The organism is Streptomyces sp. SID5643, from assembly GCF_009872555.1.
GTDB lineage: Bacteria > Actinomycetota > Actinomycetes > Streptomycetales > Streptomycetaceae > Streptomyces > Streptomyces iakyrus.
In genome coordinates, this window is record NZ_WWIC01000193.1 from 1 (window position 1) to 56805 (window position 56805).

General features: G+C 70.8%; 49 protein-coding genes and 6 pseudogenes (1 of these 55 only partly in view). 31 read left to right on the forward strand and 24 right to left on the reverse strand.

Annotated features, from left to right (window positions below; genetic code table 11):
* Window positions 1-976, reverse strand: a 976-nt coding sequence (locus GTY56_RS22050; RefSeq protein ID WP_202510572.1) for a cytochrome c oxidase subunit I, incomplete at its 3' end; no start/stop codon positions are given.
* A 361-nt stretch (window positions 977-1337) separates the two neighbouring features.
* Between GTY56_RS22050 and GTY56_RS22055 the strand changes: the two genes are divergently transcribed.
* Window positions 1338-2432 carry a carboxylate-amine ligase gene (locus GTY56_RS22055; protein WP_161367067.1) on the forward strand — a complete coding sequence of 365 codons (1095 nt, stop codon included), beginning with the start codon at window positions 1338-1340 and terminating at the stop codon, window positions 2430-2432.
* A 58-nt stretch (window positions 2433-2490) separates the two neighbouring features.
* Complete coding sequence (locus GTY56_RS22060) at window positions 2491-3765, forward strand: PP2C family protein-serine/threonine phosphatase (RefSeq protein ID WP_161367068.1); 1275 nt, start codon at window positions 2491-2493, stop codon at window positions 3763-3765.
* A gap of 6 nt (window positions 3766-3771) precedes the next feature.
* Here GTY56_RS22060 and GTY56_RS22065 read toward each other — a convergent pair.
* Window positions 3772-5002, reverse strand: a pseudogene (locus GTY56_RS22065) (acyl-CoA dehydrogenase family protein).
* A gap of 260 nt (window positions 5003-5262) precedes the next feature.
* Between GTY56_RS22065 and GTY56_RS22070 the strand changes: the two are divergent.
* Window positions 5263-6363 carry a winged helix DNA-binding domain-containing protein gene (locus tag GTY56_RS22070; RefSeq protein ID WP_161367069.1) on the forward strand — a complete coding sequence of 367 codons (1101 nt, stop codon included), beginning with the start codon at window positions 5263-5265 and terminating at the stop codon, window positions 6361-6363.
* Between the two features lie 113 nt (window positions 6364-6476).
* The gene (locus GTY56_RS22075) at window positions 6477-7058 is read left to right on the forward strand and encodes an Rv1733c family protein (RefSeq protein WP_202510573.1); all 582 of its coding nucleotides are present in this window, start codon (window positions 6477-6479) and stop codon (window positions 7056-7058) included.
* Window positions 7059-7116: 58 nt separating this feature from the next.
* Here GTY56_RS22075 and GTY56_RS22080 read toward each other — a convergent pair whose 3' ends face one another.
* The 9 genes from GTY56_RS22080 to GTY56_RS22120 form a co-directional block, all read right to left on the reverse strand.
* On the reverse strand, window positions 7117-8349 hold the full coding sequence (locus tag GTY56_RS22080; RefSeq protein WP_161367071.1) for a cation:proton antiporter: 1233 nt from the start codon (window positions 8347-8349) through the stop codon (window positions 7117-7119).
* A 6-nt stretch (window positions 8350-8355) separates the two neighbouring features.
* On the reverse strand, window positions 8356-8844 hold the full coding sequence (locus tag GTY56_RS22085) for a cation:proton antiporter regulatory subunit (RefSeq protein WP_161367072.1): 489 nt from the start codon (window positions 8842-8844) through the stop codon (window positions 8356-8358).
* Between the two features lie 128 nt (window positions 8845-8972).
* The gene (locus tag GTY56_RS22090; RefSeq protein ID WP_161367073.1) at window positions 8973-9428 is read right to left on the reverse strand and encodes a hypothetical protein; all 456 of its coding nucleotides are present in this window, start codon (window positions 9426-9428) and stop codon (window positions 8973-8975) included.
* Between the two features lie 168 nt (window positions 9429-9596).
* A complete protein-coding gene (locus tag GTY56_RS22095; protein WP_161367074.1) occupies window positions 9597-11261 on the reverse strand; it encodes a purine-cytosine permease family protein in 1665 nt (554 codons plus the stop codon).
* Between the two features lie 136 nt (window positions 11262-11397).
* The gene (locus GTY56_RS22100) at window positions 11398-12660 is read right to left on the reverse strand and encodes a putative hexosyltransferase (protein ID WP_161367075.1); all 1263 of its coding nucleotides are present in this window, start codon (window positions 12658-12660) and stop codon (window positions 11398-11400) included.
* Window positions 12657-13931, reverse strand: coding sequence for a bifunctional glycosyltransferase family 2/GtrA family protein (locus tag GTY56_RS22105; RefSeq protein ID WP_161367076.1), 1275 nt, complete (start codon window positions 13929-13931; stop codon window positions 12657-12659). Before GTY56_RS22105 ends, GTY56_RS22100 begins: the two co-directional genes overlap by 4 nt.
* A gap of 137 nt (window positions 13932-14068) precedes the next feature.
* Window positions 14069-14596, reverse strand: a complete 528-nt coding sequence (locus GTY56_RS22110) for a cellulase (protein WP_161367077.1) — start codon at window positions 14594-14596, stop codon at window positions 14069-14071.
* Between the two features lie 11 nt (window positions 14597-14607).
* Window positions 14608-15114 carry a SigE family RNA polymerase sigma factor gene (locus tag GTY56_RS22115; RefSeq protein ID WP_161367078.1) on the reverse strand — a complete coding sequence of 169 codons (507 nt, stop codon included), beginning with the start codon at window positions 15112-15114 and terminating at the stop codon, window positions 14608-14610.
* 171 nt (window positions 15115-15285) lie between these two features.
* Entirely contained in the window at window positions 15286-15645 is a 360-nt protein-coding gene (locus GTY56_RS22120) for a DUF6479 family protein (RefSeq protein ID WP_107460169.1), read from the reverse strand.
* Window positions 15646-15774: 129 nt separating this feature from the next.
* Between GTY56_RS22120 and GTY56_RS22125 the strand changes: the two genes are divergently transcribed.
* Together GTY56_RS22125 and GTY56_RS22130 are read left to right on the forward strand one after the other, a co-directional pair.
* Window positions 15775-16149 (forward strand): four-helix bundle copper-binding protein, encoded by a 375-nt coding sequence (locus GTY56_RS22125; RefSeq protein WP_161367079.1) that lies wholly within the window; start codon window positions 15775-15777, stop codon window positions 16147-16149.
* Window positions 16150-16245: 96 nt separating this feature from the next.
* Window positions 16246-17424, forward strand: coding sequence for an acyl-CoA dehydrogenase family protein (locus GTY56_RS22130; protein ID WP_161367080.1), 1179 nt, complete (start codon window positions 16246-16248; stop codon window positions 17422-17424).
* Window positions 17425-17761: 337 nt separating this feature from the next.
* On the opposite strand, the gene GTY56_RS22135 is transcribed toward GTY56_RS22130, so the two are convergent.
* On the reverse strand, window positions 17762-19540 hold the full coding sequence (locus GTY56_RS22135; protein ID WP_161367081.1) for a PucR family transcriptional regulator: 1779 nt from the start codon (window positions 19538-19540) through the stop codon (window positions 17762-17764).
* 218 nt (window positions 19541-19758) lie between these two features.
* Here GTY56_RS22135 and GTY56_RS22140 point away from each other — a divergent pair, with 218 nt between their 5' ends.
* The 13 genes from GTY56_RS22140 (at window position 19759) to GTY56_RS22200 (ending at window position 31437) form a co-directional block, all read left to right on the forward strand.
* Window positions 19759-20247 carry a general stress protein gene (locus tag GTY56_RS22140; RefSeq protein ID WP_161367082.1) on the forward strand — a complete coding sequence of 163 codons (489 nt, stop codon included), beginning with the start codon at window positions 19759-19761 and terminating at the stop codon, window positions 20245-20247.
* A 51-nt stretch (window positions 20248-20298) separates the two neighbouring features.
* Window positions 20299-22209 carry a molecular chaperone DnaK gene (gene dnaK, locus GTY56_RS22145; protein WP_161367083.1) on the forward strand — a complete coding sequence of 637 codons (1911 nt, stop codon included), beginning with the start codon at window positions 20299-20301 and terminating at the stop codon, window positions 22207-22209.
* A gap of 9 nt (window positions 22210-22218) precedes the next feature.
* Window positions 22219-22836: a nucleotide exchange factor GrpE gene (locus GTY56_RS22150; RefSeq protein ID WP_161367084.1), complete on the forward strand. Its 618-nt coding sequence runs from the start codon at window positions 22219-22221 to the stop codon at window positions 22834-22836.
* A 6-nt stretch (window positions 22837-22842) separates the two neighbouring features.
* Window positions 22843-23799 (forward strand): DnaJ C-terminal domain-containing protein, encoded by a 957-nt coding sequence (locus GTY56_RS22155; protein ID WP_161367085.1) that lies wholly within the window; start codon window positions 22843-22845, stop codon window positions 23797-23799.
* Window positions 23799-24206 carry a chaperone modulator CbpM gene (locus GTY56_RS22160; protein ID WP_161367086.1) on the forward strand — a complete coding sequence of 136 codons (408 nt, stop codon included), beginning with the start codon at window positions 23799-23801 and terminating at the stop codon, window positions 24204-24206. The genes GTY56_RS22155 and GTY56_RS22160 overlap by 1 nt, the downstream gene beginning before the upstream one ends.
* Complete coding sequence (gene clpB / locus GTY56_RS22165; protein WP_161367087.1) at window positions 24197-26836, forward strand: ATP-dependent chaperone ClpB; 2640 nt, start codon at window positions 24197-24199, stop codon at window positions 26834-26836. The genes GTY56_RS22160 and clpB overlap by 10 nt, the downstream gene beginning before the upstream one ends.
* Window positions 26833-27291, forward strand: coding sequence for a thioredoxin (trxA, locus tag GTY56_RS22170; protein WP_161367088.1), 459 nt, complete (start codon window positions 26833-26835; stop codon window positions 27289-27291). Before clpB ends, trxA begins: the two co-directional genes overlap by 4 nt.
* A gap of 6 nt (window positions 27292-27297) precedes the next feature.
* On the forward strand, window positions 27298-27561 hold the full coding sequence (locus GTY56_RS22175) for a UBP-type zinc finger domain-containing protein (RefSeq protein ID WP_102639448.1): 264 nt from the start codon (window positions 27298-27300) through the stop codon (window positions 27559-27561).
* On the forward strand, window positions 27561-29342 hold the full coding sequence (locus GTY56_RS22180; protein ID WP_161367089.1) for an FAD-dependent oxidoreductase: 1782 nt from the start codon (window positions 27561-27563) through the stop codon (window positions 29340-29342). The genes GTY56_RS22175 and GTY56_RS22180 overlap by 1 nt, the downstream gene beginning before the upstream one ends.
* Window positions 29343-29399: 57 nt before the next feature.
* Window positions 29400-29897, forward strand: coding sequence for an Hsp20/alpha crystallin family protein (locus GTY56_RS22185; protein ID WP_381028159.1), 498 nt, complete (start codon window positions 29400-29402; stop codon window positions 29895-29897).
* A 373-nt stretch (window positions 29898-30270) separates the two neighbouring features.
* Window positions 30271-30561, forward strand: a complete 291-nt coding sequence (locus GTY56_RS40715) for a hypothetical protein (RefSeq protein ID WP_237524970.1) — start codon at window positions 30271-30273, stop codon at window positions 30559-30561.
* A 21-nt stretch (window positions 30562-30582) separates the two neighbouring features.
* Entirely contained in the window at window positions 30583-30975 is a 393-nt protein-coding gene (locus tag GTY56_RS22195; RefSeq protein ID WP_161367090.1) for a DUF2267 domain-containing protein, read from the forward strand.
* Between the two features lie 33 nt (window positions 30976-31008).
* On the forward strand, window positions 31009-31437 hold the full coding sequence (locus GTY56_RS22200) for a DUF2267 domain-containing protein (RefSeq protein WP_161367091.1): 429 nt from the start codon (window positions 31009-31011) through the stop codon (window positions 31435-31437).
* 97 nt (window positions 31438-31534) lie between these two features.
* Here the strand turns inward: GTY56_RS22200 and GTY56_RS22205 are convergent, their stop codons facing one another.
* Together GTY56_RS22205 and GTY56_RS22210 are read right to left on the reverse strand one after the other, a co-directional pair.
* Window positions 31535-32728 (reverse strand): PP2C family protein-serine/threonine phosphatase, encoded by a 1194-nt coding sequence (locus GTY56_RS22205; RefSeq protein WP_161367092.1) that lies wholly within the window; start codon window positions 32726-32728, stop codon window positions 31535-31537.
* 143 nt (window positions 32729-32871) lie between these two features.
* The gene (locus tag GTY56_RS22210; protein ID WP_161367093.1) at window positions 32872-33321 is read right to left on the reverse strand and encodes a DUF1931 family protein; all 450 of its coding nucleotides are present in this window, start codon (window positions 33319-33321) and stop codon (window positions 32872-32874) included.
* Window positions 33322-33710: 389 nt separating this feature from the next.
* Here GTY56_RS22210 and GTY56_RS22215 point away from each other — a divergent pair, with 389 nt between their 5' ends.
* The 7 genes and pseudogenes from GTY56_RS22215 to GTY56_RS40720 all read left to right on the forward strand — a co-directional run bounded on the left by GTY56_RS22215 (window position 33711) and on the right by GTY56_RS40720 (window position 42504).
* Complete coding sequence (locus GTY56_RS22215) at window positions 33711-34832, forward strand: hypothetical protein (protein ID WP_161367094.1); 1122 nt, start codon at window positions 33711-33713, stop codon at window positions 34830-34832.
* 284 nt (window positions 34833-35116) lie between these two features.
* Window positions 35117-35408 (forward strand): annotated as a pseudogene (locus GTY56_RS22220) (hemerythrin domain-containing protein); the annotation flags it as partial.
* Window positions 35409-35776: 368 nt separating this feature from the next.
* Window positions 35777-36877 carry an NAD(P)/FAD-dependent oxidoreductase gene (locus GTY56_RS22225; RefSeq protein ID WP_161367095.1) on the forward strand — a complete coding sequence of 367 codons (1101 nt, stop codon included), beginning with the start codon at window positions 35777-35779 and terminating at the stop codon, window positions 36875-36877.
* Window positions 36878-37244: 367 nt separating this feature from the next.
* A complete protein-coding gene (locus GTY56_RS22230; RefSeq protein ID WP_161367096.1) occupies window positions 37245-38420 on the forward strand; it encodes a glutathione-independent formaldehyde dehydrogenase in 1176 nt (391 codons plus the stop codon).
* 334 nt (window positions 38421-38754) lie between these two features.
* Window positions 38755-40930, forward strand: a pseudogene (locus tag GTY56_RS22235) (FUSC family protein).
* Between the two features lie 574 nt (window positions 40931-41504).
* A pseudogene (locus GTY56_RS22240) lies at window positions 41505-42050 on the forward strand (acetate kinase); the annotation flags it as partial.
* A 76-nt stretch (window positions 42051-42126) separates the two neighbouring features.
* Window positions 42127-42504 carry a DUF6308 family protein gene (locus GTY56_RS40720; RefSeq protein WP_237524971.1) on the forward strand — a complete coding sequence of 126 codons (378 nt, stop codon included), beginning with the start codon at window positions 42127-42129 and terminating at the stop codon, window positions 42502-42504.
* Between the two features lie 270 nt (window positions 42505-42774).
* On the opposite strand, the gene GTY56_RS22245 is transcribed toward GTY56_RS40720, so the two are convergent.
* Window positions 42775-43152, reverse strand: coding sequence for a hypothetical protein (locus GTY56_RS22245; protein ID WP_161367097.1), 378 nt, complete (start codon window positions 43150-43152; stop codon window positions 42775-42777).
* A gap of 625 nt (window positions 43153-43777) precedes the next feature.
* Between GTY56_RS22245 and GTY56_RS22250 the strand changes: the two genes are divergently transcribed.
* Complete coding sequence (locus tag GTY56_RS22250; RefSeq protein ID WP_202510576.1) at window positions 43778-44494, forward strand: CBS domain-containing protein; 717 nt, start codon at window positions 43778-43780, stop codon at window positions 44492-44494.
* 107 nt (window positions 44495-44601) lie between these two features.
* A complete protein-coding gene (locus GTY56_RS22255) occupies window positions 44602-45015 on the forward strand; it encodes an Hsp20/alpha crystallin family protein (RefSeq protein ID WP_161367098.1) in 414 nt (137 codons plus the stop codon).
* 88 nt (window positions 45016-45103) lie between these two features.
* On the opposite strand, the pseudogene GTY56_RS22260 reads toward GTY56_RS22255, so the two are convergent.
* From GTY56_RS22260 to GTY56_RS22270, 3 genes and pseudogenes are all read right to left on the reverse strand, one after another.
* A pseudogene (locus GTY56_RS22260) lies at window positions 45104-45760 on the reverse strand (AIR synthase related protein).
* A complete protein-coding gene (locus GTY56_RS22265; protein WP_524540126.1) occupies window positions 45757-46215 on the reverse strand; it encodes a HypD family hydrogenase formation protein in 459 nt (152 codons plus the stop codon). Before GTY56_RS22265 ends, GTY56_RS22260 begins: the two are co-directional and overlap by 4 nt.
* A gap of 84 nt (window positions 46216-46299) precedes the next feature.
* Window positions 46300-46965, reverse strand: a complete 666-nt coding sequence (locus GTY56_RS22270) for a CBS domain-containing protein (RefSeq protein ID WP_161367108.1) — start codon at window positions 46963-46965, stop codon at window positions 46300-46302.
* Window positions 46966-47779: 814 nt separating this feature from the next.
* Between GTY56_RS22270 and GTY56_RS22275 the strand changes: the two genes are divergently transcribed.
* Both GTY56_RS22275 and GTY56_RS22280 read left to right on the forward strand, forming a co-directional pair.
* A complete protein-coding gene (locus GTY56_RS22275; RefSeq protein WP_161367099.1) occupies window positions 47780-48652 on the forward strand; it encodes a universal stress protein in 873 nt (290 codons plus the stop codon).
* A 245-nt stretch (window positions 48653-48897) separates the two neighbouring features.
* Window positions 48898-49455 (forward strand): annotated as a pseudogene (locus GTY56_RS22280) (glycoside hydrolase family 65 protein); the annotation flags it as partial.
* On the opposite strand, the gene GTY56_RS22285 reads toward GTY56_RS22280, so the two are convergent.
* On the reverse strand, window positions 49389-49646 hold the full coding sequence (locus GTY56_RS22285) for a dsRBD fold-containing protein (protein ID WP_524540127.1): 258 nt from the start codon (window positions 49644-49646) through the stop codon (window positions 49389-49391). The pseudogene GTY56_RS22280 and the gene GTY56_RS22285 sit on opposite strands and share 67 nt — an antisense overlap.
* 339 nt (window positions 49647-49985) lie before the next feature.
* Between GTY56_RS22285 and GTY56_RS22290 the strand changes: the two genes are divergently transcribed.
* On the forward strand, window positions 49986-50891 hold the full coding sequence (locus GTY56_RS22290; RefSeq protein WP_161367100.1) for a universal stress protein: 906 nt from the start codon (window positions 49986-49988) through the stop codon (window positions 50889-50891).
* Between the two features lie 378 nt (window positions 50892-51269).
* Here GTY56_RS22290 and GTY56_RS22295 read toward each other — a convergent pair whose 3' ends face one another.
* The 5 genes from GTY56_RS22295 to GTY56_RS22315 form a co-directional block, all read right to left on the reverse strand.
* The gene (locus tag GTY56_RS22295) at window positions 51270-52151 is read right to left on the reverse strand and encodes a universal stress protein (RefSeq protein ID WP_346345538.1); all 882 of its coding nucleotides are present in this window, start codon (window positions 52149-52151) and stop codon (window positions 51270-51272) included.
* Between the two features lie 309 nt (window positions 52152-52460).
* Window positions 52461-53453 carry an Acg family FMN-binding oxidoreductase gene (locus tag GTY56_RS22300; protein WP_161367101.1) on the reverse strand — a complete coding sequence of 331 codons (993 nt, stop codon included), beginning with the start codon at window positions 53451-53453 and terminating at the stop codon, window positions 52461-52463.
* Between the two features lie 85 nt (window positions 53454-53538).
* Window positions 53539-54303 (reverse strand): pyruvate formate-lyase-activating protein, encoded by a 765-nt coding sequence (pflA, locus tag GTY56_RS22305; RefSeq protein WP_161367102.1) that lies wholly within the window; start codon window positions 54301-54303, stop codon window positions 53539-53541.
* Window positions 54300-56558: a formate C-acetyltransferase gene (pflB, locus tag GTY56_RS22310; RefSeq protein ID WP_161367103.1), complete on the reverse strand. Its 2259-nt coding sequence runs from the start codon at window positions 56556-56558 to the stop codon at window positions 54300-54302. The genes pflA and pflB overlap by 4 nt, the downstream gene beginning before the upstream one ends.
* A gap of 229 nt (window positions 56559-56787) precedes the next feature.
* A protein-coding gene (locus GTY56_RS22315; protein WP_161367104.1) for a universal stress protein crosses the window boundary here: on the reverse strand, window positions 56788-56805 show its 3' end. It continues 915 nt past the right edge of the window; the window shows 18 of its 933 coding nt (coding positions 916-933); its start codon lies beyond the right edge, outside the window; the stop codon is at window positions 56788-56790.

The following is a 56805-nucleotide window of genomic DNA, read 5'->3' on the forward strand; positions in this document are numbered from 1 at the left end:
ACGTCATGAAGGAGAAGAACGGCAGCAGCACCGCGCCGGTGGCGAACATGTGGTGCGCCCACACCGTCACCGACAGCCCGGCGATGGAGACGGTGGCGCCGACCAGGCCGGTGTAGCCGAAGATCGGCTTGCGGGCGAAGACGGGGATGATCTCCGTGATCACTCCGAAGAACGGCAGCGCCAGGATGTACACCTCGGGGTGGCCGAAGAACCAGAACAGGTGCTGCCACAGGACCGCGCCCCCGTTCTCGGCGTTGAACACCTGGGCACCGAAGCGCCGGTCCGCCTCCAGCACGAGCAGCGCTGCGGCCAGCACCGGGAAGGCCAGCAGCACCAGCACCGAGGTGAGCAGCACGTTCCAGGTGAAGATCGGCATCCGGAACATGGTCATGCCCGGGGCGCGCATACAGATGATGGTGGTGATGAAGTTGACCGAGCCGAGGATGGTGCCGAAGCCGGACAGCGCCAGCCCCATGATCCACAGGTCGCCGCCGACCTGAGGGGTGCGCTCCCCGCCGCTGAGCGGGGTGTAGGCGGTCCAGCCGAAGTCGGCGGAGCCCTGCGGGGTGAGGAAGCTGCCGAGCACGATCAGTCCGCCGAAGAGGAACAGCCAGTAGGAGAGCATGTTCAGCCGCGGGAAGGCCACGTCGGGTGAGCCGATCTGCAACGGCATGACCGCGTTGGCGAAGCCGGCGAAGGTGGGCGTCGCGAACAGCAGCAGCATGATCGTGCCGTGCATGGTGAACGCCTGGTTGTACTGCTCGCTGGAGACGATTTGCAGCCCCGGCCGGGCCAGCTCGGCCCGGATGAGCATCGCCAGTGCCCCGGCGATCAGGAAGAACCCGAACGACGTGATCAGATACAGGTGCCCGATCTTCTTGTGATCGGTGGTCGTCAGCCAGGAGACGACCACCTTCCCTCGGCCGCGGCGCTCCACCGCGGGTACGGGCGCAACCGGTTCAGTGTGTGTCGCCATCAGTTCCTCGATCGGCAGCAACGGTGCACGGACGGTCTTCCGCCCGGAGGAACCTATTCCGTCCGGTTCATGACTTCTGTCCAGCCCTGAGATCCTCTGGGCCGATTGGCGGAGTGATCCATTCGACCGGGCGGCGGTGGCCTCGATGCCGCTTGCGCACGGTCGCGGCGACCGCGACGAGGCGAGGAGTCCACGTTCCACGGGTTAAGCGGTTTCTCTTCCTGTGTCACGTTTTGTTCCAGCGGGAGTGCGGCACTCGGTAGTCCACGGGCGGGCCGCCGGAAGGGGGTCACCGCTGCGTGCGGTGCGCCTTCCGCGCGCCGGGATCCGGCCCGGCCGCCGGGCGGAACAGAGGGTGTCGATGACGACGATCGGCGTGGAAGAGGAGTACCTGCTGCTCGACCCGGTCACGGGCCTGCCGGTACCTCAGGCGGACAAGGTGCGCGCCGCGGCGGGCGTGGGGCATCTCGTGTCCGACCAGGAGGTGCAGTACGAGCTGCTCCAGGCGCAGGTCGAGGTGGCCACGCCGGTCTGCGACACCCTGGAGGAGGTCGGCGGCCACCTCCTGCGGCTGCGGCACGCCGTCGGCGTGGCCGCGGAGGAGCACGGCTGCCGGATCGGGGTCTGCGGGACACCACCGGTGCGGCACGGCCGCCCCATCGCCGTCACCGACCAGGCCCGCTACCGGGCCATGGTCACCCAGGCGCCGCAACTGGTGGCGGAGCAACTGGTCAACGGCACGCACGTGCACGTCGCCGTCCCGGACCGGGAGGCGGGCGTGCAGGTCCTGAACCGGATCCGCTTCCGGCTGCCGACGCTGACGGCCATGGCCGCGAACTCCCCCCTCTGGGACGGCCACGACACCGGGTTCGCGAGCTGGCGCACGGTGATCTTCAGCCGGTGGCCGGTCAGCGGCATGCCCCCGCACTTCGAGGACGCCGCGGACTACGACCGGCGCGTGGCACGGCTTCAGGAGGCCGGCCTGATCTCCGACACGGGCCAGCTCTACTGGCAGGCCCGGCTCTCGGCCACCTACCCCACCATCGAGGTGCGGTGCGCGGACGTCCAGCTGCGGGCGGACGAGGCGGTCATGCTCGCCGCGATCATCCGGGCCCTCGTGGAGACCTCACTGGCGGAAGCGGCCGCCGGCACACCCCTGCCCGACTGCGCGCCCGAACTGCTGCAGGCCGCCATGTGGCACGCCGCCCGCCACGGCCTCGGCGACACCCTGATCGACCCCGACGGCACACCGCACCGCGCCGGCGACGTGCTCTACGAGTTCCTGCGGCACGTCGCCCCCGCCCTCGACGCCTCGGGCGACAGCCGCCAGGTCACCTCCCTGATCCACCGGCTGCTCCAGGACGGGACCGGCGCGGACCGGCAGCGCGCCGCCCTCGCCCACGGCGGTCTGCGTGCGGTCACCGAACTGATCAGCGCGCAGAGCACGATGCCGTGACACCGCGGCACGGCCCTCGTTCCGCCGCCGCGAGCGTGGCGATCGGAGGTGAACGCTGATGGAGCGCAGCGGCGAGGGCGGCCGGCGGATGCTCGCCGACCTGCTGGACGCCAGCCACCTCATGCCGATCGAGTCCCTTCCCGCCAAAGCGGCCGAGTGCGCCCGCGCGGCCTCCTTCCACGAGGTGCTGATCTACGTGGCGGATCTGCAGCGCACCACCCTGCGCCTGGTCCCCGGGGACCAGGCGGCGGCCCAGGGGCACGAACCGGAGCTGCCCATCGAGGGGACGGTCGCCGGGCGGGCCTACCAGTACGGCGACGTCCTGCCGGCCGCGCCACCCGGCGGCGGCGTCTTCGAGTGGTGGGTGCCGCTGCTGGACGGGACGGAGCGCCTCGGGCTGCTACGGGTGAGCAGCGAGCACAACGACGCCGGAGCCCGCGCGGACATGGAGGCACTGGCGGGACTCGTCTCACTGATCCTCGTCAGCAAGCGGGGCACCAGCGACGCGCTGGCCAGGCTGGTGCGAGCCCGGCCGATGAGCGTGGCGGCGGAGATGCAGTGGAACCTCCTGCCTCCGCGCACGTACGCCGACGGACGGGTGGCCATCTCCGCGTCCCTGGAGCCGGCCTACGACATCAGCGGTGACGTCTTCGAATACGCCGTCGACGGACCCCTGGTCCATCTGACGATCTTCGACGCGATGGGGCACGACACGGCCGCGGGGCTGTCCGGAGCGCTCGCCCTGGGCGCCTGCCGCAGTGCCCGCCGGCAGGGCGCCGGTCTCGTCGACAAGGCCGACGCGGTGGAAGCCGCCCTCCTCGAACAGTACGATCACCGGCGTTACGTCACAGGAGTCCTGGCCACGCTCGACACGCGCACCGGCGTCCTGCGGTGGGTCAACCGCGGCCACCACCCGCCGATCGTCATCCGCGACAACCGCTGGACCAGCCATCTCACCTGCCCGCCGGCCCACCCGATGGGCACCGATCTCGGGCTGCGCAGCATCGTGTGCGAGGAGCACCTCCAGCCCGGCGACCGGATCGTCCTCTACACCGACGGCATCACCGAGGCGCGGTGTTCCGGGGGCCGCGAGTTCGGCCTGGCCCGCTTCACCGACTTCCTCATCCGCCACCACGCCGACGGCCTGCCCGTCCCCGAGACGCTGCGCCGCCTCATCCAGGCCGTCCTGGAGTACCACGACGGCCGGCTCCAGGACGACGCCACCGTCCTGCTGTGCGAGTGGATCGGCCCGCACCTGGAGCCGGCCGACATCGCGGCCGGCCTGACCGGCCTGGCGTCGAACGGCCCGGCGAGGCGACGGGGAAAGGACTGAGCGCGGTCAGACGGGCAGGACGAACGGAGGGTGCGCACCGTTTGAGGAAGTAGTCCCCGACGTCCCGCAGCCGCTGCCCGACGGGCTCGTACAGGGTGTGGGTCCGGGCGTTGCGCCAGAACCGGTCGAACCCCAGCCGTGCCGCGGCGGAGCGGGCGCCGATGATGTCGAGGGCTCGGGCGGTGGACTCCTGGGCGGCCCGGGACGCGGCGGCTTCGGCCATGGCCACGAGGACGGAGATCTCCGCGTACTCCTCGTAGGTGAGGTCCTCGCCGTGGGCCAGTCCCTCCAGGACGGCCCGGCGGCCCTGGTCGGCCAGGGCGGACGCCGAGCGGGTGAGCACGGTGAGTTCCCCGTACGCCGTCAGCACCTGCGGATCCTGCGGGGAGCCGACCGGCCAGTCCGGATGCCGGTGCGAGAGGCCGGTCCTGCTGTACTCACGGGCCTCGGCGAGCACGCCCTCCGCCATGCCGAGCCGGAGCTGTACGGACAGCAGACGGCCGACCGGTGACATCAGGGCCGTCAGGGGCGACAGCACGTCCTCGTCCGCGGAGAGGGATCCCAGTACGTCGTCGGCGGTGACCGGCACGGCCGTGAACTCCGCGCCGCCGCCCGCCGCCAGCCGCTGTCCGAAGGGGTCGGCGTCACCGTCGACCACCACGCCCGCGAGGGCGGGATCGACCACGAGCGCGAGCGGTTCGCCCGTGTCGGCCCGCACCGCCCGTACGGCGAGTCGGTCGGCGACCAGGACACCGGCGGCATAGCTCTGCCGGCCGTCGAGGACGTACCCCCGCGGGTCCTTGACGAGCGTCAGCGCCGGTTCCTGGCGGGCGAGGCCACCGCCCCAGCACCACTGCTCCGCCGTGGACCGCTGCTCCAGCCGGGCGGCGGGGGCCGCTCCGGCGAGGAACCCGGCGCTCCAGGACGTGAAGTAGTGACAGCCGAGCAACTGGCCGATGGCGCCGTCGGCCGCCGCGACCTCCCGGACCACGGCGTAGGCCTCGGTCCAGTCGGCGCCGCCGCCCCCGGTTTCCGCCGGGACGAGAAGCGTCAGCAGCCCCGACTCGCGCAGCCGCGACACCTCGTCGAAGGGAGGCTTGCCCGCCTGGTCCCTGGCCACCGCGTCGGTGGCGAGGTCCTCCGCCGTCTCGCGGGCCACGCGCAGCCAGTGCGCACGGCCGGGCCCGGCCTGGTCCGACTCCGCGGCCGGGCCGGACGGCGCCGGGGCGATGCCCATCGCGGGGTCTCCTCAAGTCCGTCCGCGCAGTGGGGCGTTGAGCCTCACCGGCGGGAAAGTCGTGCGGGCCATGCGCATCATCCTGCGCAGGAGTGCAAGGGGCCGTCAATGCTTTCCTAGTAATGCGATAGGAAAGACAGGGGAGGGGTCGCACGGGATGCGGTCACGAACCGACCGCATCCCGTGCGACGGTGAGCGGGCACGCCGCCCGGGCACCTGGACCACGGGTCGGCACACGACGCAGAGGCCGAGGTGCACCGATGACCGTTCTCGACGCCCGGGCGCTCAACCGCGCCACCCTCGCCCGGCAGTTGCTCCTCGACCGCGCCGACCTGCCGGTCCTGGACGCGGTCGCGCACCTGTGCGGCCTCCAGGCGCAGGAGCCGCAGGAGCCGTTCCCCGGCCTCTGGTCGCGGCTGCGGGCGTTCGACCCGGCGGAACTGTCGGACCTGCTGACCGCGCGGCGTGTCGTGCGCACCCACCTCATGCGCCGCACCGTCCATCTCGTCACCTCCGACGACGTCCTGGCCTGGCGCGCCCGCCACGACGGCATGCTGCGCCAGCGGGTCCTCGGGGTCTACCGCCGCGAGCTCGACGGGGTCGATCCCGGCGAACTCGCCGCGGCAGGACGGAAGGTCCTGGCGGACGGCGAACCCCTCTCCATGCCCGAACTCGCGCGCGCCGTCGCCGACCGCTGGCCCGCGGCCGGGCCCCGGCCGCTGGGCGAGATGCTGGTCGCCGCCCTCCTCCCGACGGTCCAGCTGCCGCCGCGCGGACTGTGGCGCACGAAAGCCGGAGTGCGCTACGCGCTGATCTCCTCCTGGCTGGGGCGCGAGGTCGACCCGCCCGCGACGGACGGCTCCGACCCGGTCGGCCAGGCGCTGGTACGGCGCTATCTGACGGCCTTCGGGCCCGCCGCCTCGGCCGACCTGCGGGCCTGGTGCGGCCTGGCCGGACTGCCCGCCGCGGTCTCCGCCCTGCGCGGGGAACTGGTCGCCTTCCGCGACGAACGCGGCCGCGAACTCCTCGACCTCCCCGACGCGCCCCGCCCCGACCCCGGCACGCCGGCGCCCGTGCGGTTCCTGCCGGCGTTCGACAACGCGATCCTCGGCTACCACGACCGCAGCCGGATCATCGACGACGCGCACCGGCACCTGTCCGTCGCCGGCGAGCGCGTCGTACTGGTCGACGGCAGGGTCGCCGCGACCTGGACCGTCGAGGCGGACACGGTGGTGGTGAACCCGCTGCGCCGCCTCTCCCGGGCCGACCGCGCCACCGTCGCCGAGGAGGGCGGCGCGATGGCCTCCTTCCTCTCCGGCCACCAGAGCGACCGGGTGCGGGTCGCGGAGTCTCCCGGCTGAACCACGTCCTCGCCCCCTCGGGATGAGCCGCCCGGCACTGATCGGCGAGCGAAGGCGGCAGTCAGGCGCACACTGGAAGGGTGCTGCCGGTGCTCACGAGGGGGTGTCGGCCCATGAGATCGTCAGAGCGGGTGACCGTGCGGTGGTGGCGGTGGCGACGCAACACGCTCAAACGGCGCGTCGATGTCGTCGAGGCCTGGGTCGTGCTCGCCGGCTGGGTGCTCGCCCTGCTGGGCGGTCTGGCCACCGGGCTGATCGCTGCCGACACGGTCGAGCGCGCCGCAGAACGGCAGCGTGCCGAGAGCCACCAGGTCACGGCGGTGGTCGTCGAGGACGCGCCCGGTCCGTCTCCGGCCCGCACGGCGAGCGACCACCGGGTGTGGGGCAAGGTGCGGTGGACCGCGCCCGACGGCTCCACGCACCGGGAGACGGCCCGGGTGGCGCCCAGGGCCCCCGCCGGGAGCACCATCTCCGTGTGGGTGAACCGGAGCGGTGACATCACGAGCCGGCCGGTGTCCGGAGGCGAGGTGTGGCTCCACACCGCGATGGGCGGCGCGCTCGCAGGAGCCTTCGCGGGCGGGGCGGTCCTGGGAGCCGTCTGGCTGACCCGTCTGGCCCTCGACCGGCGGCGCCTGGCCCAGTGGGACGCGGAGTGGGAGCGGATCGACACGCGCAGGGGCTGGAAGACGGGCTGAACGCGGCGGCCCCCGGGCTTCTCGCTCACTCCGGCGGCCCGCCGAGGGCGGCGGCCGCTCAGGTGCGGCCGACCGTGTCCTGGTCGTCGAGTGCCTCGTGCGCACCCGGGGGGACCGGCGCGCCGCGCCGGCGGGAGCGACCGGTCAGGCGGGTGGCCAGCGGTTCCGTCCAGCGGGCGGTCAGCGGGCCGAGCAGGACCAGGATGAGGACGTACGCCGTGGCCAGGGGGCCGAGGGAGGGCTCGATGCCGGACGTGACGGCCAGCCCGGCGATGACGATCGAGAACTCACCGCGGGCGACGAGCGTGCCGCCGGCGCGCCAGCGGCCCCTCGGCCCGATGCCGGCGCGGCGCGCGGCCCAGTAGCCCGTGGCGATCTTCGTGGCGGTGGTCACGGCGGCCAGGGCGAGGGCGGGCAGCAGCACCGGAGGAATGCTGGCCGGGTCGGTGTGCAGGCCGAAGAAGACGAAGAAGACCGCGGCGAACAGGTCCCGCAGCGGCGCGAGCAGACTCGTCGCGCCCTCGGCGACCTCACCCGACAGCGCGATGCCCACCAAGAAGGCGCCCACCGCCGCCGACACCTGCAACTGCTGGGCGACCCCGGCGACCACGAGCGTCACTCCGAGGACGACCAGCAGCAGCTTCTCGGGGTCGTCGCTGGAGACGAAGCGCGAGACGAGACGGCCGAAACGCACCGCGAGGACCAGCACCAGGGCCAGCACGCCCACGGCAATGGCAAGCGTGACGCCGCCCGCGGCCAGGCCCACCCCGGCCAGCAGGGTCGTGACGATGGGCAGGTACACCGCCATCGAGAGGTCCTCCAGGACGAGGATGCTCAAGATGGCCGGGGTCTCCCGGTTGCCCAGCCGCCCCAGGTCTCCGAGGATCTTGGCGATGACGCCCGAGGAGGAGACCCAGGTGACGCCGGCCAGGACGACGGCGGCGACCGGGCCCCAGCCGAGCAGCAGGGCCAGGACCGCGCCCGGCAGGGCATTGAGGACGGCGTCGATGAGCCCGGCGGGGTAATGGGTCCTCAGGTGGGAGACGAGGTCGGTGGCCGTGTACTCCAGGCCCAGCATGAGCAGCAGCAGGATGACGCCGATCTCCGCGCCGACGGCGACGAAGTCCTCGCTGGCGCCCAGTGGCAGCAGCCCGCCCTCACCGAAGGCGAGGCCGGCCAGCAGATAGAGGGGGATCGGCGAGAAGCGGAAGCGCCCGGCGAAGCGGCCGAGCAGCCCGAGACCGAGGATGAGACAGCCGAACTCGATCAGGAAGATGGCGGAGGATTGCATGGCGGGTCACTCCCGCCCGAGTATCGTGGCGGCCGCCTCCACGCCCTCGCGGGTCCCGATGACGATGAGGATGTCGCCACCGGCCAGCCGGAAGTGCGGAGTCGGGGAGGGGATCGCCTCCGCCCGGCGCAGCACCGCCACCACGGACGCACCGGTGTCGGTCCGGAGCCGGGGCTCGCCCAGCAGCCGCCCGTTCCAGTGCGAGGAGCCGGGCAGCTCGATCCGTTCGGCGACGAGCCCCAGGTCGGTGGTGGACAGCAGGTTCGGCGTGTGGTGCTCGGGCATCAGGGCGTCGATGAGCGTGGCCGCCTCTTCCGACGTCAGGCGCACCGAGAGGTCGCACGCGTCCGGGTCGTCCTCGCGGTAGGCGCTGACCGTCCGGTGCCCGTCGCGGTGCGCGACCACCGACAGGCGCCGGCCGTGGTCCCGTGTCGTCAGGTCGTAGCGGACCCCTATGCCCGGCAACGGGATGCTGCTGAGGCGTGGCGCGCTCATCTCCGTCCCCCTTCGGTCGGTGCCTGCGCGTTCCTGCCTGTGAGGGGCCGCGCCCGGACGGGCGCCCAGATCCGGCCTGTGTGGCTCATCCTAGGTGGCGGGGCGCGTCCGTACCCCCCTTGCCTGGGCTATCGGGACGGCTGCGGGAAGGGGGATGCCGGCGGGACGGGTGTGGCCGTGGGCAGCCGGGCGGTCGCCCCCTCGACCTGCCGCACCGTGTCCTCGGCGGGCCGGTGACCCGTGCCCGCGCCGGTGGACAGCTGGGACCAGGCCCCCAGGGCCAGGGCGACGGCGGCCGCGGTGGCGACGACCCGTCCCACGCGCCGCACCTTGGCGCGGCGGTCCAGGTCCTGCCACGCCACGCGCACCCACAACTCCTCCGGCTGCCACAGGTCGCCGACGGCGTGCGGGGGTTGCAGCCGCTGCCCCGCCGCCCGTTCCTCGGCGGAGGGCTCCCGGGGAGCGGAGACACGTATGGCGGACTCGCTGTCCGTGAGGAATTTCAGCCACACGTCGTCGGGCGCCGGGGGGATACCGGGCGGCTCGTGGGGAGTTCCCCGCCCGTCATGCTCATCGGTGGTCACGTCCCGTCATCCCCTCTCCGACCGTCGGCCCGCTCACTGCGCAGCGCAAGATCAGTATGCCGCCCGGCCCCCGGAGCCGCCGCCCCGTCCGGCCCCGCCCAGCGCGTCCGAGACCGAGTTGGAACGTGCCGTACGGCGGGAGCGCCCGGGCGCGCCCCCGCCCATGGGTCAGGCCGGGGCCGGCAGGACGTGGTCCCCGACCTTGTCGGTGCTCAGGCACAGTGAGCAGACGACCGCGTCGTGCGTCCGGCACGCGGCGACGTCCGGCCGCTCGAACTGCTGCCGGCACACGTGGCAGGTGTAGGCGACGGCGCTGGGGTTGCCGTCCTCGTCCAGGAGAGGCTCGGCGATGCCGTCGTCGGTGCGGCGCAGGTAGTACCTGCCCTTGGTGACCACGGCCATCAGCGGCGTGAGGACGAAGGCGATGACGGCCGCGGCGACGGGGGAGTACGGCTGGAGCGTGTCGCCGAGGGCGTGGAAGTACATCGCGATGGACAGCCCCGAGGCGGCGACGAAGGAGACGACCCCGACCGGGTTGACGGCGTAGAGCATGCCGCGGCGGAACTCCGGGGCGTGCGGGGACAGCTTCAGCACGTACTTGTTGATGCCGATGTCGGTGGCCACGGTGACGACCCAGGCGATCGCGCAGTTCGAGTAGAAGCCCAGGATGCTGTTGAGGAAGCTGAACATGTCCGCCTCCATCAGCGCGAGCGCGAAGCCCAGGTTGACCAGGACGAAGACCATCCGGCCCGGGTAGCGCCTGGTGACCCGGGTGAAGGAGTTGGTCCAGGCGAGGGAGCCGGAGTAGGCGTTGGTGACATTGATCTTGATCTGGCTGATCACGACCAGGGCCACGGCCAGCGGGAGGACGATCCAGGACGGCATCATCGCGTCGAACGCGTGCTTGAACTGCTGGATCGGCTCGGGCGCGGCGGTCGCACCCACCTCGGCGATGATGTACACCGCGAGGAACACGCCGATGGCCTGCTTCAGCGCACCCAGCACCACCCAGCCCGGACCGGCCATCACCACGGCCGTCCACCAAGCGCGCTTGTTGGCCTCGGTCTTGGGCGGCATGAAGCGCAGGTAGTCGATCTGCTCGCCGATCTGCGCGATCAGCGACAGGCACACGCCCGCGCCCAGCAGCACCGAGGCGGTGTTGACGCCGCCGTCCCCGTCGGTGCCCGCGTAGGCGAGGAAGCGGTCCACGGTGCCCGGGTCGGTGGCGACCAGGTGGACCAGCGGGCCGACCATCAGCAGCAGCCAGATCGGGGTCGTCCACACCTGGAGCTTGCTCAGCGCCGTCATGCCGTAGATCACCAGGGGGATCACCATCAGGGTGGAGACCAGGTAGCCCAGCCAGAGCGGCAGCCCGAGGCCCAGCTTCAGGCCCTGGGCCATGATCGAGCCTTCGAGAGCGAAGAAGATGAAGGTGAAACTGGCGAAGATGACGCTGGTGAGAACCGAGCCGAAGTAGCCGAACCCGGAGCCGCGGGTGATCAGGTCCAGGTCGATGTTGTAGCGGGCCCCGTAGTAGGCGAGCGGGAAGCCCGTCACGAAGATGACGACGCCGGCGACGGCGATCGCGAGCAGCGCGTTGCCGGTGCCGTGGGCGAGGCCGATGCCGGCCCCGATGGAGAAGTCGGCCATGTAGGCGATGCCGCCGAGCGCGGTCGTCGCCACCACCATCGGGGTCCAGCGCCGGTAACTGCGCGGCGCGAAGCGGAGGGTGTAGTCCTCGAGGGTTTCCTTGACGGCCTGGTCCGTGTTCCGCGCCGCCTCCTGCGCGGGGTCCGGACCGGTGACTTCTGCCAGTCGTGGCTCGGCACTCATGCCACGCCTCCTTGCTGCGGGTCGGGGACGACAGGGCAGGCACGGTAGGCAGCGGTCGTTACCCCTAAATACTTCCTGCGTGAAGGGAACGTTTCGGAGGCATCTCACCGGTCCGCAGGGGCCGTTGCCGGGTCGTCTACGGCACTCCGAGCACGAACAGCACGTACCCCGCGTACGACCCGGAGGCCAGCGCGGCCGCGCCGAGGACCGTGGCCAGGGACGGCCGCCCGAGCCGGCTCATCGCGAGCGCGAGCGGGACGAACAGCGGGAAGAGCGGAAGCAGATAGCGCGAGACGTTGCCGAAGTACTGCTGGGTCGTCATCACCATGAGGTAGGACAGGACCGTGTAGACCACGAGCACGGCGGGCGGCCGCAGCCGCAGCAGCAGCACGGTCAGCACCGGCACCATCAGCACCACGCAGACGCCGATGACGTCCTCGAAGGGCATCGCGAACAGGTAGTCGAAGTGACCGACCGGAAGGGACGTCAGCACGTTGAACGTGTGGACGCCCCAGTCGAACTTGTGGGCCCAGGCGCCCTCCTGCAGCTTGGAGTAGCCGTTGATGTCGCCCATGCGGTAGTTGACCCAGGCAAGGTAGCCGAACAGGCCCAACGGCGCGACAGCCACGGCGGCGAGCGGACGCCGCACCCCGTCCTCACGGCGACGCAAGGACAGCGCCACGGCCACGGCCAGGGCGGCGACGAGCGCGACGGCGGTGGGCCGGCAGAGCCCCGCCGCGCAGGTCTGCCAGCCGGCGGTGAGCCAGCGGCGGGACATGACGGCGTGACAGGCCCACGCGGCCAGGGCCGTGTAGAGGGACTCCGAGTAGCCCGACCACTCCGTGCCCGAGCCGGGCCACACCGCCCACAACCCGGCCGCGACCAGACCGGCCCGGTGGCCGCCCAGCCGCTTCGCCACGGCGTAGACGCCGAGGGCAGCTACGAACGAGGCGATGACGGAGACCGTCAGGCCGGCGCCGTACAGGCCCAGTCCGGTGCACTCCGAGACCAGTCGCATCAGGGCCGGGTACAGCGGGAAGAACGCCGCCGAGTTGCCCTTCAGGGTGATCAGGCCCTTCGCACCCGGGACCGGCTCCAGCGCGGGGTCGTACCCGTGCGCGGCGATCTGCTGGTACCACCACCCGTCCCAGCTGGCCAGCACGTCCCAGGCGTGTTCGCCGCCGCCGAAGCGCGGGTTCTTCTTCCGGAAGTCGCCCGCGGAGTCCAGGAGATACATGAAGACGGCGAAGCCGGCCAGCTTCAGCACACCGTACGTCAGCAGCACAGGCCCGTAGCGGACGGCGGCGGCACGTATCCTCGGCCGCAACTCCCTTTCCCCGTCGGGAATTTCGGGACCTTCGGCGGTGGAGGGCGGGCGGCGCAGCTGCATGGTGCTCATGGCGAGACGGGTCCTGTCGTACGGCGGGCCGGGAACACCCAGGCCCGGAAGAGGAGGAAGCGCAGCAGCGTCGCGGCCAGATTGGCGGCGATCAGCGTCACCAGCTCGACGCGACGACCGGCCGCGGGCGCGGCGTGGTGGAGGACGGCGAGTGAACCACTGGTCAGGGCCAGCCCGACCGCGAAGGCGGCCAGGCCCTTGAGCTGGTGCCGGAGCGCGCCGTCACGGCCCCGCACCCCGAACGTGAGCCGCCGGTTGGCCGCCGTGTTGGCGATCGCGCTGGCGAGCAGGGCGAGCGCATTGGCGGCCTGCGCTCCCGTCGCCGGTCTCAGCAGGGTGTACAGCAGCAGGTAGCACAAGGTGCTGGCGGCGCCGACCGCGGCGAAGCGCACCACCTGCCGGGCCAGGCCCGCGGGCAGCTCCCCGTCGAGGTCGCCGCCGCTGCGGCGCAGCGCGGCGAGCGGCAAGCGGCCGCCGGCCAGGGCCCGGCCGAGTCGGGCCATGCCCCGCAGGTCGGCCAGTGCCGTGGAGAGGATGTGGACCCGGCTGTCGGGGTCGTCCACCCAGTCCACCGGCACCTCGTGGATGCGCAGCCCCGCCCGCTCGGCGATCACCAGCAACTCGGTGTCGAAGAACCACTCGCGGTCCTCCACCAGCGGCAGCAACCGCTCGGCGACGTCCCGCCGCACCGCCTTGAACCCGCACTGCGCGTCGGAGAACCCCACGGCGAGCGTGGAGCGCAGCAGCCCGTTGTAGCAGCGGGAGATGATCTCCCGTTTCGGTCCGCGCACCACCTGCGAGCCCCGGGCCAACCGGGTGCCGATGGCGATGTCCGAGTGGCCCGAGATCAGCGGCGCGACCAGCGGCAGCAGCGCGGCCAGGTCGGTGGACAGATCCACGTCCAGGTAGGCGAGCACCGGGGCGCGGGAGCGTGACCACGCGGTGTGCAGCGCCCGGCCCCGCCCCTTCTCGGTGAGCCGGAACCAGTCCGTGCCGGGCAGCTCCGCGGCCAGCCGTGCGGCGATCCGCGGGGTGGCGTCGGTGCTGGCGTTGTCGGCGATGGTGATGCGGAAGGCGTAGGGGAAGGTCTCGCCGAGGTGCGCGTGCAGCCGCCGGACGCAGGATTCCAGGTCGGTCTCCTCGTTGTGCACGGGGACGACCACGTCGAGGACGGGTTCCGGGTGGTGCGCGGGCAGGGGTGCCCGCCGGGGCAACGCGGACGGCTCGGGTGCCGGGCGGTCGATCAGGGCCGACCGCCGTACGGTTCGCATGGCTGTTTCACGGTCCTCTTCTGGCGCGGGGCAGGCCCGGGCGCCGGTTCCGGGCATGCCGAAGGCGCCCGTGGCGGGTGGTGCGGTGACGGAGGTTCGGGGCGCAGGCGCCCCGACGGGGAGGGCCGCTCAGGCGGCTACTCGGGGTAGACCGATGCGGAGGCTTCCCCGGAGTCCAGCGGGGACGGAGGGGCCGTCGTCGGTGTGGGGGAGGGCGGCGGCGCTGCGGGCGGCGTCGTGCCGGACCGGCTCTGGGAGGCCGTGTCCGTCGGCGTGGGGTCCGGGGCCGGATCGCTCGACCGCCCGGACGGTGTGACGCCGCCGGTCATGGTCGCGGACAGGGTGGACTCGGGCTGCTCGGTGGGCGACGTGCTCGGCGCCGGTGGTGCGGTCGTCGGTGTGCTGTCCGGCGAGGTCGTCGGGCTCGTCGTCGGCTGCGGCCGGTGATCGGCGGGCTGGGCGCGGGGGAGCATGCCGGGCAGCAGGGCCAGCCCGACACTGAGCCCGGCCACGGCCACGGCGGAGCCGCCCGCCTTCCACAGCAGTCTCGACCGGCGGCGGGACCGGATCCCCGCGTGCAGCCGCTGCCGGTGCTCGGGCTCGTAAGGGGTGTGCTGCCGGGTGTCGCGCATCAGCCGCGACAGGTCCCGCTCGAAGTCGTCCATCGGTTCTCCCTTCACCCCACGGGCCTGACGGCGTCGGACAGGATCTGGCGGAGCCGCGCGACTCCGCGTGACGCATGGGACCGGGCGGTGCCCACCGGGCAGCCCAGGGCCTGGGCGACCTGGGACTCGGGCAGGTCCTCGTAGTAGCGCAGGACCACCGCGGCCCGCTGCTTCGGCGACAGCAGGGCCAGCGCCGCCTCCAGCCGCGAACGCTCCGCGACGGCGGACGACATGTCGCCCGGATCGGCCCGGTCCGGCAGTTGCTCCACCGGGCGCTCCCCCCACCAGCGCCGCCGCGCCGAGCGAGCCGCCAGCCGCACCAGCACGGTGCGGACGTACGCCTCCGGAGCCTGCTCGGCGACCTTCGGCCAGGCGAACCACAACTTGACCAAGGACTCCTGGACCAGATCCTCGGCACGTTGCCGGTCACCCCCCGTGAGCAGACGCGCGACATGGAGCAGCGCCGACCAACGGGCAGCCGCGAACTCGTCGAAGCCGTCTGCCCGAACCTGCTCCATCCTCACCGTCCTGCGTCTCAGTGGCCCCCTACACCTCTCGAAAGACGCTGGACCCCACCCCACGCTGCACCCTAAACCTGTGATCCACCTCACTACGCCCGAGGCAGGGCATGGAGAAGGGCCCGTGCACAGGCACGGGCCCTTCTGCGAAGTGCGGAGCGAGTCGGCGGTTCAGCGGGCTCCCGGGCCGCCGCTGCCGAAGCCGCCGCTGCTGCCCTCGTTCCAGCGCGGGCGCGTCTGCGAGGCGCTGGTCCGGTCGCTCTGGTTGCCGTGTGTCTTCAGCTCGTGCGGCGTCAGACGCTCCTCGCTTCTCGGCATCTCGTCGGGCTCGCGGCGCTCCAGCGTCTCGCGGACCGGACCGCCCTCGGGGACCCTGGGCTGCTCGTCGGGCCGCGGCGGGCGCCGGCGCTTGTGCCGCAGGCCCAGGATGAAGGCGCCCAGCAGCAGGGCCACGACCACCAGACCCGTCACGACGAACCCGAAGCCGGGGGCGTCGCCGCCCGCGGCCATCTCCATCCATGCGCTATTCATGGCACGCGGGTACCCCCGGCCCGCACCGTGAACCCGGTCCCCTCGTCCGGCGAAGGGAGGGCCGGCCCGGGACGGTTCTGCGCTGCGAACAACGGTTTGACCGGTGTCGAGCCGGGCTACCCGCGCGGTGTGACTTCGACAACATCCCAGCAGGAGCTGTTCCGGTTCCTGGAGGACCGTTTCGCATGTGCGCAGGCGTGCACCGAGTGCGCGCGGGCGTGCGCGCTGCGCGCAAGCCTCGTGGATCCCGACGGCACCGAGAACCAGGAACTCGTACGACGCAAGGGCATCATGTGCGCGGAGGTCTGTGATGCGACCTGCCGTGTGCTGTCCGAGCAGAACCAGGTGGACGAGAGCACGATCCGGGTCCAGGTGGAGTGGTGCCGGACCATGTGCCTGGAAGCCGCCCACGTCTTCGACCGGCAACCAGGAGCGGAGGACTCGGCGGCGGCATGCCGTGCGTGCGCGCGTGCGTGCACGGACTTCCTCGCCACGCTGAACTGACCGACCTCATTCCCTCTGACCGACGCCATTCCCTATTTCTGGAACACGTTCTACGGTGTGCGCCGACAGGACCGGCCTTGGGAGCCTGGAGGCGCCGTGCACCTCGAATACACGCCCGAGCAGCAGCGGCTGCGCACCGAACTGCGCGCCTACTTCGCCGAACTGGTCCCGGACCACCTGTACGCCCGGCACGGCGACCCGGCCGCACAGAAGCGGTTCTACCGCCGGACCATCCGGCGGCTCGGCGCGGACGGCTGGCTGGGTGTGGGCTGGCCGAAGGAGTACGGCGGGCGCGGCCTGACGGCCATGGAGCAGTTCATCTTCTTCGACGAGGCCGCGCAGGCCGGCGTCCCGCTGCCGCTCATGGCACTGAACACCGTCGGTCCGACGATCATGCGGTACGGCACCGACGAGCAGAAGGCGTACTTCCTGCCGAAGATCCTCTCCGGCGAGATCGACTTCGCCATCGGCTACAGCGAACCGGGCGCGGGCACCGACCTCGCGTCCCTGCGCACCCGGGCGGTACGGGACGGCGACGAGTACGTCGTCAACGGCCAGAAGATCTGGACGACCAACGGCGACACGGCGGACTGGGTGTGGCTGGCCGTGCGAACCGATCCCGACGCCCCGCCGCACAAGGGCATCACCATGCTCCTGGTGCCGACCACCGACCCCGGCTACTCCTGCACCCTGATCAACACCCTCGCCTCGCACGACACCACCGCCAGCTACTACGAGAACGTCCGCGTCCCCGTCTCCCGACGGGTCGGCGCCGAGAACCAGGGCTGGCGGCTGATCACCAACCAGCTCAACCACGAGCGCGTGACCCTGGCCGCGCACGGCACCATGGCGATCCGGGCCCTGCACGATGTGCAGCGCTGGGCGATGGAGACCAAGCTCGCCGACGGCCGCCGCGTCGCCGACCTGCCCTGGGTGCGCCGCCTCCTGGCCCGCACCCACACCCGGCTGGACGCACTGAAACTGCTCAACCGGCAGATGGTCGGCGCGGTCCAGGCCGGCACCCTCACCCCGCAGGACGCCTCGGCCGTCAAGGTCTACGGCTCCGAGGCCCGACGCGACGCCTACGCCTGGCTGATGGAGATCGTCGCGGCCCCCGGCGCCCTGAAGGAGGGCTCGGCCGGCGCGGTCCTGCACGGCGAACTCGAACGCGGCTACCGCTCGGCGGTCATCTTCACCTTCGGCGGCGGCAACAACGAGATCCAGCGGGAGATCATCTCGTGGGTCGGGCTGGGGATGCCGAGGGTTCGGCGCTGACGGTCTTGTGACGAGGATTTTTGGTCGGCACAAGAGAGGGATAGATGGCACCAAGATCACGGGTGTTGTCAGAGATGCCGACGCATCTCCTCGATGCATGTGGCTCGGACCGCGTTCGATCGGTCGCGGGGAACGGGATTCCGAGGTTCATGCCGCTGTCGCTGGTGATGTGGCCGCTGCCGGACGAGGTTTCGAGTTACACGGCGCGGAGGAACCGCTCGGAGCAGGACACTCGCGGTGTGCGGCAGGCCATCGTCTGACGAGCCATGTCGGCGGACCGCATCCTGCTCCCCGTGGGACGGGGACAGCGGAGCCGGCCCCCCTGTGGGTGGGCGCCTCAACCGGGTCCGCCCAGCATGATCTTCCACACCCGGGTCGCGACCTGCAGGTTGAGGCGGTCCTCCACGTTCGTGAGGTCATGGCCGCTGATCTCGCGAATGCGCTGGAGCCGGTAGCGAAGCGTGCTGCGGTGGATCGTGAGGGACTCGGCGGTCTCGGCGTAGTTGCCGCCGCAGTCGAAGTACCGGGACAGAGTCTCCACGAGCGCCGCACGGTGGAGGCCGTCGTAGTCGATGAGCTGTCCGAGCCATTCCCGGACGAACCCCTCCAGCTCCTGGTAGTCGTTCCCAGGTCCCAGGATGCGGTAGAGGCCCAGATCGTCGAAGAACGTCGTGCCGTATCGGCTTCGGGACCGGCGGCGTACCTCCAGGGCACGCAGTGCCTCTTGGTAGCGGCCGGGGATACCGTCCGGGGTGTCGCAGCGGGCGCTCACCCCGATCGTCCCGTCATTTGTTCCGGTCTCCCGGGCGAGCGCCTCGTACAAGGCGTGTTCGTGGGGCCTGCCCTCGGCGACCAGGACCACGTGGTCGGAACGCCGGGTCACCAATGACGGCATGCCCACGGCCGACGCCGCCCGGCCCACGGTCCGCGCGAATGCGTCGTCGGAGACCTGGCTCTTCCACTGCACGACGACCACGTACTGGATGCGGTGCAGGTCGTGCCCGAACGCCTCTGACCGGGCGTAGGCGCTCGTCTCGTCCGTGCCCCCCAGAAGATCGTCGACCAGTTCGCGGTGCAGTCGCAGCTCCACCTCCGCCAGCTGGCGCAGATGCGACATTTCCAGGGCGAGTGAGGTGGCGGCGTGCTCCAAGGCGAACAGGGTGTACTCGTCGGCGTCGTCCAGGGGATCGACCAGGGCCAGCACTCCGAGGACCTCACCGCGTGGGCGTAGCACGGAGATGAGCCGGTCCTTGATGCGCACGGGTCCGCCCCTTCGGGCGACCTCCTGGAGCATCTCCTCATGGCGTGCGGGGTCCGGTTCCGGATACGGGTCGGGCCGACCGGGGCTGGTCCAGGACCGCAGTCGGCCGAAGCGGTCCTCCACCAGCACCGGAAAGCCGGTGAGCTCATGCACTGCGCTGGTGATGGCCGCCTCGCTGCCTCCCGAGGCCGTGACCTCGGCGAGGGCCTCGTGCACGGCCCGCTGATATCCCGTCTCGACCACGAGGGAGATCAACCGCCGCTGGAGGGTGGCCCGCTCCCGTCGCAGTCGGTGCAGCTCCAGTGCGTCTTCCTGCCGGCGGCGGTGCGCGACGGCGACCGACAGGGCTGCGGCGGTGAGGCGTACCAGGACGGCGAGCAGGAAGTGCTGGGCTTGGGTGGGCCGGGAGCGAGACGTCACCACGAGGTAGCCGTGCAGTCCACCGGGTCCGTGCAGGGCCAGGGCTCGGCCCCGTGACCGGCCGGGAACTGCGACGGGGCCGTCCTGCCCCGTCAGCTCTCGCACCGTCCGGTCGACGGCTGACGCAGGGTCCGGCCTGCCCTGCGGGCTGGAGACCAGCCGGCCGTGCACCCTGAGGTATCCGGCCTCGGCTCTGTACGGGCCGACGGCCGACAGGTGGTCCATGGCCAGGCGCAGGATCTCGCCTTCGTTCCGGGTGCCGAACAGGGCGCGGGAGACCGCCAGCAGCTCGTGGGGAGGGTCGGCCGGGCTGGGAAGGTGCGGGCGGGACCCTCTCCACGAGACCGTCGGGTGCCGCCCGGGACGGCCCCGTGGAAGGCTGCCTTCCTGGACGGGACGGCCTCGGCGCATGTTCCGGCCCAAGCGGCCGACCATGGGATCACTCCCTTTCCCGAGCCCTCAGAGAGGTGGGCGGCCTTCGCGTACCCCGCTGCGACCGGCTCACCCCGGGTCTTCGGAGTTTTCGCCTCGTGCTCGCGGGGGGACGGGCTCCGTCGTTCTTTGACCTGCCGGGCGCAGGCGTAGAGCTCCTCGGTTCGCGAGCCTGGGGTGTGCCGTGGGCGGCCGTGCCCGTCGGCAGGAAGGACTGGGCAATGACCGAGCAGCCTCGCAGGCCCGTCGCCGCGTACGAGACGTACCAGGAGGCCGAACGCGCCGTCGACCACCTCTCGGACCAGGGGTTTCCCGTGGAGAGGGTGGCCATCATCGGCCAGGACGTCCGCCTCGTCGAGCAGGTCGTCGGCCGTATGGACTACGGCAGGGCCGCCCTGCACGGTGCGGCGAGCGGGGCCCTTCCCGGTGCGCTGATCGGCTGGCTCTTCGGCTTGGTGGACTGGGTAGACCCGCTCGTCTCCGCCCTGCTCGTCGCCCTCTACGGCCTGATTTTCGGGGCGATCGTGGGCGCGCTGTTCGGTGTGCTGCTGTACGCCCTGCAGGGCGGCCGCCGGGACTTCGCCTCGGTCCGTTCGATGCAGCCCAGCCGGTACGACGTCGTCGTGGACGAAGCGGTGGCCGATGAGGCCGTACGGCTGCTCGGAGGGCTGCAGACCACCGGCGTCGGCGGACGTCCCGCCCATACATGAACGATCGGACCGCAGCTGCGGCGCATGCCGCCGCACCGGGAGGAGTTCCTCATGGCCAAGGCAGTGGGCATCGACCTGGGCACCACGAACTCGGTGATCGCCGTGTGGGAGGGCGGCGAGGCTTCCGTCGTGCCCAACAGCGAGGGCAACCGTACGACACCGTCCGTGGTGGCCTTCACCGACACCGGGGAACGGCTGGTGGGCCAGCTCGCCCGGCGCCAGGCGATCCTCAATCCCAAGGGCACCATCTACTCGGCCAAGCGGTTCATCGGCCGGCACTTCGACGAGATCTCGGACGAGGCCAGGGCGGTGGCGTACGACGTCGTCGAGGGTCCGGGCGGCGTCGCCCGCTTCGAGGTGCGCGACAAGCTCTACGCGCCTGAGGAGATCAGCGCTCAGGTGCTGCGCAAACTCGCCGACGACGCGTCCAAGCAGCTCGGGGAGCGGGTCACGGAGGCGGTCATCACCGTGCCCGCCTACTTCAACGACGCCCAGCGCACCGCCACCAAGGACGCCGGGCGGATCGCGGGACTGGAGGTGCTGCGGATCATCAACGAGCCGACCGCGGCCGCCCTCGCGTACGGCATGGACAAGAAGCAGCACGAGACGGTGCTGGTCTTCGACCTCGGCGGCGGCACGTTCGATGTGAGCATCCTCGACGTGGGCGACGGCGTGGTGGAGGTGCGTTCCACGGCGGGCGACAGCCACCTGGGCGGTGACGACTTCGACCGGCGTCTGGTGGATTATCTCGCGGACGACTTCCAGAAGGAGAACGGCATCGATCTGCGCAAGGACCCGCAGGCACTGCAGCGCCTGTTCGAGGCGGCGGAGAAGGCCAAGACCGAGCTCAGTTCGGTGACGCAGACGCAGGTCAGCCTGCCGTTCATCACCGCCGACGCCGCGGGCCCCAAGCACCTCACCGACTCCGTCATGCGGTCCACGTTCGAGCAGATCACCAGCGACCTGGTGGAGCGGTGCCTGGAACCGGTCCAGCAGGCCATGGCCGATGCCAAGGTCGGCGAGAGCGACATCGACGAGGTGATCCTCGTCGGGGGTTCCACCCGCATTCCCGCCGTCCAGGCGCTGGTGCGCCGGCTGACCGGTGGCAAGGAACCCAACATGAGCGTCAACCCCGACGAGGTCGTGGCCCTGGGTGCCGCGATCCAGGCCGGGGTGCTCAAGGGCGAGGTCAAGGACGTCCTGCTGCTCGATGTCACGCCCCTGTCACTGGGTGTCGAGACCCGCGGCGGCGTGATGACGAAGATCATCGAGCGGAACACCACCATCCCGGTGCGCCGCACCGAGACCTTCTCCACCGCCGAGGACAACCAGCCCGCCGTCGACATCGTCGTCCTCCAGGGCGAGCGCGAACGGGCCGCCGACAACCGGGTGCTCGGCCGCTTCCAGCTGACCGACATCCGCCCGGCGCCGCGCGGCGAACCGCAGATCGAGGTCACTTTCGACGTCGACGCCAACGGCATTCTCAACGTCAGGGCCCGAGACCAGGACACCGGCAAGGAACAGGGCATCACCATCACCGAGAGCTCCAATCTCGACCGCGGCGAGGTCGAACGCATGGTCCAGGAGGCCGAGCGCAACCAGGGCCTGGACCAGGCCCTGCGCGAGGCCGTCGACGCCCGCAACGAGCTCGACGCCGTCGCGTACCAGGTCGACAAGCGCCTCGCCGAGCTGGGCGACGCCGCACCCGCGCACGAGAAGGCACGCGCCGAGATGCTGGTGTCGGATGCCCGGGCGGCGGTCAAGGAGGAGGCAGGCGTGGAGCGGGTGCGGCCCCTGACCTCCGAACTCCAGCAGGTGCTGTCGGGGCTGGCGGCACATCAGGGCGGCGCCACCACGGGCGGTCCCGACCAGGACACCACCGGGGGCGGCCCGACCGGCGGCGGCCCGAGCGGCGGTGGCGGTGACGACGACGTCATCGATGCCGAGTTCGACAAGGACTGAGGAACCGCCATGCCGATCCACCCCAGGGAATCCGACCCGGCCGTGCCGGACCCGGCCGACCCGGCTCCGGAGGGCGCCGTACGCCCTCCCCGAGGGGATCTTCCGCGCTCGGGCCCGCCGGCCGGGACGGGGCCTGACACGGACGAGGAACCCGGCCCCGACGCGGCCGGCGGCCCCACCCCGTCCGAGGACCAGCACACGGCCGAGCTCAAGGAACTGGAGGACCGCTGGCGGCGCGCGCTCGCCGACCTCGACAACCTCCGCAAGCGCCATGCCAGGGAACTGGAGCGGGAGCGGACGTCCGAGCGGTCCCGCACGGCCGCCGCCTTCCTGCCCGTCCTGGACAACCTCGAACTCGCCCTGACTCATGCCGGACCCGATCCCGGTGCGATCGTGGAGGGCGTCCGGGCGGTCCGCGACCAGGGGGTGAGCGTCCTCGAACTGCTCGGCTACCCTCGGCACGCGGAGACCGGCGTCGCCTTCGACCCGGCCCTGCATGAGGTGGTCGGCGTGGTCCAGGACCCCGACGCCCCACCGGGCACGGTCGTCGAGGTGCTCCGCCCGGGCTATGGGGACGGCGAACGCCAGCTCAGGCCCGCCGCTGTGACGGTCGCGAAGCGGGAGTGACCGGTCATGGCACGGGACTTCTACGAGGTGCTGGGCGTGTCACGGACCGCGAGCCAGGACGAGGTCCAGCAGGCATATCGCCAACTCGCCCGCAAGTACCACCCCGACGTCAACAAGGACCCGGGGGCGGAGGAACGCTTCAAGGACCTCAACGAGGCGTACAGCGTCCTGTCGGACCCCAAGACCCGGGCCCGTTACGACCGCTTCGGCGAGGACTTCCGGAAGGTCCCCGAGGACTGGGAGGAGCGGGTCGGTGCAGGCGCCGGACCCGGCGGCGGCTTCCGCGCTCGGAGGACCGCGGGCGCGGGCGGCCCCCGTGTCCGGTACACCACCGGCTTCGGCGACGGCTTCGGAGCGGAAGGCATCGACATCGAGGACTTGCTCGGTTCCATGTTCGGAGCCGGCGCAGCCCCGGGCGGCGTCCCTGGAGCGGACCAGGAGGCCGAGCTGCCGCTCACCGTCGAGGAGGCGTACCTGGGCGGCCGCCGCACCGTCACGCTCGCCGGCCCCACCGGGCAGCCGCGACGGTACGAGGTCGACGTACCGCCCGGCGTCACCGACGGGCAGCGCATCCGCCTGGCGGGCGAGGGCGGACGGGGCAGCGGTGACGCCGCCGCGGGGGATCTGTATCTGCGGGTGCGTATCCAGCCGCACCCTCGGTTCCGGCTGGACGGCCGGGACGTGTACGTGCAGCTTCCGGTCACCCCCTGGGAGGCGGCGCTGGGCGCGACGGTTCCGGTGCCCACGCCGGGCGGCGGCACGGCCAAGGTCACGGTGCCCGCGGGCTCGTCCAGTGGCCGGCGGCTGCGGCTGCGCGGCGAGGGCATGCCGAACCCGCGCGGTGCCGACGGCAACCTCTACGCCGAACTCCGCGTCATGGTGCCGCCCAAGCTCAGCGACCGGGAGCGCGAGCTGTTCGAGGAGCTCGCCGCCACCTCTTCGTACGACCCCAGGAGGACGTGATGAGCGACCGACCCTCATGGGCGGCCACCGGCGGCCGGACCGCCCGGGCCGACGCGGGCGGGCGTCCCGTACGCACGAGCGCCGGCTCCACGGCCGTGCGCTACGCGCTCGTCCCCGTACCCACGCTTTCCCTGGACACCGTGGCCCGCCGCTCGGGCCTGCACCCCGACCTGGTCCGCCGGTTCGTCGCCCTCGGCCTGGTCGACGCCGAACGCGACGCGGCTGGGCACCTGGTGTTCGACCCCGCCGCCCCGGCGGTTCTCGCCCGCGTCCAGCGGCTGCGCTCAGGACTCTGCCTCAACTACGCATCCATCGGTCTGGTGCTCGATCTGCTGGACCGCATCAGCCTGCTCGAAGCCGCACTGCGCCGCGCCGGTACGAGGAGTGACATACGGCCATGGACATGAACCGTCTCACCCAGAAGTCCCAGGAAGCCCTCCAGGAGGCGCAGACCGCCGCCGTCCGCATGGGCCAGACCGAGGTCGACGGTGAGCATCTGCTGCTCGCGCTCCTCGACCAGGAGGACGGCCTGATCCCGCGGCTGCTGCAACAGGCGGGAAGGGCGCCCGAGGAGCTCCGTGCGGCTGTGGGTGAGGAGCTTTCCCGCCGGCCCAAGGTGACCGGCCCGGGTGCGGCGCCGGGCCAGGTGTTCGTCACCCAGCGCCTGTCCCGGCTGCTGGACGCGGCCGAGCGGGAGGCCAAACGCCTCAAGGACGAGTACGTGTCCGTGGAGCACCTCCTGCTCGCCCTGGCAGAGGAGGGCTCGGCGACCGCCGCCGGACGGCTGCTCAAGGAGCATGGCATCACCCGGGACTCGTTCCTGAGCGCGCTCACCCAGATCCGCGGCAACCAGCGCGTCACCTCGGCCAACCCCGAAGTGGCGTACGAGGCCCTGGAGAAGTACGGCCGCGACCTGGTCGCCGAGGCCAGGAACGGCAAGCTCGACCCGGTCATCGGCCGCGACGCCGAGATCCGCCGCGTCACTCAGATCCTCAGCCGCAAGACCAAGAACAACCCCGTCCTCATCGGCGACCCCGGCGTCGGCAAGACCGCCATCGTCGAGGGCCTGGCCCAGCGCATCGTCCGCGGCGACGTGCCCGAAGGACTGCGCGACAAGACCGTGTTCGCACTCGACATGGGTTCCCTGGTGGCCGGAGCCAAGTACCGGGGCGAGTTCGAGGAACGCCTCAAGGCCGTGCTGTCCGAGGTGAAGGCCGCCCAGGGGCACATCCTGCTCTTCGTCGACGAACTCCACACCGTCGTCGGCGCCGGCGCCGCCGAAGGAGCCATGGACGCGGGCAACATGCTCAAGCCGATGCTCGCCCGCGGCGAACTCCACATGATCGGTGCCACCACCCTCGACGAGTACCGCAAGCACATCGAGAAGGACGCCGCCCTCGAACGCCGCTTCCAGCAGGTCCTGGTCGACGAGCCGAGCGTGGAGGACACCATCTCCATCCTGCGCGGACTGCGCGAACGCCTGGAAATCTTCCACGGCGTGAAGATCCAGGACACCGCGCTGGTGTCCGCGGCCACCCTCAGCCATCGCTACATCACCGACCGGTTCCTGCCCGACAAGGCCATCGACCTCGTCGACGAAGCCTGCGCCCGGCTGCGTACCGAGATCGACTCGATGCCCGCCGAACTCGACGAGATCACCCGCCGCGTCACCCGCCGGGAGATCGAGGAGGCCGCCCTCTCCAAGGAGACCGACCCCGCCAGCAAAACCCGCCTCGAGGAACTGCGCAGGGAACTCGCCGACCTGCGCGGCGAGGCCGACGCCAAACACGCCCAGTGGGAGGCCGAACGGCAAGCGATCCGCCGCGTGCAGGAACTGCGGCAGGAACTGGAGCAGGTCCGCCACGAGGCGGAGGAGGCAGAACGCGCCTACGACCTCAACCGCGCCGCCGAACTCCGCTACGGCCGTCTCCAGGACCTGGAGCGCCGGCTGAAGGCCGAGGAGGAGCAACTGGCCGCGAAGCAAGGGGAGAACCGGCTGCTGCGCGAGGTCGTCACCGAGGAGGAGATCGCCGAGATCGTCGCCGCCTGGACCGGCGTTCCCGTCGCCCGCCTCCAGGAGGGCGAACGCGAGAAGCTGCTGCGCCTGGACGAGATCCTGCGCGAGCGTGTCATCGGCCAGGACGAGGCCGTCCAGCTCGTCGCCGACGCCATCATCCGCGCCCGCTCCGGCATCCGCGACCCCCGCCGCCCCATCGGCTCGTTCATCTTCCTCGGGCCCACCGGTGTAGGGAAGACCGAGCTGGCCAAGACCCTCGCCCGGGCCCTGTTCGACTCCGAGGAGAACATGGTCCGCCTCGACATGAGCGAGTACCAGGAGCGGCACACCGTCAGCCGGCTCATGGGCGCACCGCCCGGTTACGTCGGCTACGAGGAGGGCGGGCAGCTCACCGAGGCAGTACGCCGCAAGCCGTACTCGGTCGTGCTGTTCGACGAGATCGAGAAGGCCCACACCGATGTCTTCAACACCCTGCTGCAGATCCTCGATGACGGCCGCATCACCGATGCTCAGGGCCGCACGGTCGACTTCCGCAACACCGTGATCATCATGACGTCCAACATCGGATCCGAGCACCTCCTCGACGGTGCCACCGCCGAGGGTGAGATCAAACCGGACGCCCGCGCCCTGGTGATGGGCGAGCTGCGCGGGCACTTCCGCCCGGAGTTCCTCAACCGCGTCGACGACATCGTGCTGTTCAAGCCGCTCGGTGAGCGGCAGATCGAGCGGATCGTGGAGCTGCAGTTCGACGAACTGCGCCGTCGCCTCGCCGAGCGCCGCATCACCGTTGAACTCACCGAGCAGGCCCGGGAGTTGATCGCCCACCAGGGCTACGACCCGGTGTACGGGGCCCGGCCGCTGCGGCGTTACATCTCCCACGAGGTCGAGACGCTGGTCGGGCGCGCCCTGCTGCGCGGCGACGTACAGGACGGCGCCACGGTCCGTGTCGACGCCCAGGCCGGAGAGCTGGTGGTCACCTATGACCAGGCCGAGGACGTGAAGGGAGCGCAGGCGGCATGAGCACTGTTCAGGCCACCAACGTCACTTGCCCGCACTGCGGGCGCAAGAACCGGGTGCCCGTGTCCGCTGCGGGCCGCCCCAGGTGTGGCAACTGCAAGCAGCCTCTGCCGTGGATGGTGGACGCGGGCGACGACGACTTCGCCGAGGTCGTGGAGCGGGCCGACGTGCCCGTCGTGGTCGACTTGTGGGCCACATGGTGCGGCCCCTGCCGCATGGTGAGCCCCGCACTGGAGAAGGTCGCCGCCGATCTCGCCGGCCGAATCAAACTCGTCAAGGTCGACATCGACCAGAACCCGCGGCTGGCGCAGCGGTTCGAGGTCCAGGCGGTACCGACCCTGCTGGTCCTCGACAAAGGCCAGACCATCGCCCGGCAGGCGGGTGCCGCGCCTGCCCCTGCCCTGCGGCGGTGGGTGGAGCAGTCGATCGCGGGCCGTGAACCGGCCGGGAAAGGGTGATCAGCCATGACCGTACGAACCGACCCCCACCTCGCGCTCGTCCGCCCGGTCCGGCCACTGACCCCCGAAGGGTGTCAGGAGTGTCTGCTGCTCGGCTCTCCGTGGGTCCACCTGAGGCTCTGCCTGACCTGCGGCCACGTCGGCTGCTGCGATTCCTCGCCGAACCGGCACGCGCGCCGTCACGCCGCCGCCGACGGCCATCCGATCGCGGCGTCGATGGAGCCCGGCGAGGACTGGCGGTGGTGCTTCGTCCACGAGGCGTTCGTGTGATGTCCGGCGACGAGAGGCGGCCGAGCGCAGCGCAGGTGCCGGACGAGACGGAGGAGAGCGTCCCCTTCGAGACCGCCGACATCTACGGCGCCTACCCCCGTCTGCCGGAGGATCAGATGGACCGCCTGGCGCAGCGTGGCCGGCGGCGCGCGGTCGACGCCGGCGATGTGTTGATCCGGGAGGGGGAGCGGTGCGAGACGTTCTACGTCGTCCTCAGCGGCTCGGTCGCCATCGTCGAGGACTACGGCACGCCCGACGAACGTCTGCTGCGTGTGCACGGCCCCGGCCGCTTCATCGGTGAACTCGGGCTCCTGAACGGGCAGGTGGCCTTCTACACCGCTACGGTCAGGGACCCCGGTGAGGTCCTCGCCCTTTCCATGGATCAGCTGCGTGACCTGGTGACCCGGGACTCCGTCCTTGGCGATCTGGTGCTGCGTGCCTGCCTCGGCCGCCGTGCCCTGCTCGTCGGGCAGGGCGCCGGTTTCCGCATCGTCGGCTCGCGCTATTCGCCCGACACCCGGCGACTGCGTGAGTTCGCCGCCCGCAACCGGCTGCCGTACCGCTGGATCGATCTGGAGACGGACGAAGAGGCCGAGGAGCTGCTGCGCCGCTTCGGCGTAGATCCGGAGGAGACACCGCTCGTCATCTGGCGGGACACCACTCTGTTGCGCAACCCCAGCAACGCGGAACTGGCCCGGCTCATGGGCCTGCCCTCGCTGCCTGCCGGAAACCATCACGGCGATCTCCTGATCGTCGGCTCCGGACCCGCCGGTCTCGCCGCCGCGGTGAACGCCGCCTCGGAGGGCCTCGACACGACCCTGGTCGAAGCGATGGCCACCGGCGGTCAGGCCGGGACGTCGTCCCGCATCGAGAATCTGCTGGGCTTCCCCTCCGGCATCTCCGGCGCCGAACTCACCGACCGCGCCGTGCTCCAGGCCGACAAGTTCGGCGCCCGGATCAGCGTCCCGGCGGAGGCGGCCCGCCTCGAACCGCGGGACGGCCATTACGCCGTCGGGTTCGCCGACGGCAGCGAGATCAGCGCCCGCACCGTCGTCCTGGCCACCGGCGCCCGCTACCGCCGCCTCCACGTGCCCGGCATCGAACGCCTGGAGGGAACGAGCGTCCACTACTCGGCGACCGTCTACGAAGCCCAGCAGTGCCGTACCGACCCGGTGGCCGTCGTCGGCGGCGGCAACTCCGCGGGCCAGGCCGTACTCTTCCTGGCCGGGTACGCACCGCAGGTGTACCTGCTCGTCCGTGGGCCGAGCCTCGAGGCACACATGTCCCGCTACCTGATCGATCAGGTCGAGCGCCACGCGCGGGTGCGGGTGCTGCTGCGCACCGAGACGACCGAGGCACTCGGCGACAAGGTGCTGGAGGCGGTCACCGTGGTCGACCACCGTACGGGCGAGCACCGGCAGCTCGCGGTGCGGGCCCTGTTCGTGTTCACCGGCGCCGAGCCCCACACCGAGTGGCTGTCCGACGCGCTCGCCCTCGACGCGCGCGGCTTCGTGCTCACCGGGGCGGAGGCGCAGGCCTGTTCCGTCCCCGGACTGTGGCAGAGCCAGGGCCGCGACTGCCTGACGTTGGAGACCAGCCTGCCTGGCGTATTCGCCGCCGGCGACGTCCGCAGCGGCTCGGTGAAACGCGTGGCCTCCGCGGTCGGCGAAGGCGCGATGAGCATCCACTTCGTGCACCGCTACCTGGGCCACACGGCCGCGCCCGGCGGCACCGACAGCTCCCCGCACACCCGTCCGAAGGAGTCCGCTTGGCTCGGATGACACCCAGCGGGCGACGAGATCACGAAAGATCACGAAAAGGAGAAGGAGGCGATGGGAATGGCCACGCCCGTCCGGCACCACCGAGGTGCCGCCATGCAGGCCAGGCCGCTTGGCTGGGCACGCAATCCGCTGACGGAGTTCGACCAACTGCTCAGCGAGATGAGCGGGCTGATCGAATCCACGGTGGGAGGCGCGGCGACCGCAGTGGCGTGGACACCCCTGGCGGATGTCACGGAGTCCGACGACGCCTTCCACGTCGAGATCGAACTCCCCGGCGTCAAGAGCAAGGACATCGACGTCGAAGCGAACGGCCAGGAACTGGTGGTCACCGGAGAGATCAAGGAGAAGGAACGCAAAGGCGTCCTGCGCCGGAGCACCCGCCGCACCGGAGCCTTCGAGTACCGGCTGCGGCTGCCCGGAGAGGTCGACACAGAGAAGATCAACGCGCAGATGTCGGACGGGGTGCTCACCATCACCGTGCCCAAGGCCGAGGTCGCAAAGCCCCGGCACGTCGAGATCAGCGAGACGAGTGAAGGCACCGGGAGCAGCGGCTGACAGGCGAACGCCGCGGTTCCGGACACCCGTCCGGCACCGCGGCCGGGCCATGAGGCTTGACGCCCGGGGTGACCCATGAACGACGTCCCTTCTCACAACCCCTCACGGCGGCGGAGACGCGGCACGTTGCTCGCCAGCGGCTTCCTTCGGCGACGCAGACGCCAGGCGCACAGCAGCCGAATTCCGCCCACGGCCGTGCCGATCGCTACAGGACGCACGAGACCGACTCCGCCCCGCACACGTCCGGCAGGCCGCGCAGGGGCGGGACCTGCGGATCGCCGACCGCATCGCCCGCCGTCAGGAGCGGGAGCGCACCGGAGCCCGCCGCTACCGCCCGGGCCCCTGACGGGGCAGCACCCCGTACTCGCCTCGGATGGCCGGCATCGCGGGCACGGCAAGCCGTTCGTCCGCCATGGCCGAACAACGCCTCGACGACGAGGTCGAACAGATCACCCACGCGCTCCAAGAATCCGGCCCGACGAGCCGCGACCGACTCGAACCGGCCGTGGGCGGCCGTTCCTGGGGCCCCGGACGCTTCCGCCGTGCCCTGCGTGAGTCCGAGCGGGAGTCGAGGGCCAGGAGCCCTGCCGACGGCAGCTACGCGCCGACGGACGGACGCGGCCGACCCGACAGCGCATCGGGCGACCCCCATGACCAGCGGTGACCGCGGCAGAAGGAGGCAGCGATGAAATACGACGGATTCCTCGCCCATGTACGCGAGCGAGGCGAATACAAGGATCAGAGCGAAGCCGCGGACGTCACCAATGCCGTGCTGGAAGTCCTGGCCCAACGGATCAGCCCGGGAGAGGTCAAGGACCTCGCATCCCAGCTGCCCGGCCCGCTGGGAGAGGTTCTGGACCAAGCCACGCCGCAGAAGGCGCAGAGCTTCGGGATCGAAGAGTTCTACCGCCGGGTCGCCGAGCGCACGGGTGCCCGGCCGCGTACGGCGCAGTGGGACGGTAGCGCGGTCCTGACCACCGTTGCCGACGCTGTCACCGGCGGAGAACTGAATCAGATCATCAGCCAACTCCCCTCCAGTTACGCGGTTCTGTTCGGCAAGGCCGACCTCGCGGACTGAGCCCTGAGGCGCCCAGAACGAAAGGCCCACGAAATGGTCGATACAGGTTTGTCCTCGTTCGACACCATGGTGGACAAGGCCAATCGGCTCCTCAGAGATGTCGAGGAGGCTTTCGAGTGGCCCAAAGAACGGCGTAAGCAGTCGTACGCGGCACTGCGGGCCGTGCTGCACCCGCTTCGGGATCGTCTCCCGGTCGAGACGGCCGTACAGTTCGGAGCCCAACTGCCGACCCTCGTCAGAGGCGTCTACTACGACGGCTGGAGGCCTGCCGACACGCCCGTGAAGATGAGCAACGAGGAGTTCTTCGCACGGGTCCGGAGCGAATTCCCCTACGCGGTCGAAGGCGGCGACGAGAAGCTGGTGCGCACCGTGTTGAAAACTCTGGAGCGCCATGTGAGCGCCGGAGAATGGCAGCACCTCACATCCCGGGTGCCGAACTCGTTTGCCGCGCTCCTGCCGTGACCCCGGTGGAGGAGGTCACGCGTGCGGTCAGACGGCAGGGCAGGCCTACGGCGCCCGGCCGTCTTCCGGCGTCACGTGCGCCTTCCGGCTCTTGCGGTCACGGGTCAGGGGGCTGCCACTCGAACATCAAGATCGTGGCGTCGTCGCTGAGTTCGTTGTGCTGATGCTCGAGGATGGCATGGATGAGCAGGCGCAGCACTTCCGGGGCGCTCTGCCCTGCTGCGGTCGACCGGATGATGTAGTCGGTGAAGCGCTCCAGGCCGAACTCTTCGCCCGCCTCGTCGCGTGATTCCACGACGCCGTCCGAGTAGAGCAGTATGCGGTCACCGGGCTCGAGACCGACGTCGTGCACCTGACGGGCGGTCCCGGCGAGACTGGCGGGCAGACCCAAAGGAGGCTCAGGTGGCCGCTCCAATGCCTTGTGGAGCAGGCGGTGGCGACGGATGAGCAACGGAGGCGGGTGGCCGCAGTTGCACCAGCGCAGCACCCCGGTGGGCATGTGCAACTGGGTGAAGACACCCGTGCAGAACTGCTCGGGAAGCCACTTCGCCAATGCCTTGTCCATGGTACCCACGAGGTCGTTCAGGTCTGCCCCGCTGCGCCGGGCGTTACGGCAGCCTGCCATGGCGACGGAGGTGGCAAGTCCGGACGCCAGATCGTGCCCCATGCCGTCGAGGACTGCGGCGTGCAGAACGTCCTCGGTGAACGCATGGTCGAAAGCGTCGCCGCCCAGTTCGTACGCAGGCTCCAGAACCGCCGTCGACACGACCCGCCCGGTGCCGATCGACCGGGGAGGGAGAAAAGCTCTCACCATCTCCGTGGGCAGGTGCATCGGCCTGGTGCGCATGCGCTGCGCGATGGTGTCGCTGTAGGTGCGCTTGGACGTGATGATCAGTGCGAGGATCAGCGCCGCCGTTCGACAGCGCCGTAGCTTGAGCCCGTCCAGGGTGCTCATGTTCAGCTCCACGACGCCCCACCGCTCCGCTCCGTCCGCCAGGGGTAGCCACACAGTCAGCCCTCCGGAGGGGGTTTCTTCCATTCGGAGGGAGTCGGTGCGGTAGGCCCATCCGGCCAGAGACGTGTCGAGCTCCAGTTGGGGCTCGCCTTCGGCAAGCGGCACCAGCAGTCTTTGCTGGATGTCGACCAGATAGATAACGGCCCTGCCCAGGCCCATGGCCTCGGAATACCGGTTCAGGACCACGGGCAGTTCCGCAGGTGATGCCAGCTGGGCCGCCCTGACCAGTTCCTCCAGCAGCCGCTCACCGGACCCGACGGACACGTTCCTGTCCATGCCTTCGATGATCCCTTCGAGGTCGGGCCGTCACGGTCTGAGCTCTCCGACTCTCAATCTGGAGCACGTCGTTGCGGCAGCCGAGGAAGCAGAACACGCTGACACTGTTCGGCCGTGGCTGCACAGCCTGTTCCAGTCGCTGCTCACAGCAGGAGGTCGAAGACGGCGCGAGCCTCGTCCCAGTGCTGGGTCTGGGGATTCTTCAGGTCGGGGTGGAGGATCTTGAAACTCTGGGCAAGGGCCAGGCTGAGTCCGCCGATGATGTCCGGATAGGCCGCCTCGGTCTCCTCATCGGGCGTACGGTCCAGAGCGGGATGGGTGGCGAGCTGTTCCAGGATCGGCTTGAGTTCTACTTCCTGGTCGATCTTCCGGAAGCGGTGGATGCTCTCCTGCAGGCCTTTCGTGATCGGTAGGTCAGATGTCCGGATGATGTCGCGCCCGTTGGCCTTGGCGGTGGCCTGGGCGACGGTCAGCAGATCGTAGAGCTTGGCATCGACGAAGTCGCTGTGGCGCTTGAGATCGTTCTTGTCGACGTTCAGTCCTGCGGCCGCGCGAAAGAACTTCTCGAATCTGGCGATGGACATCACGGTCATGATGGCAACCTCCGGCTGCGGGAGCCGGCCGGCTCCCGGCCCCTGGGCTCCCAGACAGCCTGGCCGACGGGAGCGCACGAACGCATGCGTATGTCGGGCCCAATCAGCCTCCCTGTTTTGCCCTGCCAGGCCCATGCGTCCGACTGCCTGGGGCGTTGGATGGGCCTGCGGACCGACGGCAGGGCCGGAACGCGCTCGGGAGAGGCTGGTGAGCAGCAGCCCGGGCCGGTTCGCGGTGGCGGACGCGCTCGTGTACCGGTGGTGGGTGCAGGCCGTGTGCCGCCTGCACCTTCAGGCGGGGGCCGGCGTGTCACGTGGCGTGGACGTTACCGCGGCGGTGTCCGTGGGCACCCGGGACCGGTGGTGCAGCCGACGAGGAGGGTCTGGTCATGGAGCTGTCGTCTCAGGGCGTTACGGTCGTGGCTCTCCTGGCGGATCCGGATGCGCCGACGGAGATCGCGCAGCGAATGGCCCGGACACTTTCCGCTCGGCTCACCGACAAGTCGGGTCAGGAACGACGGTTCGACGTCGAGGTGGTCAGTGAGCCCTTCACCTCGGGGACGGAGGACCAGCCCACCTTGATGCGCAGGATCAAGGACCGTGGGAGTGCGGAGAACTGGGACATCGTCGTGGCCCTCACCGACCTTCCGCTGCACTCCCACGGGCGCAGGCTTGCTGTGCATCTGAATCACGAACACGGCTTGGCGCTGCTCTCTCTTCCTTCACTGGGGGGCCTGCGGCTGCAGACGAGGGCCCGGCGAGCCGTCGAAGAAGCCGTGCTCGGCATGGCGAGTCCGCAACCCGATGGTGCTGAAGGAACTTCGCGAAGTCAGCCACTTCCGGAGCCCTCCGTCGATCGTCTCGCCCCTTTTCATCCGGGCCGGACCGATGAGAAGGAGACCGACGATCTTCGGTACGTGGTCAGCGGGCCGCGCGGTTACCTGCGGGTGCTCGCCGGTATGGTCCGCGCCAACCGGCCGTGGCGGTTGGTGCCGGGCTTGTCGAAAGCCCTGGCGGCCGCGCTCGCCACGGGGGCAGTCGCCACCGTGAACTCCACCGTCTGGAGCCTGGCCGCGTCCCTCAGCACGCCACGCCTTGTCATCGCCACCGTCGGATCTGTCGCGATCATGATCGGCTGGCTGATCATAGACGCGGAGTTGTGGCATCGATCATCAGAGAGCTCGCCGGAAGCGAGGCAGAGGGCGCGGCTGTACAACGCATCGACGGTCGCGACCCTGGGCATCGGGGTGCTCGTCTGTTATGCGGGGTTGCTGGTCATCAACTGGGTGTGGGCGCTGTTCATCCTCAACGACCAAGTGTTCGCTTCCATGACGCGAACACCGCTGCACGCCGAGGAGTACTTGACGCTGGCCTGGTTCGTGGCTTCGGTCGCCACCGTGGGCGGCGCACTGGGATCAGGCTTGGAGAGCGACGAGGCGATCCGGGCGGCCGCGTACTCCAAGCGCGAACAGGAACGTCGCCGCAAGCTTCAGGACGGCCAGGATGACTAAACTGCTGGTCACGGGGCAACCCTAGGGCGTGCTCGTGGATGCCCGCCAGGTCGAGTGAGCCGAAGGCGAGCACACCGGCCGGGCAGGTATTGAAGAGGGGCCATCCCTGGTACTGATCAGGAGCGGTTGGCCGCAGTATTAGTCGGGCCGTACGAGAAACAGGGTGCGGTCGTAGGGGTAGGCGGCGTCCGGCTGGTGGAAGAGGACCGCTCGCGCAGGTCGTGCACATTCATGCTGGCGCCTTGGCGGCTGTCCCGGTGAGGCTGTACAGGCCGGTGTCCAACGAAGAGTTGGAACACGGCAAGGAGGAGCACAGGGGGCAACAGGGCACTCCTGGAACTCCTGGAAGTCGACGAGGTCGGCTCCCAGGAGTGGGACGAGAGGCTGGAAGATCTCATTCAGGCCGTCACCCACCACGCCGACGAGGAGGAGCGCACCATCCTCAACGGAGCGCGCGCGAACGTGGCCACGGAGCGCCGCGAGGAACTGGCCGAGGCGTTTGTGGAAGAGCGCGAGCGTCAGCTGAAGGCAACCTGCGGTGCCGTCGACAACGTGCGCCGCATCGTCAACTCCTGACTGCGACCCGTGCCACACCCCGGACGGTCGGCGCTGGGAGGAGGCAGCCGTGACCTTCCGGTTACCGCGCAGTTCCTTTTTCCTGGGTGCAGGGCGACGGCCGTAGGCTGATCTGCGGTCCTCCCAGGCCTCGACCAAGGCGTCCGCCCCCGCGACTCTCCGCCGGTCGGTCAGGGCCGCCGTCCGAGGTGGCCGCTTGACATATTTCAGACTGGTGTGACGCTGGAGAAGAAGCGGTTCCGCCGCCGTTTCGCGTAGAGCCTGGCAGTGCCGCTCATCGGGTCCAGTCATCCACCAGTTCGCGGCGACAGGTGACCTAACCCCTGCTCCGTAGGGGAAATCCCCGGGACGCGAAGTGAGGCGATCGAATGGACCGGGTTCCCGAGGTGGCCGTGGTAGGAGCCGGCATCGTCGGACTCTGCACCGCCTATGCACTGGCCGAACGCGGAACGACGGCGCGGGTCTACGAAAGCGGCGTTCCAGGCAAGGGGCAATCCGGTGGCGAGTCCCGCATATTCCGTCACGCGCACGACGACGCCCGCCTGGTTGATTTCACCCGGCAGGGCCGCGCCGTCTGGGACGAGTGGGCCGACCGGTTGGGCGCCGAACTGATCTCCCGGGATGGAGTGGTCGCCCTGGGCGGTTCCGTTCCTGGGAGACTGCGCATTCTGCAGGATGCCGGCGGCATATCGGTCCGGACCGTGGACAGCGCCGAACTTCAGGCCAGCATGCCGCTGCTCGCGGACTACCGCGGTCCCGCGATGCTTGATGAGGACGGCGGTGCCATCCGCACCCGTGTCGCGGTCGAGTGCCTGGCCGATGCACTGGGTGACTCTGTGGTCATCGACGAGGTCCTCTCGCTGCATCCCACGGGCCGCGGCACGGTGGAGGTGCTCAGCGCCGTCGGCCGCGAAGAGTACGCAAGCGTCGTGGTCTGCGCGGGCTTGGGCACCGCGCGGCTGGCACGCAACGTGGGGCTTTCGCTCCCCATACGGTCGGCAGCTCACGTCCGCCTCACCTTCCAGGTCAGGGGAGCGCCCCCGGAACGGGTCGCCTGTCTGCAGGACAGCAGCGGCGACTTCGGGGAGGTTGGCGTCTACGCAGCCCCCTACCCGGGCAACAGCCGATATGCGGTGGGCCTCAGCCAAACGGTCGAGGTGCGGGAGGACGGCAGCGTCGTGGCCCCCGAAGCACTGGCGGCACTCAGCGACCGCGCCCGCGCGTACGTCTCCCGCGCATTGCCCCGCCTCGACCCCGCGCCCGTCGAGCACCTGCACTGCTGGGTGACAAGCCTGCCGTGGAGCGAAGACGGCATAGCGGTCTGGGAAGCCGAGAGAATCTTTTTCGCAGCCGGGCACAACCTCTTCAAACAGGCACCTCGACTGGGACGGGCATTGGCCAGCGCGGCCATGGCCGAAAAACTCGAGGAGAACCTGCGTCCGGCGGCAGCACTCGGCCAGCCCCGCTGAACGCCCCAACACCATGTCACTGGACGCCCTGCAGTACGCCCCCGGCCGCGTCGCCGGAATCCGGTCGGGGATACGGCGGTGGTCGGTGGTCGTCCGGATGGGGAAGATTATCCTGATCGGTGAACGCGTGCTCGTTTCGCGTCGAGGCCGACGGGGACCCGGGCGGCACGCCGCCGGGGAGCCAGTACTCGGCATCGCAAGCCGCCGACGGCGCCGTTGCACCTGATCCGGGTGAACGACCCGCAGAGGCATGCTGGAGCCGCGGACCGCGTCCCAACCCCGCGTTCAACGCCCGAGAGTGAGGCCTTTCGCGCCGTCTCCATCACCGCAGTGGTGCGGTCATGCCGCGACACCAAGGGAAGTCATCATGAAAGCAGCGGTATATGAAGGACCGCGAACGGTCACGGTGAAGGACGTGCCGGACGCGAAGATCGAGCACCCTTGCGACATCATCGTCAAGATCACCACTACCAATATCTGCGGTTCGGACCTGCACATGTACGAGGGCCGCACCTCGTTCGAGTCCGGCCGCACGCTGGGACACGAGAACATGGGCCAGGTCGTGGAGGTCGGCTCGGCCGTGCGCAAGGTCCAGGTCGGCGAGTACGTGGTCCTGCCCTTCAACATCGCCTGCGGCTTCTGCAAGCAGTGCGAGCGGGGTCTGACCAACTACTGCCTGACCATGCAGCCAGAACCGGACCTCGCCGGAGCCGCCTACGGATTCGCCGACATGGGCCCCTACCAGGGCGGCCAGGCGGAGCTGTTGCGTGTGCCCTACGGGGACTTCAACGCGCTGCGCCTGGGTGAGGACGCCGCCGAGCGGCAGACCGATTATGTGATGCTCGCCGACATCTTCCCCACCGGCTATCACGCCACCGAGATGGCCGACGTCAAACCGGGTGACCAGACGATCGTCTTCGGGGCCGGTCCCGTCGGGCTGATGGCGGCCTACTCCGCCGTGCTCAAGGGCGCGGGCCGCGTCTGGGTGGCCGACCACCAGCCCGACCGGCTGCGCAAGGCGGAGGAAATCGGGGCCATCGCGATCAACACCGCCGAGCAGAACCCGGCGGAGGTCGTCAAAGAGGCCACCCTCGGTCTGGGCGCCGACAACGGCTGCGAGTGCGTCGGCTACCAGGCGCACGACCCCGAGGGACACGAGGACGCCAGCCTCACGCTCAACGGCCTGATCGACTCGGTCAGGTTCACCGGCGACATCGGCGTGGTGGGTGTGTTCCTGCCCCAGGACCCCGGCGGCGAAGAAGCCCAGGGGGAGATGGAGGCCCAGGGCAAGGTGCCGATCGACTTCGGCATGATGTGGTTCAAGGGCCAGCACATGGGCACCGGGCAGGCGCCGGTGAAGAGGTACAACCGGGCTCTGCGGGATCTGATCGCCGGTGAGAAGGCGAAGCCGAGCTTCGTCGTCTCCCACGAGCTCAGCCTGGACGAGGCCCCCACCGCCTACGAGCACTTCGACGCCCGTGACGAGGGCTGGACCAAGGTGGTCCTGCATCCCAACGGACACGGCAACGGCCACAAGCGATAGGAACCCAGGGACCGCCGCCCGTCTGCCTCCCCGGACCAGTCCGGGTGACGGGTGGCAGTCACCCTGAATCCGGCAGGGGCTGAACCAGCGGCGATCACCGGAGTTCGGCCCGGTAGGACGGACCGCGGCCCCCGCATGCTCGCCGAGCCGGAGGCGAAGACGCCGCCGGACATACGGTGCGAGGCAGACCCTGGGACCGGTGAGGTCGCATGCTGATGTGTCGCGAATGCACCGAAGCTCAGCTCTTGGGCCCAGCGGGAGGCCTCCTCGCCCGGTGGCCGCACCCAGGCCCGGCCGCCGCGACCCGGCAGCGCGTTCCGACCGGGCTCACACCGTGAAGTGGCTGCGGACCTTCGTGGAGGTCGCGCGCTCCGGGCTCACCATCGAGGAGACGCGGCTGGAGCCCCTGCTCGCGCTGCGCACGGCTGCTGGGGTGGCGCTCGTCATCGGGCCGGCGCTGTGGCTGGTCTCCCCTGCGTACGCCGCGTCCGCTGCCCTCGGTGCCTATTCTGCGGGTGCGGCCACCTTCCAGCGCAGCTGGCGTCCGCGCAAGGTGATCGCGCTCGGCGCGGGCGTGGGTCTGGCCCTCAGCACCTTCGTGGGCTACCTGGCGGCGGGGCGACTCGTGACGTTCCTCCCGCTGCTGGCCGTATGGGCCTTTGCCGCGGGGATGGCGTGGGCCCTCGGATCGACCGCTGGGATCGTCGCAGCGACGACGGTCGGCAGCATGCTGGTGACCATCACCCCTGCCCACGAGCGTCGGGCGAGCTCTGGAACACGCCGGGGTCATCGCGCTCGGAGGCGTGGTGCAGGCCGTGCTGATCCTGCTGTTCCCGATCCGCCGCTGGGGGGCGCATCGTGACGCGCTGGCCGACGCTCTGGCCGCCGTGGCGGACTACGCCCGCCGACTGCGGCACGACCCGACCGCGCCGTTCGACCCGGAGCCGCTGATGACGGCCCGGGACGCGGCCACCGTGACGCCATCACAGGCGCGCACCCGGCCCCCCGTCCTCCACGGCCCCCGGGGCCTCGCCGAGCGCATTCTGCCGGTCGTCGCCGCGCTCGCCGATCCGGACGTCGGCGCCCCGGTGGAGGGACCCGGGCGGGACCGAGCACGGGAGTTGCTCGGCGCGGCCGCCGACGTCCTGGACACGGCCGCCCGTTCGATCCGCCGCGGCACTCCCGCCGAGGTACCGCCCCGGAGCGCGGACGTCCTGCGCGTCGACGAGGAGGGCGAGGTGTTGGCGGGGCCCGCCCGGCAGGCCGCCGAACGGCTCGTGGAACTGCTCGCCGAGGCGTTGGAGATCGCCGGGAGCAGAGGGGCGCGGGACAAGGCGCCTACGCCGCCCGGCCCCGCGAGCGCCCAGTTCTTGGTGCGCCCGACCATGTTCAGGCTGCTCCCGGTCGTACTCCGGGCGGTCCGCCGTGAGCTCCGCCGGGACTCGCCCGTGTTCCGGCACGCCGTCCGCCTGGCGGCGGTGGCCACGCTCGGTTACCTGATCGCTTCGCGGCTGCCCCTGGAACACGGCTACTGGGCGCCCATCGCCTCGGTGATGGTGATGCGGCCGGACTTCCACCAGACGTACGCGCGTGCCGTGGGCCGTTTCGCCGGGACCCTGGCGGGGGTCGCGCTCGCCACCGGGATGGTGCGGGTCCTGGGCCCGGACGCCCAGGTGTTCGGCGCGCTGGCGGTGGTCTCGGCAGCCCTGTCGTACACGCTGTTCCGTACCGGCTACGCCTACTCCCAGTGCTTCACCGCCGCGTACGTTGTCTTCCTGCTCGGCATGGGAGGACAGGCATGGGAGCAGACGGTCCCGGAGCGGGTGGTGCTCACTCTGCTCGGCGGGGCCCTGGCCATGCTGGCGTACGTGGTGTTCCCCGCATGGGAGACCCCTCGGCTGCCGGGTCGGCTGGCGGACTGGCTCGCCGCCGACGGCCGCTACGCGGCCGCAGTGCTCCGCGGCTACGCCGAACCGACCCGGGAGCATCGCGCCGACATGCGCAGGGCCCTGCTGGCGAGCAGGGAGGCACGTGCCACCTGGCAGGACGCTTACGACCAGGCGAGGCAGGAACCGGTCCGCCCCAGGGGGCTGACGTCGCGCGAGGCGGAGGATGCGCAGGAGGCGCTCAAGGGGTTCGACCGGGCGGCGATGCTCATGGAGAGCCACGTCCCGCGGGTCGACAGCCGTTTCGTCCCCGAGGTGGAGCGGTTCGCCGAGGCCTTGGAGGCGGACACCGCGCAGGCGTCAGACGACGTGCGTGCGCACAGGAATCTGGACTGGGGGCGAGTGGAGAAGGCGCTCCACGCGTGGGAGGGCGCCAGAGGAGACCTGAGCCCGGTGCTGCGGCGCGGTGCGGAACTGCAGAAGAGGGCCTTGGACAACCTCGCGACAGCTGTAAGCCGCACACCCCTGGAACGGGACGTCGGCTCTGCTCGCGAGGAGCAACGGGTGCGGGCTGCCAGGGCTGCGGAAGGTGACGGATCAGCACCCGTGCAAGGGGGTGGCTGAGGACTCCGGCTACGGGGAGCGCGGCGTCTCCTGGGGCGGGAAGTAGTCTCCCGGCGGCTTCGAGCGCCGCGACCGGCTCCACGCGGTACGGCACCTGGATCGGCCTGATGACGTCAGGGACGACCCCGACGGTGAGGAGCCCCGCGAACAGTACGAAGAGTGCCGCGACGACAAGGCCCCCGTAGGCGCGGCGTGCTGTCGAACGGGTGGACGAGCGGATCCCTCCCTGTGCTGGCAGCCTGGGGGGAAGCGGCGAGGCGCGACATCATCGAGGCCTATCAGGCGCAGGACAAGGGTTATGAGGCAGCCCGACTCGAGCACGAACGGCAGGAACCTACGGCCCGTCCTGGCGCCGACCCGGAGTCTGCCCTCCGAGACGGACCGGGGAACTCGTCTCCAGCCAGCGGGAGGAACCGCGCCGCTCCATCGCAGGGGCACCAGCTGTCAGAGACGGACACCGACGGCGCCCCTGGCGGCGAGGGAAGGAACAGGTCGAAGTCACACGTGGCCGAAACGGTCACACTCCGTGGCGGGCGCACGGTGCCCGAGGACGCAGGTGCCCTGGAGGTGTGCGATGAGTGCTGACCGCTCCCACGACAGTCGTGATGGGCACGTACTGGTCCTCGACGCCGGCTCTTCGAGCCTTCACACAGCTCTGTTCGCAGCGGACGGTGAACGGGTGGCGGATCGAGAAGCCTCTCAGCCCCCGGGGCCCGCTGCGGCGGCGGAACTGCGGAACTTCCTCAGCGAGGTGCCCGCTCCTGCGGCGGTTGGTCACCGCATCGTCCACAGCGGTCCGCACCTGACTGGACATACGCTGATCGACGCACGCGTACGGACTCTGCTGGCGGACGTCGCCGATCTCGCGCCGCTGCACGTGACCCCTGCCCTGCACATGGTCGATGCCGCACGAGAACTCCTGCCCGACCTTCCTCATGTCGCCTGCTTCGACACCGTCTTTCACAAGGATCTTCCGACACAGGCGCGCACGTACGCCGTGCCGAAGCGGTGGCGAGCCGAATACGGGCTGCGCCGGTACGGCTTCCACGGGCTTTCCTACTCGTGGGCACTGCGGAGGACGGCGCAGGCCCTGGGCCGACCCGTCGACAACCTCCAGGCCGTGCTCGTGCACGCGCCCCGTCTACGATCAGGTCGTTCGCTGCATTCTCGGTCGGCCGCGGTCGTTCTGGCTCGACCTGCATGGCGCGCTGAGTGCCGACAATCATGCGCTGCACCGCGAACTGTTGGCCCTACGGCAGTCCGCCGACCTCACCGCGACCGTCAGTGCGTTGCGGGTGTGCGACGTGGTGCTCTGGATGCATCACCGTACGGACCACCAACAGAGAAGCTGCATCGGGACCTGTAGTCCGTCGGCCACACACAAAGGAGCCCTCTGCCCGGAGAGCGGATGCCCCCGCGTTCCCGGCGAGACACCCTGTGACCTGCGGTGTACCAAAGTGCCAACCATCTCTCTGATTCCGTACCTGCTGGTGCTGAGGCCAATTGGCATCAGTGCAGGTCACGAAGGTTGTCGAGTGCCAACTACCGATCCTGGTCACAGTAGGACCCCGTAGGGGCCCGCGACGGTGGTGGCCTCGATCTGGAGCCATGCCTGATGGAAGGCCATGCGTGCCGGCAGGCTGCCGACCTCGTCGGTGAGTTGCTGTCAAACGGGGGAGGAGGACTCGGGGCGGCGACGCGGGAGCCGGTGGAGGCGGCCGGCCGAAGAAACGTCTCACACCGCTGCGCCAGCATGGCCAGGATCCCGGGGACGGACGGTCGGCAGTGGGGCCGGCTCGTGTCAGTGGCGACCGAGATAACCGGCCCCGCTGCCGGGTTGGCGCTCAAGCACGCCTGAGCGTTCCTGTAGGCGCGACGTGGCGGATCTCATGCGTCATTGCCGCAGCCCAGAAAGCCACCAGAGCCGCCATCATCGGCACCAGGAGCGCCCACGAGGTCTCGGCGATCAGCGCAGCGATCCCGAACCCGAGGGCGAGCACACCGAGCGCCCGGGTGAACCACCCGAGCCGGCCGGTGTCCGCCGCGCCGCGTCCCAAGACGAGGAACATGAGGAGGCACGCCACGATGCCGATGCCCGCCATACCGCGCGGATCTTCCACGAAGGGCATGGACCCGCGGACCGAGTAACCGATGAACGGCACCACGACGGCCGCAACGAGCAGCGTTGCCAGAATTTCTCTGACGGTCTGCTTGCGCATCATCAGACTCACCTTCTTCCAACTCCAGATCACCTCATGGGCGTGGCTGGTCAGTAGGGCCCATGGCCCTCAAGGTCGCGGCAAAGGTCCCTCCGGGGAGCTTCACTGGTCGTCCCACTCTCAACTCAGGAGCCGGGGGCCGGACCGCCCTATGGGGCGGAAGGCCTGGATCGGTCATCGGATGGCCCAGCAGCTCTTTGACGCCCGGTGTGACTCTTGACCGGCCTCCGCCCGGATCTTCGGGTCCTCTCGCAGCTCGTGCAGCAAGTCGTCGGTCAGGCGCTGCGGTGCCCGTTCGTCCGGCCGCAGAGGCGCGTCGTCATCTGCGCCGAGGGCAGTCACGTCCAGGAACCCGCTTGTCGCGAGGCACCTCGGCAGGAAGGGAACTTCGGGTAGCGCGGCTGCTCAGGCACCATCCGGGCGTCGGCTGGCGCAGGCGTGCGGCGACAGTGGCCAGAGCCCACACGAGCCTGCCGGGCGGGCGAGACGTAGGGCCGACCGGCCTGGGGCAGCCACCCACGCCGACGCATAGGGCCCTCCTGGCCGGGCCGTTCGGCCCATGACCGCGGAGGGCGCATGGGCGAGCCTGGAGTTGTCTCGAGACCTTGCACCCAGGTGGGAGGACGTCATGCACGGCTCGGTGTACACCGTGAGCGATGTGATGACCCGCACCGTCGTCGCTCTGGCCGCCAGCGCGGCCTTCAAGGAGATCGTGCGGACCATGGAGGGGCGGCGTATCAGCGCCCTGCCCGTCATCGACACCGGGAACCACGTGATCGGCGTCGTTTCGGAGGCCGATCTGCTGCGCAAGGAGGAGTTCCGGGACAGCGCCCGCGAGCGGGGGCCACGGGCCCGGCCTCCGGCGGGCCTGGACAAGGCCGGAGCCGTCACCGCGGCCGACCTGATGACCTCCCCGGCCGTCACCGTCCAGCCCGGGGCCACCCTCGGCCAGGCCGCCCGTGTGATGGCCCGGTGCAAGGTCAAGCGGCTGCCAGTCGTCGACGACGACGGCGTGCTGCGCGGCATCGTCAGCCGTGCGGACCTGCTCCGGGTGTTCCTCAGGCCGGACACGGCCATCGCGGACGAGGTCCGGCGCGAGGTCCTCGCCGGCCGGCTGCCGGACGGGATCGATGCCATCGGCGTCGATGTGGAAGAAGGCGTCGTCACGCTCACCGGACGCGTCCGGGACACCTCCGTCGTACCACTGGCCGTACGCCTGGTGCGATCCGTCGAGGGTGTGGTCGACGTCCGCAGCGAACTCATCGGGCCCCCACACCGCCCCGCCCTCGAACCGGACCTCGTGCAGGAGGATGCCCGACGGTCCGCGCCTCAGCCTCGTACGTGAGCGGTCGGAGAGAAGGCGGGGCCGGCCAGCCCCTGCGCCCAGGGCCCTTCGGCCCTCGTCACGCTGACCCGCGGGCGGGAGCCTGGAGTTGCAGGAAGGAGGGCGACATGAGCAGCATGCTGGAGCGACTGCCGGGCTGGCCCGACCTGTTCGGCTGGGTGGAGAAAGGGCTCCCCGGGGTGCACGTCGCGCCCGGGCTGCACGGCATCCGCATCGAGGAACACCTCGGTGACGGCACGTATGTCGTACGGGCCGAACTGCCGGGGGTCGACCCCGACAAGGACGTCGAGATCACCGTCGACGACGGGCTGCTGACGCTGCGCGCCGAGCGCACCGAGCAGAGCACGGAGAAGCACCGCACCGAGTTCCGCTACGGCACCTTCGCACGCGTCCTCCGTCTTCCCGCTGGAGCGAAGGGCGACGAGGCGACCGCCGAGTACAAGAACGGTGTACTGACCATCAAGGTCCCGGTCCCGGAGGCGAAGACGGGAACCAGGGCCATTCCGGTGCGGCACGTCTGAAGAGGGGCAGACGTCCGCACCACACCGTGTGCGCGGCCGGTGGACACCGACCGCGCACACGTCTGTGCTCGCACCGGGCGACAAGTGCTCAGCAGATGCGCGGCAGTTGCTCGCCCAGCGGCATCTCCACCACACGCCGGGCACCGACGAGGGTGCGCAGAGTGACCCGGACCGCCGGGCGCGACGCGGCCGCCTCGCCGATGCGCACCGCCTGCCGGCCCTCGGACAGTGACCGCAGCGCGGCGAGCGCATCGTCCGCCGCGGCCGGCACGACGAAGGCCACCGGACAACCCTCGTCGGCGGCGTCCGGGGTATCGAGGCCGAGCAGATCGCAGGCGGCCGCGGCGGCCCTTGGTACCGGGACGGCACTCGTCCATGTCGACCGCGACGGCCCCTGGTACCGGGAGGGCACTCGTCCATGTCGACCGCGACGTGCTGCCACGGTCCACCACCTTGGTGTCGCCGGTGACGACGGGCACGCCGACTTGACGAGCCGCCTTGCCCATCGAAGCCATGACTCTCCGCAGTTCCCCCAGCGGCAGATCTTCTTCGATGATCAGGGCCACCGAGAGGGCGTTCGGCCGCGCCCCCCGCATCGCGAGATCGTTGACCGTGCCGTGCACGGCGAGGGACCGGATGTCGCCCCGGGAAAGACGAGGAGTTCGGCGGTCAGCCGCCCTCCCGCACCGTGACCGAGCAGAACCACTTCGTCCGCGTGATGAGAAGCGGGGCAGGCGAGGGTCATGACGGAAGCACTTCCGCCGTGCGGTCGGCGGCGTGGAAGGCGGCGCAGGTTCCCTCGGCGGAGACCATCGATACGCCGAGCGGGTGGCGAGGTGTGCAACGGGTGCTGTAGGCAGGGCAGTCGGTGGGCAGCCGGGCACCGGTGAGCACGGCACCGGCGATGCACTCCGGGTCCGCTACGGTGCGCAGGCCACCTACGTCGAACCGTCGCGCGGCGTCGAAGCGCGCGCAATCCTCGGCGAGTTCCAGGCCGCTGCCGGGCAGCTCTCCGATGCCCCATCGGGGTCGTCCAGCACGACGCAGGGACGGGCGGCGATGGCCATCGCGGTCCAGGGTCTCCAGCGGGGTGACGCACGCGGGGCAGCCGGGACCGTGGATCATGCGGATGCCGGCGGGCAGCGGTTCGTCGATGCCCTGGCGGACCGGGATGTGCGTCTGTCCGCCGCAGACCTCCATGATCCGCAGGGTGCTGTCGCGGTACGGCGCAACTCGTCGAGGAGCCGCCGGGCGGGCGCCGGGGCCGTTATTCGTCGAGGTACTTCATCCGGGGCCCCTCACACCCATCCCGCCGGACAGGGCCACGTCGACGTCGACGACGCCCTCGACGGAACGCACCAGGCGGGCGACGATCGGCACCAGCGACGTGTCCCCGACCCTCCCGGTGAGCGTGACGACGCCGTCGGCGACATTCACCAGGACCGGCTCGGGGGTGGTGGGGAAGAGGGGTGCGAGGATCTCCTGGCGGATCTCCTCGGCGATCTCGCCGTCGGTCCGCAGGAAGACCTTGAGCAGGTCGGCCCGGCTGACCACGCCCTCCAGGAGCCCCTCGTCGTTGACGACGGGCAGCCGCTTGACCTTGCGCTGGGCCATGATGCGGGCCGCCTGGGCGAGTGTGGCGTCGGGATGGACCGTGACAGCCGGGGTGCTCATCACGTCCGCGGCAGTCATCCCCCCGGCTTTGGCCAGGTCGGACAGACGGCGCAGCTGGGTGCTCCGGTCGGGGTCGCTGTCGCGGAACTCCTCCTTGAGCAGCAGATCCGCCTCGGACACGACGCCGATCACCCTGCCCTCGCCCGCGAGCACGGGGAGGGCACTGACCTTCCACTCCTGCATGAGCTTGACGATGTCCTTGAAGGGGGCGTCACGTCCCACGGCCACGACGGTGTGGGTCATGACGTCGCTGACGATGTGCGGACTGATGCGCATGGTGTCCTCCTTCTCGCGTTGCGGATGCAGGAACGTCTTCCACGACTGCGGGCCCGCCGTATGAGCGAACACGGCACCGTCGGCACGCGACACGAGGCGGTATCGGCCGGCCTCGGCCTCCGAGCCCCACCCGAAGGGAAGATCATCGGCGGAGCCGATCTCGGCCAGGACGATCACACCGTCCCGGACCGTGGGGCCGATGACCGTACGTCCCCGCGCGGCCAGGATCTGCACCAGGGCACTCAGCCCGTCCTTGTCCAGGACGCCGGCTGCCGGGTCGTTCTTCATGGTGGCCCTCCGCGTCCCCACTCGGTCCCCTGATGACAGCCTGTTCCACCACAGGGGCGCGGCACCACGGGCCGCCCGGGCACCCTCGTGGGGCCCTTCGGCCCCATCGTGGGGCGTGCGCCCGGCGCGGGCGCGGGCCCGCGCACGAAAGACGGGAAGGACATCCGCTTCTCGCGGATCCCGATTGCGCGGTGCGCGGTCCGAGGCCGCTTCCCCGCGTCTGGTGTCGTCCTTCCCGCCCCTTCAAGGACACCACCCGGACCGCGTGGCCGGTAGGGCCGGTCGGCCTCGACCGACCCGGTCACCCGGCCCGACAGCCGGGTTCAGTAGGGCGTCGGACGCTCCGACGGCGTGCGCAGGCCGGAAGGATCCGGCGGGCGGGGGCGCTTTGTTTCCTGACGGTCAGGTGGGCCGATCGGCCCCGGCCAGGGCCGTACCGCCCCTGCAGACGAAGGCGCCGGAGTGCGACCGTGGAAGTAGTACCCCTGCTGCACGAGTGGCAGCCCGAAGGATTGGCGGTGGAATCATGGAACTGCCCCTGGTCGTTGGCATCGACGGGTCCGACGGCAGCATCCTGGCCGTCGACTGGGCGGTGGATGAGGCCGCGCGCCACGGTCTGCCCTTGCGTATGGTCTATGGCTCTCTGTGGGAGCGATACGAGGGTGCGCTGCCGTCGCTGAGTCTGCGCCGGCCGTCGGAGCGGGTGATGGCGCAGCACATCGTGGCGTCCGCAGAGGAACGCGTCCGGCGGCTCAACCCTGATGTGAAGGTGTCGGTCGAGGCGGTGGCCGCCGAAGCGGTGTCGGTCCTCCTGAGGGAGGGGGAGAACGCCTCTGCCCTGGTGACCGGCTCGCGAGGCCGCGGAGAGCTCAAGGGAGCCCTTCTGGGCTCCGTGGGCCTCGCCGTAGCAGCCCGCGCGTACTGCCCGGTCATCGTGGTCCGGGGTGACAAGGCCGGCCTGGCCGGGACTCACCAGCGGATCCTGCTGGGTGCGGGAGACCCCGACACGAGCCACGAGGCCGTCCGGTTCGCCTTCCGGGAAGCCGAGGCGCGGGGATGCGTGCTCGACGTCGTCCGGGCCTGGCGTCGCCCCGCGCACGCGAACGCCGACCGGTCGGCTCCCGCCGAGGAGACCGCGGAGCCCGAGGCGCAGGCCGCCGAGCTGGTCGATGCGCTGGTCGCCGCGGAGACGGACGATCATCCGGCCGTGCGGGTGAACCGGGTGACGGTCGAGGGCCCGGCGCGCAGGGTGCTCGTGAACCGCTCGGAGGCCGCTGACCTGGTGGTGGTCGGCGCGCGGCGCCGGTCAGGTCACTTCGGTCTCCAGCTCGGCCGGGTGAGCCACACCCTGCTGCACCACGCGGCCTGCCCGGTGGCCGTCGTCCCGCAGCGCGTCTGATGCGGCGGAGGCTCGGGACGTCTGTGAACGAGCGCCCCGGCGTTCCGTGACACGCCTTGTCCGTGTCGCGGAACGCCGGGGCGCCGCGCGGCCGGGCCACGCTGGTCCAGCAGGAACCACATCCGGAGCACGCGACCTCCCAGCCGCGAAGGGGTAGCCGAATGACGGCCTGGACCTGGGAGTACGAGGGGTACGACCCCGCGGACGAGCAGCTGAGGGAGTCGCTGTGCACGCTGGGCAACGGCTACTTCGAGGCGTACCCGGGTGCCGAGCGGCCCGGCCTGGACGACAACGCCATCACGAACGTGACGGCCGCCTGGGTGCTCGCCCGGACCCTGGAGGTGCTCCGTGACCTGCCCGCACCCCGCCGGCGTGAACTCGTGGAACGTGTCGAACTGGACGACGGCGAGCTGGAGCGGTGGGAGGAGGTCTCCCGCATGCTCCACGTGCCGTTCCACGACGGTGTGATCAGTCAGTTCGAGGGGTACGGCGAGCTGCTCGAACTCGACTGGGAGGGCTACCGGGCGCGCTACGACGACATCCGGCGGCTCGACCGGATCCTGGAGGCGGAGGGCGACAGCGTGAACCGCTGCAAGGCCTCCAAACAGGCGGACGTCCTGATGCACGGCTACCTCTTCTCGCCCGACGAACTCCAGGGCCTCTTCCGGCGCTGGGGCCACCGCCTCGACGGGGAGACCTGGGCACGGACCGTCGACTAGTACCTGGCCCGCACCAGTCACGGCTCCACCCTCAGCGGGCTGGTCCACGGCTGGATCCTCGCGCGTGCCCGGCGCAGCGAGGCCCGATACGCGCGGCGGTCCTTCCTTCGCCCGTCAGCCTGCACGGGTCCCGTCAGCATGACGATGTCGTCGGCCGCCACGTCGTGCGGCCGCGTCGCCAGGTCCTCCAAGGCCCGGCTGGCGGCGAGCTCGTCACCGATCTCCGGTACGGGCCGGCCGATCGGGTTGCGCCGGGCCGAACCCCGGCCCGTCACGGTCGAGGTGTCCTGAGGTCGTCAGCACGGCGCGCGCGTGCGTGGCGTCGCCGTCCTCAGCGGCCCGGCGGCCTGACCCTGCCATCTGCGTGTCAGTTCAGGTCTCCGAGGCCGTGTGCGGCCCACAGGTCACCACGCCCGGCCGGGTGGCCCTGGGAACCGTGTCCGTCGTGCTCCTGGTGGAGCCCGGTGCTCCTGGTGGAGCCCGCCCTGCGCGGAGTACGACCGGCCCTTCGGCGATGGGGCCGAACGGTCCCAGGCCGGGACCTCGGACCCCTGCACCGAGACCGTTCTTCGGCGCGAACCTGAAGACGGATACCGATTCAGGAGGTGGACAGCATGGTGCGCTACATCATGGTGGGCCTCGACGGCTCGTCCGAGAGCCGGGCGGCCGCGGAGTGGGCGGCTCGTGAGGCCAAGATGCGTGGGCTGTCCATGCGGCTGGTACACGTCTGGGAGCCCGTCCCGGAACCGGTGGCGCAGGCACCGCTGCTCGGTACGGAGACCCTGAAGCACTGGAGCGAGCGGATCCCCCACGGGGCAGCCGAGGGGCTGCGAGCGCGTCACCCAACGGTCGACGTCGCAGCGGTGCAGCTGACCGGTGTGCCGGCCGATGTGCTGGTGGACGTGGCCAGGGACGCCGAACTGGTGGTCCTGGGCTCCAGGGGGCTGAGTGGGATCGGAGGGTTCCTGGTCGGCTCCGTGGGCCAGGCCGTCATCGCGCGGACCGAGGTACCCGTCGTTCTGGTGCGGTCCGGCGAGCAGGCGGCGGACGAGCACGCCATGGACCCGGCCGGCATACCGTCCGCGGCGACGCGGTTCCGCCCGGTGCTGCTCGGCCTCGATACCCGCAACCCCGCCGACGCGGTCATCGCGTTCGCCTTCGAGGAGGCGGCCCGCCGCGAGACCTCCCTGCGCGTCCTGCACGCCTGGACTCCGCCGCCCCACAACATCTACGGCCTGTCCGACCACGTGAACGTGCGCGACGAACTGGCCCGGGAGAATGCGGCCGAGCTCACCGAGGCACTGCGCCCATGGCGGGACAAGTACCCGGCCGTCGAGGTGATCGAGGCCTCCCGCGCCGGAAACGCGGCGGACCAGATGGTGAGCTCCGCTCGATATGCGTCACTGGTCGTCCTGGGCCGGCGGATACGGCGCAGCCGGTTCGGCGTGCACATCGGACCCGTCGCCCATGCAGTGCTGCACCACGCCGTCGCTCCGGTCGCGGTGGTGGCACACGGCTGACATGGCTTGAGTGACGCTGCGCGCCATCGGCAGGGGGCGGCCCGTGAGGCCGCCCCCTCACACGTGTGCGGCGTCATCGGGGGTGCAGGTCTGCGCCTCCCGCCGGAGCGCAGCGCCTCGGCGGTCGCTCCCGCCTCGGTGCGCATGCCGGTGGCGGTGACGATCATCTCGGTCTGCGAGCCGGCTCGGCCAGTTCGTTGGTCCCCACGTGGCTGCCGCTGCTCGGCGTCCGCTGTGGGCAGGCCCGCTGCGGGCCCACGCCCAGGAGGTCCGCCACCACGCGGCATCCCGCCGGCAGGCGTGCGCCATCGGCTCCTGGCGGCTTCCCGCTCGGCGGGGCGTCAGGCGCGGCGGTGATGTGGGCCTGCTGAGGCCTGGTCACTCCTCGCCGCGGACAACGGTGACGGGGCAATGGGCGTGGTGGAGCAGAGCCTGACTGACGGAGCCGAGGAGCAGCCCGGTGAAGCCGCCGCGACCTCGGGCGCCCGTCACGACCAGTTGGGCGTCGTGGCTGGCGTCGATCAGGGCCGGACGAACCCGGGAGCGCACCAGGCGCCGCTCCACCGCGACCTGCGGATATACCTCCTGCCAGCGGGCGACCGCATCGTCCAGCAGGTGCTGCTCGGCTTCGCGCAGCCGCTCGGCATCCGCCACCACGGCCGTCAGCGGATCCCCGGGGCCCTCGTACGCCCGTTCGCTCCAGGTGTTCCACACGTGCAGCGCCACCAGCGGCGCCTCCCGCCGTGCGGCCTCGGCGAACGCGAAACCGACCGCCCCTTCCCCCGCTTTGGAGCCGTCCACTGCCAGCAGCACGGGACCGGCGGGGTCCCGGCGCCCGCGCACCACCATCAGCGGGCAGTGGCCGTGGGCGGCCAGGTGCACAGCGGTGGAGCCCAGCAGCAGCCCGGTGAAGCCGCTCAGGCCCCGGCTGCCGACCACGGCCAGCGCGGCGGTGCGCGACTCGATCTCCAGCACCACGAGAGCCTCACCGGCCACGACGGACCGGGTCACCTCGATGCCCGGCGCGACGGCGTGCGCCCGTTGCTCCGCCCGGGCCAGTGCGCCCTCCACCATCGGCTCCAGACTGTGTCCGGCCGGGTTCCACGGTGGGGCACCCGACGGCAGATGCGTGGAGGGGTGGCCGAAAGCGTGCACGACACGCAGCGGCGCCCCGCGCAGCCGCGCCTCACGGGCGGCGACATCGACCGCGTCAAGACCAAAGGCAGAGCCGTCCACCCCTACGATCACCGGATCAATCACTGGTCTCTCCCGTCCATGATGCCGCCGACGTGCGGCCGTTCGGCTCCAGCCTCGGCGCAGTCCTCCCCCCGGAACAGGGGCCATCGGGCCGTCCGAGGGGCCACTCGGCCCTGCCGACGCCGTCCCGAAGGCCAGGAGACCGGCCGCCGGACCGTATGCACCGACGGCCGTGCTGGTGCTGGGCGCCTGCTGGGCCGCCCGGGAACGGCTCGACAGGCACCGCTGAGCACAAGGGGGCCGGGGCGCCGACGGCGGCCTCGACCCAGGCCGCGCACACCGTGCGCCCGTCGTGCGGCCCCCCGCGCCTGGCTACGTGATGTCGAGGACATCCCGCACAGGCCGGCGCGGGGTGGCCGGGCCCCGCGGCCCGTAGCCGAGTCGCATCACCATCTGCACCTGGCCGATGTCCGAGGCCGGGTCACGGGCCAGCAGACGCAGTTCGCGATCCTCCAGCGCGTGCGAGGTGAGGGAGGCGGCGATGTCGGCCAGGGTGGCCTCTAGCAGGACGCGTTCGAGGGCCTGACCCGCGCGTAGCCAGTCGGCGGGCCCGTCGGCGCGGGTGCTCAGCAGGGCCAGATGCGGGGTGTGCTCGAAGGCGGTGGTGCCGCGGTCGGCCACTGGCCGGCGTCCGGAGAAATCCCGCACGGGGGCTTTGCCGTCGCGCCTCCGTGGCCCGAAGGCGTACTCGGGGACGCCGTCGACGGCTGTGTCCGCCTCCGCTCCGAGCCGGGTCCAGCGGACGAGGTCTTCGTCGGCGCCCGGGCTCATGGTGTCGCGGCTTTCGGCGTCGCGGACCAGATCGAGCACGGTCTCGGCGTGCCAGGGGCCGGGGAAGACCAGCGTCGCCCCCTCCCGAGCCGCCGCTTCCTGCAAGGTGACCCGCAGATCCTCGGGGATGTCCTTCTCGGCGAAGGGGTGGCGGCTGGTGTGCCGCTGCCGGATCGCCGGGTGCAGCCGAGCCAGCTCCTCGTCCCGCACGCCCCCGACCGCGCCGGGCAGACATACGGAGGCAAGGAGCAGCGGGTCGTCCGGCTCGGGCAGCAGCGTCGTCTCCGGAGCGAGATCTGCGTGCGCCGCGGCGACACGCAGATTGAGCAGCGCTGCCCCGCATCCGATGTGCAGCGCACGGTTGTCGGGGTCGGACCGGGGCATGGCCCGGTCGGGGTCGGCCCGCAAGTGCAGGACCTGCTCGCCGCTCAGGTAGCGAAAGCGCCACGGCTGCGCGTTGTGCATGGACGGCGCCGCGGTGGCCTCGGCCACCAGCATGGTCGCTGTCTTCTCGTCGAGTGGTTGCTCAGCCATGGCATCCTCCTCGCCGCCCCGGTCGGAGACGGTCACAGCGCGGGTACCCCGGCGAGCCGATCGGTGTACCGGGGGATCAGTGTCATCAGTAAGCCGCCAGACCGTGCTCGAGGAACTGACCCCGCACCCGGTCCACCAGTGCGGCGTCCGGAACCGGGGTGTCCCGCAGGGGGAAGGGGATGCCCAGTGCCTCGTACTTGCCCGCGCCCAGCTTGTGGAACGGCAGGACGTCGACCCGTTCGACATTGCCGAGGCCCGACAGGAAGCGGGCGAGTCCCTCCACGGCGCCTGGGTCGTCGGTCCAGCCGGGGACCAGGACGTACCGGATCCACGTCGGCACCCCGAGCCGGTCCAGACGGGTGGCGAAGTTCAGCGTGGGCCCGAGGTCGCCGCCGGTCAGCTTCCGGTAGGTGCCGACGTCGAAGGACTTGATGTCCAGCAGGACGAGGTCGGTGTCGGTCAGGAGTTCGTCGGTGGCACGGGCGCCGAGGAAGCCGGAGGTGTCCAGGGCGGTGTGCAGTCCGGCCTCCTTGCAGCGGCGCAGCACCGCCGCCGTGAAGGCGGGCTGGAGCAGCGGCTCGCCGCCGGTGATCGTCACGCCGCCTCCGGCCGTGGTGACGAAGGGGCGGAACTTCTCGATCTCGGCCATCACCTCGTCGACCGTGGCCTCCCGGCCGTCCCGCAGGTGCCAGGTGTCGGGGTTGGCGCAGTACAGGCAGCGCAACGGACAACCGTTGACGAACAGGACGAACCGGGTCCCGGGACCGTCCACGCCGGTGGACAGGTCCCAGGAGTGGATCCGGCCGGTCGTCCGGCCGAGTCCCGTCGTACGGTCGGTCGCGGTGTTCACAGCGCTCCGTGGAAGGTACGGCTGATCACGTCGAGCTGCTGCTCGCGGGTCAGACGGACGAAGTTGACGGCGTATCCGGAGACCCGGATGGTCAGCTCGGGGTAGTCCTCCGGGTGTTCCATGGCGTCCTCCAGGACGGCCCGGTCCAGGACGTTGACGTTCATGTGGAAGCCTCCGGAGGCCATGTAGGCGTCGAGGATGCCGACCAGATGCGCGGCGCGCTCGCCCGGGTGGTGGCCCAGCCCCCCGGGAGTGATCGTCGTGGTCAGCGAGATGCCGTCGCGGGCCTGCTCGTACGGGAGCTTGGCCACCGACAGCGCGGAGGCGGCGACCCCGTGCCGGTCACGGCCGTTCATCGGGTTGGCGCCGGGCGCGAAGGGCTGTCCGGCGCGACGGCCGTCGGGAGTGTTGCCGGTGTGCTTGCCGTAGACGACGTTGGACGTGATGGTCAGCACCGACTGGGTGTGCTCGGCGTTCCGGTAGGTGGGGTGCTTGCGCACCTTCGCCATGAACGACTCCACCAGGGCGACGGCGAGGGAGTCCGCCCGGTCGTCGTTGTTGCCGTACGCCGGGAACTCGCCCTCGGTCCGGAAGTCCACCGCCAGACCGTTCGCGTCGCGGAACACCTTCACGCGGGCGTACTTCACGGCCGACAGGCTGTCGGCGGCGACGGAGAGGCCGGCGATGCCGCAGGCCATGAAGCGGTGCACCGGATGGTCGTGCAGGGCCATCTCGATGCGCTCGTAGGCGTACTTGTCGTGCATGTAGTGGATGACGTTGAGCGCGTTGACGTACGTCTCCGCCAGCCAGTCCAGCGTCCGGTCGTAGGCCGCCGACAGTTCGTCGTAGTCGAGGTACTCGCCGGTCAGCGGGGGCGTGGCGGGGGCGACCTGTTCGCCGGTCATCTCGTCCCGGCCGCCGTTGACGGCGTACAGGAGCGCCTTGGCAATGTTGATCCGTGCTCCGAAGAACTGCATCTGCCTGCCGACCGCCATGGCGGAGACACAGCAGGCGATCGCGGTGTCGTCTCCGGTGCGCGGCCGCATCAGGTCGTCGGACTCGTACTGCACGGCGCTGGTGTCGATGGACACCTGCGCGCAGAACTCCTTGAAGCCGGCCGGCAACAGGGGCGACCACAGCACGGTCAGGTTCGGCTCCGGGGCCGGGCCGAGGTTGTACAGGGTCTGCAGGAAGCGGAAGGAGGTGCGGGTGACCAGGGGGCGGCCGTCCGCGCCGATACCGCCGATGGACTCCGTCACCCAGGTCGGATCGCCGGAGAACAGGGCGTCGTACTCGGGGGTGCGCAGGAACCGTACGATCCGCAGCTTGATCACGAAGTCGTCGACGAGTTCCTGGGCGCGCGTCTCGTCGATGGTGCCCTCGTCGAGGTCGCGCTGGAGGTAGACGTCCAGGAACGTGGAGGTGCGGCCCAGCGACATCGCGGCGCCGTTCTGTTCCTTCACGGCGGCCAGGTAGCCGAGGTAGAGCCACTGGACGGCCTCGTGCGCGGTGGTGGCCGGGCGGGAGACGTCGCAGCCGTAGGAAGCGGCCATCTCCGTCAGCTCGCCCAGCGCGCGGATCTGCTCGGCCAGTTCCTCACGGTCCCGGATGACGTCCGGGCTGGACGGCCGCGCGTCCAGCAAGGCGCGTTCGGCCCGCTTGGCCGCGATGAGCCGGTCGGTGCCGTAGAGGGCCACGCGCCGGTAGTCGCCGATGATCCGGCCGCGGCCGTAGGCGTCCGGCAGGCCGGTGATGATCCCCGCCCTGCGGGCGGCCCGCATCTCGGGGGTGTAGGCGTCGAACACGCCGTCGTTGTGGGTCCTGCGGTAGGTGCCGAAGACCCTGGACACGAACGGGTCGGCCTCGTAGCCGTAGGCCCGCAGTCCGTTCTCCACCATGCGCAGGCCGCCGTTCGGCATGATGGCGCGCTTGAGCGGAGCGTCGGTCTGCAGGCCCACGATCAATTCGCGGTCCCGGTCGATCCAGCCGGGAGCGTGCGAGGTGATCGTGGAGGGGGTCGCGGTGTCGACGTCGTAGATGCCGCGGCGCCTCTCCTCGGGGAAGAGCGCGCTGACCTTCTCCCAGACGACGCGCGTGCGGTCCGTGGGCCCGGCCAGGAAGGCCGCGTCGCCTTCGTAAGGCGTGTAGTTCGCCTGGATGAAGTCGCGCACGTCGATGCGCTCACGCCACCTGGTCCCGGCGTACTGCCGCCAGGCGTCGGCGGTCCGGGGGCCGGCTGTCACGGTCGCGGTCATCACAGGTCCTCTCCCTGGACGGGCTTTCTCACTGTTCTGCTCGTTGTCGATGCTCGTCGTCCGCAACGGCCGGGGGCAGTGCCGGACAGGGCACCGCACGGGCCCCGTCCGGCCCGGGCCGGACGGGACGTTCGGCCCACCCACACGCACTGTGCGCGTCGACCAGGGCACGGACCCGCAGCGCCGATGAGGCCCCGGGGCCGTGCGAGCAGGTCGACCGCAGGTGAAGTCAGACGTGCGGGACCAC

Excerpts from the sequence above, each read along its gene's own strand:
- GTY56_RS22055 (WP_161367067.1), top strand. The coding sequence starts at position 1,338 with ATGACGACGATCGGCGTGGAAGAGGAGTACCTGCTGCTCGACCCGGTC.
- GTY56_RS22060 (WP_161367068.1), top strand. The coding sequence starts at position 2,491 with ATGGAGCGCAGCGGCGAGGGCGGCCGGCGGATGCTCGCCGACCTGCTG.
- GTY56_RS22070 (WP_161367069.1), top strand. The coding sequence starts at position 5,263 with ATGACCGTTCTCGACGCCCGGGCGCTCAACCGCGCCACCCTCGCCCGG.
- GTY56_RS22075 (WP_202510573.1), top strand. The coding sequence starts at position 6,477 with ATGAGATCGTCAGAGCGGGTGACCGTGCGGTGGTGGCGGTGGCGACGC.
- GTY56_RS22080 (WP_161367071.1), bottom strand. The coding sequence starts at position 8,349 with ATGCAATCCTCCGCCATCTTCCTGATCGAGTTCGGCTGTCTCATCCTC.
- GTY56_RS22085 (WP_161367072.1), bottom strand. The coding sequence starts at position 8,844 with ATGAGCGCGCCACGCCTCAGCAGCATCCCGTTGCCGGGCATAGGGGTC.
- GTY56_RS22095 (WP_161367074.1), bottom strand. The coding sequence starts at position 11,261 with ATGAGTGCCGAGCCACGACTGGCAGAAGTCACCGGTCCGGACCCCGCG.
- GTY56_RS22100 (WP_161367075.1), bottom strand. The coding sequence starts at position 12,660 with ATGAGCACCATGCAGCTGCGCCGCCCGCCCTCCACCGCCGAAGGTCCC.
- GTY56_RS22105 (WP_161367076.1), bottom strand. The coding sequence starts at position 13,931 with ATGCGAACCGTACGGCGGTCGGCCCTGATCGACCGCCCGGCACCCGAG.
- GTY56_RS22110 (WP_161367077.1), bottom strand. The coding sequence starts at position 14,596 with ATGGACGACTTCGAGCGGGACCTGTCGCGGCTGATGCGCGACACCCGG.
- GTY56_RS22115 (WP_161367078.1), bottom strand. The coding sequence starts at position 15,114 with ATGGAGCAGGTTCGGGCAGACGGCTTCGACGAGTTCGCGGCTGCCCGT.
- GTY56_RS22120 (WP_107460169.1), bottom strand. The coding sequence starts at position 15,645 with ATGAATAGCGCATGGATGGAGATGGCCGCGGGCGGCGACGCCCCCGGC.
- GTY56_RS22135 (WP_161367081.1), bottom strand. The coding sequence starts at position 19,540 with ATGGTCGGCCGCTTGGGCCGGAACATGCGCCGAGGCCGTCCCGTCCAG.
- GTY56_RS22140 (WP_161367082.1), top strand. The coding sequence starts at position 19,759 with ATGACCGAGCAGCCTCGCAGGCCCGTCGCCGCGTACGAGACGTACCAG.
- dnaK (WP_161367083.1), top strand. The coding sequence starts at position 20,299 with ATGGCCAAGGCAGTGGGCATCGACCTGGGCACCACGAACTCGGTGATC.
- GTY56_RS22150 (WP_161367084.1), top strand. The coding sequence starts at position 22,219 with ATGCCGATCCACCCCAGGGAATCCGACCCGGCCGTGCCGGACCCGGCC.
- GTY56_RS22155 (WP_161367085.1), top strand. The coding sequence starts at position 22,843 with ATGGCACGGGACTTCTACGAGGTGCTGGGCGTGTCACGGACCGCGAGC.
- GTY56_RS22160 (WP_161367086.1), top strand. The coding sequence starts at position 23,799 with ATGAGCGACCGACCCTCATGGGCGGCCACCGGCGGCCGGACCGCCCGG.
- clpB (WP_161367087.1), top strand. The coding sequence starts at position 24,197 with ATGGACATGAACCGTCTCACCCAGAAGTCCCAGGAAGCCCTCCAGGAG.
- trxA (WP_161367088.1), top strand. The coding sequence starts at position 26,833 with ATGAGCACTGTTCAGGCCACCAACGTCACTTGCCCGCACTGCGGGCGC.
- GTY56_RS22175 (WP_102639448.1), top strand. The coding sequence starts at position 27,298 with ATGACCGTACGAACCGACCCCCACCTCGCGCTCGTCCGCCCGGTCCGG.
- GTY56_RS22180 (WP_161367089.1), top strand. The coding sequence starts at position 27,561 with ATGTCCGGCGACGAGAGGCGGCCGAGCGCAGCGCAGGTGCCGGACGAG.
- GTY56_RS22185 (WP_381028159.1), top strand. The coding sequence starts at position 29,400 with ATGGCCACGCCCGTCCGGCACCACCGAGGTGCCGCCATGCAGGCCAGG.
- GTY56_RS40715 (WP_237524970.1), top strand. The coding sequence starts at position 30,271 with ATGGCCGGCATCGCGGGCACGGCAAGCCGTTCGTCCGCCATGGCCGAA.
- GTY56_RS22195 (WP_161367090.1), top strand. The coding sequence starts at position 30,583 with ATGAAATACGACGGATTCCTCGCCCATGTACGCGAGCGAGGCGAATAC.
- GTY56_RS22200 (WP_161367091.1), top strand. The coding sequence starts at position 31,009 with ATGGTCGATACAGGTTTGTCCTCGTTCGACACCATGGTGGACAAGGCC.
- GTY56_RS22205 (WP_161367092.1), bottom strand. The coding sequence starts at position 32,728 with ATGGACAGGAACGTGTCCGTCGGGTCCGGTGAGCGGCTGCTGGAGGAA.
- GTY56_RS22210 (WP_161367093.1), bottom strand. The coding sequence starts at position 33,321 with ATGACCGTGATGTCCATCGCCAGATTCGAGAAGTTCTTTCGCGCGGCC.
- GTY56_RS22215 (WP_161367094.1), top strand. The coding sequence starts at position 33,711 with ATGGAGCTGTCGTCTCAGGGCGTTACGGTCGTGGCTCTCCTGGCGGAT.
- GTY56_RS22225 (WP_161367095.1), top strand. The coding sequence starts at position 35,777 with ATGGACCGGGTTCCCGAGGTGGCCGTGGTAGGAGCCGGCATCGTCGGA.
- GTY56_RS22230 (WP_161367096.1), top strand. The coding sequence starts at position 37,245 with ATGAAAGCAGCGGTATATGAAGGACCGCGAACGGTCACGGTGAAGGAC.
- GTY56_RS22245 (WP_161367097.1), bottom strand. The coding sequence starts at position 43,152 with ATGATGCGCAAGCAGACCGTCAGAGAAATTCTGGCAACGCTGCTCGTT.
- GTY56_RS22250 (WP_202510576.1), top strand. The coding sequence starts at position 43,778 with ATGCACGGCTCGGTGTACACCGTGAGCGATGTGATGACCCGCACCGTC.
- GTY56_RS22255 (WP_161367098.1), top strand. The coding sequence starts at position 44,602 with ATGAGCAGCATGCTGGAGCGACTGCCGGGCTGGCCCGACCTGTTCGGC.
- GTY56_RS22265 (WP_524540126.1), bottom strand. The coding sequence starts at position 46,215 with ATGGAGGTCTGCGGCGGACAGACGCACATCCCGGTCCGCCAGGGCATC.
- GTY56_RS22270 (WP_161367108.1), bottom strand. The coding sequence starts at position 46,965 with ATGCGCATCAGTCCGCACATCGTCAGCGACGTCATGACCCACACCGTC.
- GTY56_RS22275 (WP_161367099.1), top strand. The coding sequence starts at position 47,780 with ATGGAACTGCCCCTGGTCGTTGGCATCGACGGGTCCGACGGCAGCATC.
- GTY56_RS22290 (WP_161367100.1), top strand. The coding sequence starts at position 49,986 with ATGGTGCGCTACATCATGGTGGGCCTCGACGGCTCGTCCGAGAGCCGG.
- GTY56_RS22300 (WP_161367101.1), bottom strand. The coding sequence starts at position 53,453 with ATGGCTGAGCAACCACTCGACGAGAAGACAGCGACCATGCTGGTGGCC.
- pflB (WP_161367103.1), bottom strand. The coding sequence starts at position 56,558 with ATGACCGCGACCGTGACAGCCGGCCCCCGGACCGCCGACGCCTGGCGG.